Source organism: Ensifer sp. Root954 (assembly GCF_001429005.1).
GTDB classification, from domain to species: Bacteria; Pseudomonadota; Alphaproteobacteria; order Rhizobiales; family Rhizobiaceae; genus Ensifer; species Ensifer adhaerens.
Genome location: NZ_LMJM01000023.1, coordinates 75430 through 130660 on the forward strand (window position 1 = coordinate 75430; position 55231 = coordinate 130660).

Genomic DNA, 55231 nt, shown 5'->3' on the forward strand with positions numbered 1-55231 from the left:
TCGGGAGGCCCTTTTTTGTTGCATTCGGCGATACGGCACAACTAACTTGCGAACCGTGGGCAAGGGTCGTGAATTGATCGCTGCTCCAACGGCAGTCTGGCGGGCGGGGGGCGCACCAGACGATTTGTGTTTGATCATGTGCTGTCGGAGCGCATTGCGGCGCGCCCGATGCACAAAGGATGGACGGAGGGGGCCCATCATGGTCGTGGCTGAAGCGACGTCGTTTCAAGCAGCGCCGACACGCGACGTGTCGATCGATTTTCACCGTTTCTCGTTCATGGGGAGCGGCAAGGAATATTTCGGCATCTGGATCGTCAACGTGTTTTTGACGATCGTCACGCTTGGCATTTATTCCGCCTGGGCAAAGGTCCGGCGCAACCGATACTTCTACGGAAACACGGTTCTGCTCGGCCGTACCTTCGAGTACCATGCCAAGGGCAAGCAGATCCTGATCGGGCGAGTGATCGTTTTCGGCTATCTGATCCTCTACAATCTTCTGCTGACATTCGTTCCGATCGTCGGCATCGCGCTATTGTTGCTTTCGCTCTTCTTCGTTCCCTGGCTGGCCGCACGCGGGTTGCGCTTCAGCGCGCGGGTGACGAGCTATCGAAACGTCCGCTTCGACTTCGTCGGCACGATGGGCGGCGCCTTCAAGGCGTTCATTCTGGGCGGGTTCCTTTCCATTATCACCTTGGGCCTACTGACGCCGCTCGCGAGCCGATGGGTTGGGCGCTACGTCGGATCGAACCTGCGCTTTGGCGGCAGGGCCTTTGAGACCAATCCTCCGTTCGGCCCGCTCTATCGCGGCATGTTCCTGGGCCTGGGGCTTGCGCTGGTTCTTGGCGTTGTTGTCTTCGCGATCTTGATGGGAACGCTTCGCGCATCGCCAAGTTTGCTCCAATCGCTGAACGATCCGAGGTGGGGATGGGTAGGCTTGGGCGCCGGATATGTGGCGTCAATGTCTTTCTACGCAGTCATCGCGTTGTTCTACAGTGCAGCCGTGCGCAACGCCGTTTGGGGAGCGACGGTTTTTGACGGAAAACATCGGTTCCTCAGCGGTCTTTCTCGGGGCCGCTACACGTGGATCGCCATATCGAACTTCGTCGTCACCATCCTGACGCTGGGCCTGCTGCGACCTTGGGCGGCCGTCCGCATGGCCCGTTACAAATGGACCCTGACGGGCGTAACCGTCTTTGGCGCGGTCGGAACGCTGATGAGCGAAATCGAAGCGGAAGCGTCGGCGGTTGGAGCGGAATTCATGGATTTCGAAGGGTTCGATTTTGGCTTCTAGCAGCATCGAGATCGCGCGTGGCGAATGGCATCCGGCCGGTTCCAGCCGGTCGGTGCCCTCGCGGCTGTTGGAAGAGGGGGGCAGCCTTAGGGCCGTAGACGATGCGAGCACCGAACTTGCCCGTGGCACCTTGGCAAGTGTCGATATTTCCGACCGCGTCGGAGCGATACCGCGTCGCGTCGAATTTGCAGACGGTTCGTTGTTCGAAACGCCGGACAACGAGGCAGTCGATCGTTTTCTGAAGCTGAATGGCAGGGTCAACCACATCCACGAATGGGAGCGCTTTCGTCCACGTCTCATCGCCGTCGTCGCAGCCACCTTGCTGTGCGGCGTTGCCATCTATCGCTATGCGGTTCCTGCGCTCGTCGAGGTCGCCGTCCTCGTGACCCCGCCGATCGTGCCGGAGATGATGTCGAGGGGCACGATGGAAACGATGGATCGGACACTGTTCGACAAGACGCAGCTGGCGATTGAGCGGCAGGAAAGGATCCGCGACGGCTTCAAGGCAATCGCCGCCCGATCAGACCGCGGCGAGGCCGGTTACACGCTCAATTTCCGCAAGGGCGGTGTGGTCGGACCAAATGCGTTTGCGCTTCCGGATGGCACGCTGGTCGTCACCGACGAGCTCATCGAACTTGCTGGGGACGATACCGAAATGATCGTTGGCGTGCTGGCGCACGAGATCGGCCATGTCGAGCTCGAACATAGTCTGCGGCAGATCTACCGTGCTGCCGGCGTTGCCGGCCTCATCATGATGATCGGCGGCGATATCGGTTCGGGCGTGGACGACGTCCTGGTGCAGGGCGCTGGTCTCTTGTCGCTTTCCTATTCGCGCGGCGCGGAAACTGCTGCCGACCGACACTCGGTCGAGCTGATGCAGAAGGCAGGGCGAGATCCGACGGCGGCCGCGCGCTTCTTCGACCTGCTTGAAAAGAAGCTAGACGATCACGGCGACACCAGCATTCTCTCAACGCATCCAGGGACGCCTGAGCGGCGCAAGGCGATCCTCGACTACGCCGCGGAGTTGCGCGCCAAGGCGCAATGAGCCTCCTTGAATTTCGCTTGTTGAAACGAAAACAGCGGGCCGATGGCCCGCTGTTCGCATTCAAGCAATTGCCTTGTTGATCAGTCCTGCGGACCGTCGTTGTAGCCGACCTTGTCGACCAGTTCCGAAGCCTTCTTGCGGTTTGCGGCGATGTCGGCGAGCGGCAGTTCGTCCGGCTTGATCGTGCCGAAGGACTTCACGACGTCAGACGGCTCGGCGCCCGGCAGAACCGGATATTCGAACACCTGCTCGGCGTAGATCTTCTGGGCTTCGCCCTCCGACAGGAATTCCATCAGCTTCAGCGCATTGTCCTTGTTCGGGGAATTCTTGGCGAGTGCCATGCCCGAAATGTTGACGTGCGTGCCGCGGTCCTTGGCGTTCGGGAAGAGTACCTTGATCGCCGCTGCCCAATCCTTCTGTTCCGGCTCCTTCTCGTTGGTCATCATCAGACCGACATAGTAGGTGTTGCCGAGTGCCAGGTCGCATTCGCCGGCCAGGATCGCCTTGGCCTGGTCGCGGTCGCCGCCGTCAGGCTTCTTGGCGAGGTTGTTCTTGAGGCCGGTCAGCCATTTCTCGGTCTCGGCTTCGCCATGGTGGGCGATCATCGAGGCGAAGAGGCCGATGTTATAGGAGTGCTGGCCGTCGCGGGTGCAGATCTTGCCTTTCCACTTGGGGTCGGCAAGCTCTTCATAGGTGATGTCGTCCTGGGCGACGCGCTCCTTGGATGCGTAGACGACGCGGCCGCGGGTGGTGAGGCCGAACCAGTTGCCCTCAGGATCGCGGAAATGCGCCGGGATATCCTTGTTGATCGTCTCGTTGACGACAGGCTGGGTTACGCCTGCATCCTTGGCTTCGGTCAGGCGGCTGATGTCGACGGTCAGGATCACGTCGGCCGGCGAGTTGGCGCCTTCGGCCTGGATGCGCTCGACGAGGCCCTTGTCGAGGAAGAGCACATTGGTGGTGATGCCGGTTTCCTTGGTGAAGGCGTCGAGCAGCGGCTTGATCAGGTCGGGCTGCCGGTACGAGTAGATATTGACTTCACCATCGGCCCAGGCGGCGCTCGTTGCCAGCAGGGTTGCCGTCAGGGACAGAACGCCCATCGCTGCTCTTGAAACGGACATCGCTTCCTCCATTTTCTTGTTTGAGCTAAGTTAACAAAATTCCTCATCTTTCTGACCGGAGCGCTGAAAACAGTCAATCAGGAAACCGTAAACGCTCAACAAGAAGTGACTTTTCTGGCTTTTTGGAATTGTTCCAAACTACGATCCGTCCTATATGATGAGTTCGTGAACCTCTCGATGCCGGAGTGAATGATGCGTCTGACGAAGCAAACGAACTACGCGGTTCGCATGTTGATGTACTGCGCCGCCAACGGGGAAAAGCTCAGCCGCATTCCCGAAATCGCCAGGGCTTATGGTGTTTCCGAGTTGTTTCTCTTCAAGATCTTGCAGCCGTTGACCAAGGCTGGCCTCGTTGAAACGGTGCGTGGCCGTAACGGCGGCGTGCGCCTGCCGAAGCCCGCTTCGGCGATCACGCTGTTCGACGTCGTCAAGGTGACGGAAGACAGTTTCGCGATGGCCGAATGCTTCGAGGCGGGCGAGATCGAATGCCCGCTCGTCGACAGTTGCGGCCTGAACTCGGCGCTCCGCAAGGCGCTGAACGCCTTCTTCGAAGTGCTGCAGGGCTACACGATTGACGACCTGGTCAAGGCGCGCCCGCAGATCAACTTCCTGCTCGGCCTGGAAGAAACCAAGCGTCCGCAGACCTCGGCGGCCTGATATCTCCGAGCAACGCCCGCGCAAATGGTGCGGCATGACCTGGCGGCTGAAGTGCCGCCGGGTGTTACTCTTGCGGTAGATATTCCCGCAATATGAAGTCGATCGCAGTGGGGTCGATTTCAGCCTTGTCGATGCGGAAATCGGCGCCGTAATCCTCCAGATTCTGAAAATAGGCATCGGCGAGCGATGCTGAGATTACCCCGATCGGGCCGATATAGCCCTGATGCCGGAGGGCCGGGACCGTCTCGCGGAAATCGAGCTGCGGCCGCAGACGGTTGTCGAGCAGGATCATCGATACGGGTTTGCCCGAGCGCAGGAATGCAAGCGCATCATCGATCGTCTGGCAGTAGTGCAGCTCGATGTCGATGCTGCTCACCTTGCGGATGAGCGCGCGCAGGATCAGGTTTTCTGCCGGGTCGTCGTCAACGAGCAGGATGTGTGCTTTTCGCGTCATGACCGAATACCCTTGCTGATGGCGGGCGTCCCGTTCGTTGGGCGTGGCGGTGCGAAACGCGGCCACGCATCGGCTGCTACTGGATGATCTGCTCTCGGATTGCCTTCGCCACCATCTGGGTGCGATTGACGACGTCGAGTTTCTTCAGGATCGTTGCGGTGTGTGAGTTCACCGTGTGCTCCGACACCGAAACGATGAGCGCAATCTCGCTTGCCGTCTTGCCATGCGAGATCCACTTGAGGATTTCGGTTTCGCGCGGCGTCAGTCCCATCCCGGCCTTGTTGGCAAGCGCGATGCGATAGAAATAGTCGAAGGCGGCGATCGCGTCATAGGCGAGCGCCACATGCTCGGCCCGGCCGATATCCTCCCCGTCTCCGAGAAAGAGCACGGCGTAGCGCGCGCCGGTGGAGGCTGCGTGCACCGGCGCGCTGACGAGCAGTTCGAAACCGAGCTGCACCAGCAGGTTCTGGCTGGCGTCGCAGCCGGGGTCGTCCGCCCGCCATACCGACGAGATCGCCGAGCGGTGCAGCGTCTTGTAAAACACGGAGTCGCCAAAGCGATGGCGCTTGTCGTATTCCTCCGCGAGCCCGGAGGGCAGGTCGTGCAATACTAGGCGGGTGGACAGCATGCAGGCGTCGTTCTCGTTGCCGAGCTGCAGAATGCCGAAATGGCTGAAGCCGTAGCGCAATGCCATGGTATGAAAAATGCGGAAGAAATCGACGCGGTTGAGCGCCTTCTCTAGCTCGTCGCGAAGGTCGTATCGCCTGTGATTTTCCAGCAAAGCCGCCACGGACTGGCTATCCCCTTATCGTCGTGCGGCAGTTTATCCCGCGAGCCGCAGCGATCAATCGGCAAAGTGCGTTGCCGGTATTGCCGACAGGCAGGGTCATGCGCGTCCCTCGGCAAGCCCACCGAGCGACTGAAAGCTGTAAAAGGCGGCTGCCGGTCCCTCCCAAGGACGTCTGGGCACGTCGAGTATCTCCCCCGAGTTTTGTATACATTTTATTGCACAATCCCGTTCGGGATTTCTACCATAGTATCTTGGGATTGACGAAAACCTGTCGAGGCCGAATCGCGTGTTCGTGCGGCCAATGATCACGGCATTCTCGGTAGGGGTATTCACCCGGAACCAAGGTGGCTTCCCCGGTGTGGCATCGCGCCGCCCAAGGGGCTGGCGGGGGAGGCTGCAGACCCTGTGGAAGCGGCCGGAACGTCGTGGATTTTAGGTGCCGCGGTGTACTGTTTTGTCAGGCGATTCTAAAACAGTGGACGAATATCCCGGCTCTACCTGCGGACGAATTTTTCGCATAGACAAATTTCTGCGGCGACTTATTGCAATGCGACGCCAAATGTCGTTCCATCCGGCCTTGACCGGGGGCAACGGCATTCCGCGTCAGGAAAACACGAGAACAAAAACAAATCTGGGAAGCAAAGCTCATGAAAAAGCTCACTACTCTGTTTGCAGCGACGGCGCTTGCCACGCTGATGGCCGGCTCCGCCTGGTCGAAGACGTTCGTTTATTGCTCGGAAGGTTCGCCAGAGGGTTTTGACCCGGGCCTGTACACCGCCGGCACGACCTTCGACGCGGCTGCGCACACGGTTTACAACCGCCTGCTCGAGTTCAAGAAGGGCACGACCGAAGTTGAGCCGGGCCTCGCCGAAAGCTGGACGATCTCCGACGACGGCCTGGTCTACACCTTCAAGCTGCGTCCGGGCGTCAAGTTCCAGACCACCGAATTCTTTACGCCGTCGCGTGATTTCACTGCCGACGACGTGGTGTTCTCCTACGAGCGCCAGCTGAAGGCTGACAATCCGTGGAACAAGTACATTGCTGGCGCTTCGTGGGAATACGCAGCCGGCATGGGCTTCCCGGAAGTCATCAAGTCGGTTGAGAAGGTCGACGACCTGACCGTCAAGTTCACCCTGACGCGCAAGGAAGCGCCGTTCCTCGCCAACATCGCGATGCCGTTTGCTTCGATCCTGTCGAAGGAATATGCCGACAAGCTGCAGGCTGACGGCAAGATGGAGCAGATGAACCAGATGCCGCTCGGCACCGGTCCGTTCGCTTTTGTCGCCTACCAGCAGGATGCCGTCATCCGCTACAAGGCAAACCCGGACTATTGGGGTGGCAAGCAGAAGATCGACGACCTCGTCTTCGCGATCACGTCTGACGCTTCGGTTCGCTTCCAGAAGCTCCAGGCTGGCGAATGCCACCTGATGCCGTTCCCGAATGCTGCCGACGTTTCGAAGATGAAGGCAGACCCGAACCTGAAGGTCATGGAACAGGCCGGCCTCAACGTCTCCTACCTCGCCTACAACACGACCCAGGCTCCGTTTGACAAGCCGGAAGTCCGCAAGGCGCTGAACAAGGCGATCAACAAGCAGGCGATCGTCGATGCCGTCTTCCAGGGTGCTGCCCAGCCGGCCGTCAACCCGATCCCGCCGACGATGTGGTCGTACAACGACAAGATCGAAGACGACACCTACGAGCCCGAAGTCGCCAAGAAGATGCTTGAAGACGCAGGCGTCAAGGACCTGTCGATGAAGCTCTGGGCAATGCCGGTTTCGCGTCCGTACATGCTGAACGCCCGTCGCGCAGCTGAACTGATGCAGTCGGACTTCGCCAAGATCGGCGTCAAGGTCGAGATCGTCTCCTACGAATGGGCCGAATACCTCGACAAGTCCAAGGCCAAGGATCGTGACGGTGCCGTCATCCTCGGCTGGACCGGCGACAACGGCGACCCGGACAACTTCCTCGACACGCTTCTCGGCTGCAACGCTGTCGGCGGCAACAACCGTGCACAGTGGTGCAACCAGGAATTCGATGCTCTCGTGAAGAAGGCGAAGGAAACCTCTGACCCCGCAGAGCGCACCAAGCTCTACGAAGAGGCGCAGGTCGTCTTCAAGCGCGAAGCGCCGTGGGCGACGATCGACCACTCGCTCTCGGTCGTGCCGATGCGCAAGAACGTCGAGGGCTTCGTTCAGAGCCCGCTTGGTGATTTTGCCTTCGACGGCGTGGACATCACCGAGTAATTTAGTTAACTGATCCTTAAGGGGGCGTTTGCCAAGGGCAAGCGCCCCTCTTTGCATCCACTATAGCGACCCTGAGTTCCGGCTGGAGCGCAAAAGGTCGCTGTGGCATTTCGACTTGCTGTATGCTTGGCCGTTAAGTGGGAAAGCATGCGGTGGTGCCAGCGGCGGGATACAATGCCGCGGCAACATGGCGCGGGGTTTAACATGTTCCGATTTCTCTTGGGGCGATTGGCTGTCCTGATACCGACCTTCGTCGGCGTCTCCATCATCGCCTTCTCCTTCATCCGCCTGCTTCCGGGCGATCCGGTTGCGCTGCTTTCGGGCGAGCGCGTCATGTCGCCGGAGCGACATGCGGAAATTTCACACGCACTCGGCTTCGACCGGCCGATCGTGGTGCAATACCTCGATTATCTCTGGGGCGTGCTCCAGGGTGATTTCGGCACCTCGATCGTTACCAAGAAGCCGGTCATCGATCAGTTCTTCGAACTGTTTCCGGCAACCGTCGAGCTTTCGCTCTGTGCGATCCTGTTTGCGGTCATTCTCGGCATTCCGGCTGGCGTGATTGCTGCGATCAAGCGCGGCTCGGCCGTCGACCAAGCGATGATGGGGACGGCGCTCGTCGGCTTCTCCATGCCGATCTTCTGGTGGGGCCTGCTGCTCATCATGCTCGTTTCCGGCATGCTGCAGTGGACGCCGGTCTCCGGCCGCATCTCGCTGATGTACTTCTTCCCGCCGGTAACCGGATTCATGCTGATCGACTCGCTCCTGTCCGGTCAGGCCGGCGCGTTCAAGTCGGCCGTCAGCCACCTGATCCTGCCGACGATCGTGCTTGGAACCATTCCGCTTGCGGTCATCGCGCGCCAGACGCGCTCGGCGATGCTTGAAGTTCTCTCCGAAGACTACGTGCGCACGGCACGGGCCAAGGGCCTTTCGACCTTCCGGGTCGTCGGCGTCCATGCGCTGCGCAATGCGATGATCCCGGTGGTCACCACCATCGGCCTGCAGGTGGGCGTCATGCTCGCCGGTGCGATCCTGACGGAAACGATCTTCTCCTGGCCGGGCATCGGCAAGTGGATGGTGGATTCGGTGTCGCGTCGCGACTACGCCGTCATCCAGGGCGGCCTGCTCGTCATCGCCGCGGTGATCATGCTGGTCAACCTCATCGTCGACCTGCTCTACGGTCTCATCAATCCGCGCATCCGGCACTAAGGAGGGCGTCATGTCTCAAGCTGCTGCAACAAGCACCGTTTCGACCGATCCGTCCCGCCGGGCGCGATTGGCCGAGTTCTGGTATTACTTCTCCGAGAACCGCGGCGCCGTGATCGGTCTCGTGTTCTTCGTGTTCCTCGTTCTGCTCGCGGTCTTCGCACCGTGGGTCGCACCGCACGATCCGGTGGCACAGTACCGCGATGCGGTGTTGGTACCGCCGGTATGGCAGGAGGGCGGCCGCGCCGGCTTCCTGCTCGGCACCGACGCCGTCGGCCGCGACATGCTGTCCCGCCTGATCTACGGCACGCGCTTCTCGCTGTTCGTCGGTGTCATCGTCACGACCCTGTCGCTCGTCGGCGGTATCGCGCTTGGCGTCATCGCCGGCTACTTCCGTGGTTGGGTCGATACCGTCATCATGCGCGTGATGGACATCATCCTGGCCTTCCCGTCGCTGCTGCTCGCCCTCGTGCTGGTCGCCGTCCTCGGCCCGGGCCTCGTCAACGCCATGATCGCCATCGCGCTCGTCTTCCAGCCGCACTTCGTGCGCCTGACGCGTGCTGCCGTCATGAGCGAAAAGACCCGTGACTATGTCGTTGCCGCCAAGGTGGCCGGCGCCGGTCATGGCCGTCTGATGTTCAAGACGATCCTGCCGAACTGCATGGCGCCGCTGATCGTCCAGGCGACGCTCTCCTTCTCGAGCGCGATCCTTGACGCTGCCGCCCTCGGCTTCCTCGGCATGGGCGCACAGCCTCCGACACCGGAATGGGGCACGATGCTCGCCGAAGCCCGCGAGTTCATCAGCAGCCACTGGTGGGTGGTGACCCTTCCGGGTATCGCGATCCTGATCACGGTGCTGGCGATCAACCTTATGGGTGACGGCCTGCGCGATGCGCTCGATCCCAAGCTGAAGAGGTCCTGATCATGGCGCTTCTCGAAATCGAAAACCTGGTCGTCGAATTCCAGACGGCCTCCGGTCCCTTCCGCGCCGTTAACGGCGTGTCGATGAAGGTCCATGAAGGCGAAGTGCTTGCGATTGTTGGCGAGTCCGGCTCGGGTAAGTCCGTGTCGATGCTGGCCGCCATGGGGCTTCTGCCCTGGACGGCGAAAGTGACCGCCGACAAGCTCACCTTCAACGGCCGCGACCTGCTCGGAATGTCGGCAAACGAACGGCGCAAGATCGTCGGCAAGGATATTGCCATGATCTTCCAGGAGCCGATCGCCAGCCTCAACCCGTGCTTCACCGTCGGCTTCCAGATCGAGGAAGTGCTGCGCATCCACATGGGCCTCGACAAGGCCGGTCGCCGCAAGCGCGCGATCGAACTGTTCGAGGCGGTCGGCATTCCCGATCCGGCCGAGCGGCTCGGCCACTATCCGCACCAGATGTCGGGCGGCCAGTGCCAGCGTGTGATGATCGCGATCGCGATCGCCTGCAACCCGAAGCTCCTGATTGCCGACGAGCCGACCACCGCGCTCGACGTGACGATCCAGAAGCAGATCCTGGACCTCCTGATGAGGCTGCAGGCCGAGCACAAGATGGGCCTGATCATGATCACGCACAACATGGGCGTGGTCGCCGAGACTGCCGACCGGGTGGTCGTGCAGTACAAGGGCCGCAAGATGGAAGAGGCCGACGTGCTGACGCTCTTCGAAAACCCGAAGAGCAACTACACGCGCGCACTTCTGGCGGCGCTGCCTGACAACGCGACCGGCGATCGTCTGCCGACGATTTCCGAACTCTTCGTCGACGAAGGAGCGGCCCAATGAGCGTGATCCTCGAAGCGCGCAATCTGGTGCGCGACTACCATATCCCCGGCGGCCTCATCAAAAAGGCAAAGACGGTTCATGCGCTGAAAGGCGTGAGCTTTTCCGTCGAACAGGGCAAGACGCTGGCGATCGTTGGCGAAAGCGGCTGCGGCAAGTCCACGCTGGGCCGCATCCTCACCCTGATCGACCCGGCGACCTCCGGCGAACTGCTGATCGAGGGCAAGAAGATCGATATTTCCAAAGGCGACATGACGCCGGAGATGCGCCGCAAGGTGCAGATCGTCTTCCAGAACCCCTATGGCTCGCTCAACCCGCGCCAGAAGATCGGCGACATCCTGATGGAACCGCTGGTCATCAACACCGACACGCCGGCCGACGAACGTCGCGACCGGGCGATGACGATGCTGAAGAAGGTCGGCCTCACCGAGCTGCACTTCAACCGCTATCCGCACATGTTTTCGGGCGGCCAGCGCCAGCGTATCGCCATTGCGCGCGCGTTGATGCTGAACCCGAAGCTGCTGGTGCTCGACGAGCCGGTGTCGGCGCTCGACCTGTCGGTCCAGGCACAGGTGCTGAACCTGCTCGCCGACCTTCAGGACGAACTGAAGCTCACCTACGTCTTCATCAGCCACGACCTCTCTGTCGTGCGCTATATCGCTGATGATGTCATGGTGATGTATTTCGGCGAAGCGGTCGAATACGGCAGCCGCGACGAGGTCTTTGCCGACCCGAAGCACAGCTACACCAAGACGCTGTTTGCAGCGACGCCGCGTGCGGATGTCGAGAGCATCAAGGCGCGCCTTGCCAAGAAGAAGCAGGCGGCCTGATCCGCCGCTGCTGATTTTTGCTGAAGAAACAAGAGAAGCCGGGCAGCCAATGCCCGGCTTCTTTGACTTGGGGGCTTGATGGTGTAGAGGTGTCGCGCCGCCTTCACTTCTCGCCTCTTGGCGGCGGGCAGCCGCTTTTTGGCCGGACCGATCGTTCGGCCCAACCTCAGGAACACGTTCATGGAAATCAAGCGTTTCGAAACCGGCCCCCGTATGAGCCAGGCCGTGGTCTACAACAACACCGTCTACCTCGCCGGCCAGGTCGGCAACGCCGGTGACGATGTCGTGACGCAGACCAAGCAGGCGCTTGCCGAAGTCGACCGTCTTCTGGCGCTCGCCGGCACCGACAAGACCCGCATCCTCTCGGCCACCATCTGGCTCGCCGACATGGCAGACTTCCCGAAGATGAACTCGGTCTGGGACGCCTGGGCACCGCAGGGCCACACCCCGGCTCGCGCCACCGGCGAAGCCAAGCTCGCGACCCCGGAATACCTCGTCGAAGTCATCGTCGTCGCCGCTGCCGCCTAAGGCCTGCGCTACGGGATTTCCCGTCTTCTTATTCCTGCGCCGCCGGACTGCCGTCCGGCGGCGTTTTTCGTTCCCATTTCAGTTCCCTTGCGCGGAACCAAACGGCGCACCGGCACGTTAAGTGTCCAATCCGAAGAAGCAGGCCAAAACCGGCCGCCACGATTGGGAGGACTGTCTATGCTTTACTGGCTGCCCCGTGTCTGTGTCCTTCTCCTGGCGGGCGTCATGATCGGTTTCGGTCTTCTTCCCTACACCGCCGCAGGTGTCGCCCATACCTTGCTCGTCATCATCCTTGGGCTTGGCCTATTGTCGCTGACCCTGCATGTCTTCCCGCCGGAACACCATTGACCGTGCAAGATCATTCACGCGATGTGCCGCAAGCCGGGCCGGAGCAAAAGGCAGGGCGGCCTGATCTGTTGACCGGAAACGCGAACGAACCGCGCGCGGCCCTGACTGAAGGACGGCGAGGCATGATCGCGAATACGCTGCGTCGGGCGGGTGCCGCCCAGCAGCGCAAGCGTGCGCGGTGGATCGTCGAGGAAGAGGCTGCTGTGGCGACGGCGGCGCCATCGACAGCCCCGCGGCGCGACGGCATCGATCTGATGGTCGCCTGGAGTATTATCGGCCTCTTCGCCATTGCCGCATGCGCGGGCATCTACGCCATGGAAACGATCCTCCTGCCGATCACGCTCGCAATCGTCGTCGGCGTCGTGCTCGGCCGGACGGCCGACGGACTGGCGCGTTATGGCCTGCCGCCGATTTTCGGAGGGTTGCTGCTGGCGATCATTTTCGTCACCGGCCTCTCGTGGCTCGTCAATGCCCTCCTGGGTCCGTTGACGGCGCTCGCCTCGGAGGCGCCGAAGCTTGCCGAAAGCGTGGTGGCGCGGGTGATGCCGTTCATTGACCGGTTCGAGTGGCTGCGTCTGGCCGTCGCGCGCAGCGTCGGCAACGATGCGATTGCCGATACCGTCATGAAGAATGCCGGCCCGATGCTTGCCGCCACCGCCGCCGGGCTGACACCCGCTTTGGTGCAGACACTGATCTTCCTCGCAGCACTCGGCCTGTTTCTGCTCGGACGGTTGCAACTGCGCAAGGCGGTCATCCTTGCCTTTGCCAGCCGTGAGCGGCGGCTTAGCGCCATTCGCATCATGAACGGCATCGAGGATGCGTTGGCGCGATACTTCTCGATCGCCAGCGTCATCTATTTCTCGCTCGGCCTCGTGACGACGGTGATCGCTTTTGTCGGGGGTCTGGGCATGGCGCCGTTGTGGGGCCTGTTCGCTTTCGTCTCCAGCTTCATTCCCTATCTCGGCGTGACGGCGATGACGCTGAGCTTGCTGGTGGCGGGGCTGATGACGCACGAGGTGCTGTGGCTGGCATTGGCGCCGGCGGTGGCCTTCTTCGTCGTTCACCTTGCGATGGAAAACCTTGCCATTCCGGCCATCCTCGGCAACGAGCTCGAGGTGAACCCGTTCTTGATCTTCCTGGCGATCGTGTTCTGGACCTGGATGTGGGGGGCGGTCGGCGCCATGCTAGCGCTGCCGCTCTCTCTCATCGTCCTCGCCATCGTCGAGGAAATCAGCGACCAGCCGCCTGAACGTCAGCTGCCCGGATAAGGGGATGTGTTGCCCGGCCTAGCGCCGGGCAGAGCGTGCGTGCTCGTCGAAGAACAGCGCCTGGCTGATCAGTGCCTTCACCATGTCCGGATTGAACGGCTTGGTCACGAGAAAGGCTGGCTCCGGCCGCTTGCCGGTCAGCAGCCGCTCGGGGAATGCGGTGATGAAGATCACCGGCACAGCGGCCTGCGTGAGGATCTCGTTGACGGCGTCGATGCCCGAGCTGCCATCGGCAAGCTGGATGTCGGCCAGAACCATCTTCGGAGAGGTCTTGCGGTAGAGATCGAGCGCCTCGCCGTGGGTGCGGGCGATCCCGGTGACGCGGTGGCCGAGGCTGGTCACCATATCCTCGATATCAAGCGCGATCAGCGGCTCGTCCTCGATGATCAGGACGTCCGTTGCGACCTGGTGCGAAATGTCCTCCGAGGCGACTGTCAGGAGCTTCGAAAACTCGGCCTGGCTGAGGTTCATGACCTCGGCCGCATCGGCGATGGAGAAACCCTCGACCGATACGAGCAGAAACGCCTGGCGCGGCGCCGGCGCGATCAGCGAGAGATTGGCGGCCGCCTGTTTTTCCCATGCGAACGGTGAGGCATTTTCGCTGCGGTCGATCGAGATCTTTTCGAACTGCGAGCAGAACAGCTTGTAGAGGCTGATCCGGTCGTTCGAGGCTTCCGGAAAGAGGCTGATATCCTCGATCAGGGCTTCGAGAACGGCGGCCACATAGCCGTCGCCTGCGGCCTGCGAGCCTGTGACGGCCCGCGCGTAACGGCGCAGAAAGGGCAGGTGGGGCGCAATCCGGGTCGAAAGTGACATCAACGACTTCCTTACGTGCAATGCGATTCGTTTGATTTCTGAGGATAGGGGGTATGGGGCGGAATAGATGGATGTTTTGAACACGTTTTTCGGCTTAGAGCAAATGGGGGACGTGTTCGAAACGGTGTGCCGGCGATTTCGCAAGGGCAGCAAAAGCCGTGAAGGACTAAGCGGTGGTGGGACGCAGCATGGATGAAGAAACCGGAAAGCACGGCGGCGTAGGCCAACAGCGCGGAGGCACTGCCGAAACGCTCGACATCGGCGGCTCGATCGGCACCAGCTTGAGGGCGCTCTATCGGTCGCTGGAGCAGGAGCCCGTTCCGGAACTCTTTCTCAATCTTCTTGAAAAACTCGATGAAGCGGAGGCTGCGGCCAAAGTCCCGTCGAAGGGTGGGGTTCCGCTTTGAGGGGGGAAGAAACGGGCGGCTGCCCGTTTCTTCATGAGATGCGCCGATCAGCAGGCGGCTTCGTAGCGGCGGCCGTAGCGGTCGCGATAGATGCAGCGGCCCGGTTCGTTGGCGTTGCCGATGAGCGCACCGGCGACGCCGCCGATGGCCGCGCCCACGGCCGCACCCCTGACATTGCCCGTCGCCGCACCGCCGACGATGGCACCGCCGGTTGCGCCGATCGCCGCGCCCTTTTCTGTCTGCGTGCATGCCGCGAGGGGGAGGATCAGGCTTGCTACGATAAGTATCTTCTTCATGACGCGTTCCTATCCGAGGGTTGCTTTGTTGAACTGAGAATCAATTTTCGGTGAAATCGATTTGCCCGCGACTGGTGACGAACAGAATGACGACAATGAGGCATAGCCCGTACCCGATGCCGCGCCGTCCTGATCGACTTTTGATGTTACCTTTCGGCGCTCGCAATGAGCGAGCCGCTTGTGGTGTGTCCTTGCCTCGCCAGTATCTCCTCCGTCGCTCGGCCGCGGTCGCAGCGCTTGTTATCGTTGCGAAAACGAGACCGGGGCATTTTTGTTCCATTGTTGGGGTGGCCGACGGTCGATGGCCGTCCCGGTTGTGGGCCGTGGTCGCCCGCTGAACGCTGTGGGCGAATGACGCCTCCCGACCGTCTCTGGGCCGCTCAAACGCGCAGCTGACGCCAAGGTTCCAGGAAATATTTCGCGCCCATTCGCGGAACCGCAGATCGCACATTTCCGTTTGCTGTTGGAGTTTGACGCAAGGGAGCATGCGAATGGAACACATTGCCGCCATCATGGTCCTGGTCGGCTGCATGCAGACGACAGAGGCCTGCCGCGAAGTGCCGGCGCCCACCGTGGCTTTCGAGACCGTAGACGAATGCCGCGAACTGCTTTCGCCTGCGATCGAGGCGACATCGACGAGCTTCAAGCACGCTTATGGCGCCTGCGCGGAAGTCGATCCGGCGCTGTTCGTAGAAGACGCGACCATCGAGTGGCAGGTGAAGGCGCCTGGCCGTCTGCAGGTCGAGGTCAAGGTCGATGACGGCAGCTATGCCGTTGCCGCGCGAAGCGAAAGCGGCGCCAAGGCTCGTAACTGATTTCACCGGTAGCTCTTGGGCAATTGCGCTAGGGCGACTGCATCAACCGAAAGGATCGGAAATGAACTGGGACATTGTTGAAGGCAAATGGCACGAGTTGAAGGGTAAGGCTCAGTCGCAGTGGGGTAAGCTCACCAACGACGACCTCGATATCATCGATGGCCGCAGGGAAGAACTCGCCGGGCGGATCCAGGCGCGATACGGCGTTGCACGTGACGAGGCGGAGCGGCAGATCGACGAATGGATGTCGCGCCGCTAGGCGGTTCGCGGCAAGCAGTCAGTCTTGCTTCCCCGGAAGAACGACGCCAAGACAAAAGCCGCGCGACACCTGTCGCGCGGCTTTTTGTTTGTCATGCGCATCGCGCTTATTTCTTCTTTGCCTTGGCCTCTCGCCTGCGAAGTTCTTCAAGCAGAGACTGAAGCTTGGCGCTTTGTTTTTCGCCGTCCGTGTACAGGTCGCGCATCGTCTTTCCGATGTGAAGATTTCTATCGGAGAGATGCGTCCGCTCCCGTCCGGCTTCGGTCGCCGTTTTCCAGATATGTGCTGTCGGCATCTTCATTTCGACCCTGCGTTCCATGGATGAAGAACGTCAGAGTATTGCGAAGGTTCCGGGCATTTCCGGTGCAAACCGTGCCGATTTGGGACTCTTTCGTCTTTCATCGTAAACAGAATATTAATGTCGAGTGACGCCACGGAATTCCGCGCGCCGATTTTGATCGAGAACTGGAACAAATTGAAAGCTATCGCGTTTGCATTGCAGTGATTTAGGCAAGGAGAATTGCTATGTTATACTACGCGCTTGTCTTCCTCGTTGTGGCAATCATAGCGGGTGTACTTGGGTTTGGGGGTATTGCCGGCACGTCCGCGGGCATCGCGCAGATCCTCTTCTTCCTTTTCCTGGTCTTTCTGGTGATTTCGCTCGTTGCCGGCCTGGTGCGCCGCGGCTGAGCGGCCCTATTTGAGTTGTTAGGCATAAACAGGAAACGGGCGGCGTCACAGCCGCCCTCGATGTGTTTGGTGGCCGAATCGTCTTGCTTGCCCTTGCTGGTCCGCTTGGCTATTGATGCCCCAATTGTCGTTTTCGCCCCGGGGTATCGAACATCATGAAATCGCTGGAACTGCTCGTCGAGCGGATCATCCTGTCCAGCCGCTGGCTTCTCGTCATCTTCTACCTTGGCCTGGTCGCGGCACTTGCCCTCTACGGCATCTCGTTCGCCTTCAAGCTGCTGAAGATCGCCAGCATGGTCTTCGTCTATGACGATGCGCAGATGATTCTGGCGATGCTCGGCCTGATCGATGCAGCGCTCGTGGCCAGCCTGATCGTGATGGTGATGATTTCCGGTTACGAGAACTTCGTCAGCCGCTTCGACGAAGGCGATGCGGAGGTCTCCTTCCTCGGCAAGCTCGATTCCGGCAGCCTGAAGATCAAGGTTGCGTCGTCGATCGTGGCCATTTCCTCGATCCACCTGCTGCAGATCTTCTTAAACGCGCAGCAATATTCGAGCGAGCAGTTGATGTGGGCGACGATCATACATCTGGCCTTTGTCGTCTCGGCCGTACTGCTCGGCTATCTCGAGCAAATCATGAATGCGCTGAAGAAGAAGTGATATTGGTGCCGCGGCTTCAGCAAAGCCGCGGTTTGTCTTGATCGAGCAACGGGGCAGCCTGAGATGAAGACTGACGTAGTGGTTCTGGGCGCCGGCATCGTCGGCATTTCCACCGCCATCCATCTCGCCCGCCGCGGCAAGTCGGTGGTGCTGCTCGATCGTCGTGGCCCCGGCGAGGAAACCTCCTACGGCAACGCCGGCCTGATCCAGCGCGAAGGCGTCTTTCCATACGGCTTCCCGCATGATTTCGGCGCACTCTTCCGCTACGCGCTCAACAACACCATCGACGCCCATTACCATTTCCGCGCCCTTCCGGGCCTGGTGCCGTTCCTCGCCCGCTACTGGTGGCATTCCGGCTTTACCCAGCACCGGCGCATCGCCCAGCTCTATGCGCCGCTGATCGAGCATTCGATCACCGAACATCAGGATCTGATCGAGGCGTCCGGAGCCGGCGACCTCATCCGTAAGGACGGCTGGATGAAGGTGTTCCGCACCGAGAAGGAACGCGACGCCGCGTACAAGGAAGCGGAAAAGCTCTCGGCGGGCTTCGGCGTCAACCACCAGAAGCTTTCGACGAGCGAGCTGAAGACGCTGGAGCCGTCGATCAAGGCCGATCTCGTCGGCGGTCTGCGCTGGAGCGATCCCTGGTCGATCCGCGATCCGCACAGCCTCAACAAGGCCTATCTCGCCTACTTCCAGTCCCTGGGCGGACGGCTGATTTCCGGCGATGCGGCGACGACCGAACACGTACTCGAAGGTCCCGGTTGGCGCGTCGCCACCCCGGAAGGGCCGCTGGAAGCCCGCGAAGTCGTCGTGGCGCTCGGCCCCTGGGCCGATACGGTTACCCGCAAGCTCGGCTATCATTTCCCGCTGGCTGTGAAGCGTGGCTACCACATGCACTACGGCATGCAGGACGGCGCGCAGCTCAACAACTGGGTGCTCGATGCCGAAAAGGGCTACTTCCTGGCGCCGATGCTGCGCGGCATCCGTTTGACGACGGGTGCGGAATTTGCCTGGCGCGATGCGCCGAAGACGCCGGTGCAGCTGACGCGGGCCGAGCGGGTGGCGCGCGAATTCTTCCCGCTTGCCGAACGTCGCGACGAAGAACCCTGGATGGGCGCGCGTCCCTGCACGCCGGATATGATGCCGCTTATCGGCAAGGCGCCGCGTCACGAGGGCCTGTGGTTTGCCTTCGGCCATGCCCATCACGGCATGACGCTTGGGCCGGTCACCGGTCGGGCGCTGGCGGAAGCCATGACCGGCGAAAAGACGGTCATCGACATCGCGCCCTACCGGCCGGAGCGTTTCCTGGCCTGACACGGTCCGAAGCCATAGCATCACGAAGTAGGAAAAGGCCGGACGCTGCGTTTCCGGCCTTGTTCCTTGCCTGATCAGGCGTTGGTGCCGCCGTCGATGGTGAATTCGGCGCCCGTTACGCTGCGGCCGTCAGGCCCCGCCAGCCAGGCGACGACGCCTGCTACGTCGCTCGCCTCGTTGAAACGCGGGATCGCCATCAGTCCGCGCTGCGGGCCGGCATGTTCGCCGTTGGCCGGGTTCATGTCCGTGTCGGTCGAGCCAGGATGGACGATGTTGACGGTGATGCCCTTCGGCCCGAGATCGCGCGCCACCGCTTTGGTGAAGCCAATCAGCGCGCTCTTGCTCAGCACATAAAGGCTCATGCCCGGCCATGGGACGCGGGCGGCGAGGTTGCTGCCGATGTTGATGACGCGCCCGCCATCCGGCATGTGCGCCGAAGCGGCGCGCGTGGCGAGAAACACCGCCTTCACATTGACGTCGATCGTCCGGTCGAAATCCTCCTCAGTCACCTCGTCCACCGTTCCGGCGTCGAAGATGCCGGCATTGTTGACGAGGATATCGATGCGACCGTGTTTTTCCGCGACCGTCTTGACGGCGGCTTCAACCGCGCCCGGATCGCGGTTGTCCGCCTGGATCGCCAGTGCGCTGCCGCCATCCCCCGTGATCTCCGCCACGAGCGCCTCGGCCTTTTCTTTCGACTGGCTGTAGGTCACCGCCACGGTTGCGCCGTCGCTCGCCAGGCGCCTTGCGATCGCTGCACCGATGCCGCGGCTGCCGCCCGTCACCAGGGCCACCTTGTCTTTCAAACTCGTCACTGGTTTCTCCAAATCTGTAGTGATCGATACATATAAGGGGAAACGACTTGCCATCCGCTGTCAAGCGATTTATGTATTGATCGATACAAAAAAGGATCAGCCGAGATGAGCCGCGGGCGGCCACGCAATTTTTCGAGAGACGAGGCGCTTGCAAGCGCCATGCAGCTCTTCTGGGACAAGGGCTATGACAATACCTCGCTGTCGGATCTGACTCGGGCCATGGGATTGAACCCGCCGAGCCTCTACGCTGCCTTCGGCAGCAAGGCGCAGCTCTTCATCGAGGCCGTGGACCTTTACGGCCGCACCGACGGTGCCGGCATCTGGGATGAACTGGAGACGGTTCCGACCGCAAAGGCGGCGGTGCACGACCTGTTGAGACGCACGGCCGAGAATTTTACACAGCGTGGCGAGCCGAGAGGCTGCATGGTGGTTCTGTCGGCACCGCAGATGGCGGGTGGTGATGCGGAGGTCTGTGACGCACTGAAGCTGCGTCGGCTGGAGAAGCAGATGGCTCTGGAGCAGCGTTTCGAGCGCGCAGTCGAGGAAGGCGAACTGCCTGTGGGTGTCGACTGCGCCGCGATTGCCGCCTACGTCGCCTCGCTGCAGCACGGCATGTCGATCCAGGCGCGCGACGGCGCCACGCGGGAAACCCTGGTCGCGATCGCCGACTGCGCCGCAGCCGGCTGGGACGCGATGATATCCGCAAACATCCGGCCGGACTGACGAACGACGTCTAACGGACACAGCCGATCCGTCATTCGGCCTCATGATTTTTGTTCAGGTGAACGACGACGCGAGGGCCGGAGATCAAAAGCCTCCGGCCCACCGGTTTGCGCGTGCTCCGTCCTGCTTACGGCGCCGGCTGCGTCATTTCGGGTGTCGTGCCAGGGGTCGAGTTCGGGCTAGCGCCCTGTGTTCCCTGCTGCGGCGTTGCTTCCGGGGCCGGCTGGGTCGTCGTTCCACCGGCGGGAGCCGTGCCCGTATCGGCCGGCGGTGTGGCCTGGCCCGTCGTTCCGGTTGCCGGCTGGTCGGTGGTCGACGGCGGCGCTACCGTGTTGGCGGTGTCGCGGCTCAGTTCGGCCGGCAGCCAGGCGATCAACGCCAGCACCAAGCCGGCGAGCAGGATGATGATGATTGGCCAGCTGCTGCGTCTGGGGGGCTCGACAGGTACGTCGCTGAGGTGCGTTTGCGCAGTGGGTTGGGGCAGCGGCTGCCCAGTCACGGGGTCGATGACCGGCTTTTCCTTGAACTCTTCGTGCTGGTTCATTGCGTTGATCCTTTCTTGATCTCCTCGTGGCCTCGGCCGGCTGCTCCTGAACCTTCCCGGGGCAGCGGTGGGCGCCGGATTTCGTGCGCTCGCGAGACAGAGCGGCGGGGCGCGCTCGGATCGGCGCGCCGTAGGCGGGGCGCGCTCGGATCGGCGCGCCGTAACCGTAAACGCGTGAAAATTTGCAATGTTCCGACCGCTACAACCCAAGGGACGTTCGATCGTCGTCGCCCGCTTTACAGCGGAGGTTTCCGCTGCATGATGGTAGCGCTCACGGGAGGGTAGAACGGCATGGCGGATCCGGTATTTCAAAATGGCACCTTTGTCGGTCGCGCCTGGCGAGCCGATGTCGGCGGCCCGTCGGTAGTTGTGATCCGTGACGGCGCGCTCTTCGACATCACCTCGAAGGCAGCGCCCACCATGCGCGACCTCCTCGAACACCCGGATCCCGTTGCGCACGTCCGCTCCACCCAGGGCGAGCGGCTTGTCGCGCTCGAGGATTGCCTCGGACAGAAGGCGGATCCGTCCGCCCTGCATCTCCTTGCGCCCTGCGATCTGCAGGCGGTGAAGGCCTGTGGTGTCACCTTCGCGCGCTCGATGATCGAGCGCGTCATCGAGGAGCGGGCGGCGGGCGATGCGTCGCGCGCCGAAACGATCCGCGCCCGCGTCACAGCCGTCATCGGCGACAGTCTGCGAAACCTGAAGCCCGGTTCGCCGGAGGCGGCCCGCGTCAAGGCAGCCCTCATCGAAGAGGGCGTCTGGTCGCAGTATCTGGAGGTCGGCATCGGCCCGGACGCGGAGGTCTTCACCAAGGCGCAGGTTCTCTCGGCGGTCGGCCCGGGCGCCGATGTCGGCCTGCACCCGGCCTCACGCTGGAACAATCCGGAGCCGGAGATCGTGCTTGCGGTTTCCTCGAGCGGCCAGGTGAGGGGTGCCACCCTCGGCAACGACGTCAACCTGCGCGACATCGAGGGGCGCTCGGCGCTGCTTCTCGGCAAGGCCAAGGACAACAACGCCTCATGCGCCGTCGGTCCCTTTATCCGCCTCTTCGATGAAACCTACGGGATCGACGATGTCCGCAAGGCCGAACTGACGCTCCTGGTCGAAGGCGAGGACGGCTACCGCCTGACCGGCCGCAGTTCGATGGCCGAAATCAGCCGCGACCCGCTCGACCTCGTCGCTCAGACGATTGGCCCGCACCACCAGTATCCTGATGGCCTGATGCTGTTCATGGGCACCCTCTTTGCGCCCGTCGAAGACCGCGACGAGCCCGGCCAGGGCTTCACCCACAAGCTCGGCGACGTGGTGACGATCGCCAGTGCCGAACTCGGGTCGCTGACCAACACGGTCAGGCTTTCGACCGAATGTGCGCCCTGGAGCTTTGGCGCAGCGGCGCTGATGCGCAATCTGGCAGGACGGCGGCTGCTGTAAGGAGCAAGCTCACGGCCGAACGCGTCTGCACGGTCACTATGTCATGTCCCGCATAACCCAGAGCGACCGACCCGCATGCGCAATGTCAGGCACGGCCCGTAGGCGCGCATCATCCCGGAGCCGTATGGCCTCCACCGTATCCATGGAAAAAACCCGCCCATCCGTCTCGTTGGCGTTTGGGGTAATCCACCAGCGCCGACCCTCCTGGCAAAGTCCGGCTTCCGGATGTTCCTGGATGTACTCGATCGCATAGGCTGCATCCGCTTTTCTATCGGTATCGAGCATGAGTCTTCCTCCGCCTGATCGTTTCGGGAGAGGTGTGATCATGCGCTTGTTTGGCCGAGGCCGCCAATGTCGACCTTAGCCACCTGATGAATAGCGTGCTGCTTTCGACCGAGTGCGTACCGACACCTACTTGGGGAAAGTGATTCCCTTACTTAGGTCCTCCAGATCGTACCTGTCGTCATGCGGCGTTCCGTTGATGTCCCCAGTGATCCTCACGTCTGCGATGCCGTTGTTTGTATCAGCCGAGAATTTGAGGCTTGTGTCCTTTTTGACGCTGCGCCCGACGATAGGTTCCAACTTGTCGTCCACGCAGTAGCTGCCGGGCAATTCGTCTATCATCGTTAAATTGTTGCAGTCCTGCTTAAATTTCACGGTTGAGGTGATCGACATGACATTCTCCGTTAGAGAGTCCGGCTAGTCGCGGTTTAGTCGGCGGTCGCGATGCGCCATCGATTGGGTGATCGCATATGAGGTCGGCGACCGCTTTCCGGGCAGGTTCGCGTCTAGAATGAGCGTCTGCGCATCGCCAAAGCTAGTCGCGATTTCAATCAACTCTGTCGATGCCCGAATGCGCCACATTTGATAGGATGCACCTGCGATCGAATCGAAGCCGCAACCGACCGCTGCTTCGGCCTTCGGGCCTGTCACGATGAAGATTCGATGGGAATCCAGCCTGTAGCAATGCCCGTCGAATGCGTAGCCGTAGGCCAAGACGATAGAGTAGTCGCCCGCCTTGAGGCCGCCACCGTCCTTAAACAGTTGGACCCGAAGCTCGGTACTATGGCCTTCACCGATATCGAACCTGCCATAGTCATCGTTTGCGTTGAGCTTGACGCCGTAGAGAACAAGCTCGTCCGCTTTGTATCTGCCAGTTGCCGGTGCCGGTACATGTTCGTAGTCCATCTCGTTCTCCCTCTGTTTCACCAAAGAATTTCGCGCCATCGCATGCAATCTTCAAACTGTTCGACATAGGCTCGACCACGTCCCCGATCGGCGGCCGTCAAAAAGGCTTCCGCTGCCGCTTCGAAGGTGACGTCGTCGGGTTCCAGAAACCGCCAGGAGCGAACGACGCTCTCGCCGACGATGTCTCGCGCCTCTTCTAGGGCAGCCTTGCTGGCAAAGTGCTTCAGCTCGTAGTCCGCTCTTGATGGGCGCAACGTCGCTTCGATGAGCTCTGGCGCCAGTTGCTGGCGCAGGTTGCCGAACTGGCGAGGATCGAGGTCGGACAGTCCTCGCTCGAAGAGCAGTGTCTGATAGACCTCGACCAAGCAGTCGAAGAGCCCTCCGGCAAATGGCTTGGAATGATCGTGCACTTCATGGCTGACGTCGCCCGCGCGCAGCGAATTGTTGAAGGTGCGGATCTGCCTTTCGTCGCTGAGCTCGGCGAAGCGATCGAGTTCGTTGTTGATCAAAAGGTTGCCGCCGGTGCGGCGCAGGATGCGATCCGCGGCTGTATCGAAATGCAGCAAGCCGAGCAGCGATGCGAAGTCGGCGACCGCTTCGTGATAGGCAAAAAACTCGCTGCCGGCGCCGTCGCCCTCAAGCAGGCCCAGTTCGCTGAGAAGGATCAGGTGGCCCATCTCATGGGCGACGGAATCGAAATTGAGCGCGAATCGCGACGTCACTCTCGCAGGTTCGCTTTCCCCGAATTCCACAAAGCCGAAGCCCGATTGTGCGTTGTCCCAGTCGGCAATGTGCGGAATGATCTCCAGCCGGCTCAGGGTCGGTTCGAAGAACCATCTGATTTCGCGCCCGACATAGCCCTCGAAGATATCCAGCACGCGCCGTGCGCAGGCAAAGCTGTGTGTCGCCAGAAAGGCAGGCGAGTCCGGCGTGATGTAATCGAAATGTCCGTCAGCGTCCGGTTCCACCGGCGGGCAGAGTGCGCCGGCATAGGGCGGCAGGATAGGGTAGGCATAGGGCCTCTTGGTTTCGAGCGGATCGGCGACATACATGCGCCGGTCGGACGGGCCGGCCGTAATCCCGCCTGCCGAAGGGGCGAGCCAGACCACCTCGGGTTTCTCGTAACCTGGAATGTATGGGGGTTGCGGAAAGACAAGAAAGCGCGTTCCGAGACGCGGTGAAGCGGCTCTGCCCGGGTCGGCGTCGGACGTGTGAGCGGCGGCATCCATGTTGGCCTCTCTCGCGGTTTCAATATCACCTGTGATTGTAAAATTCGATTAACTTGTTCGTACTAATCCGCTCGGAATATTTCATCGAGCAGCTCAGCGTATTGAAGATCGTATGCAAAAGCCTCGGTCATCTCGAACGCGTTGCTCTTGTCCGGGCCTTTGCGCCGAAGTTTAAAGGTGGAGATCGCCTTTAGTAGTTCGATTGCGTCAAGTTTCTTCTGTCTCGGTAATCCGATTGCGAGATGACGTCTTAATCGCTCAATATCAGGGTCGTTGTTATTATTCCTGACACTGTCGAGGATGGTGCTGTAGCTGCGCTCGGAATAATGAAGCGATCGTGCCGCCTGTTCGAGTGCAACGCGCAGTTCGTGTGTGATGATGCCCCTTCGTTCAGACTGTTTCAGTGTCAGTCTGATGTCAATGAGGGCTTCGGTGAGAGCTCTTGAACCCAGTTCGGGCGGCGCCATCGCCACAGCGACGTCGGCGTCGTCGGCAAGCCTCGTGCGCCGATACCAACGGTAGACGAAGCCATAGCCGATCATTCCTTCGTCGCTGAGTTCCGCCGCGCGGACGGCGCCCATGCTGGATGCGCCGCAGACATACACGCCCTTTGCCAAGGCCCAGAGGATCTCCTTGTGCCGAACCGCCGGCCGCTGCGCAAACTCGCCATCGATGATCGCGATCACCGCTGGACGATGTTTCAGCACGGCGCGCACGACGTCCCCTTGCCCGGCTGGCGGAAGATAGGTCGCATCGAGCTGTGCTCGCGCCTCGGCGGCACTCAGCGTTGGTCCGAGGAAGACGATCGTTTCACTCCTCAATGCTCACCTCCAGGGGCGGGGCAACCACTCTGACCACATGCAGAGGGAGCGCTTCGTCCGAGAACAGGACCACGACGACGACCGCTTTGACACCAGCGGCGACCATCGCCTCGAGAATGGCCGGTAACGGGTTTTCGCCCCCGTGCGCAGGCTCGTTTTCGGGAAAGGGCAGACCGCCGCGCGACAGGGTTTCGAACCAGGCGATCAGTTCGCTTCGTTCCGGTGGGGCGTAGAAGCGGCCAATCACGTCTTCCCGGGTCGCGGCGATGGCGCCGAGGCGCGACTGGCACGCCTCGAGAAGAGCCTTGGCAAGGGCGCGGTCATGATCGATGTCGCAGCCGAAGCCAGACGCCGGCAAGGGGGCCAGCGGAACCCGCGCCGGGTCTTCCATGACATGACACCAATAGGCGGGCAGGCCACTCGGGCTTGGTAACGCCCATACGCCCGCAGCCAGCCCCGCCTGGCGCAGCCGGCCAAGGATTTCGCCGGATTTGCCCCCGCCAATGGTGTCGACACCGATCTGGTAGCGGTCGAAGAAATGCGGCCGCCTGGTGGCCAGATGATGCGCGTGGCGTTCGAGGATCTCAAGGCAGCTGTGAATCAGTGCCTGCTGCAGGCTCGTGCCTGCGGCAAGCCCGGTGGTGTTGCGTTGAAGCCATTGCGGATGCGGCGAGGGGATGACGTAATTTGTGTCGACCACCGCCAGCGGCACGGGCCGGAAAGAGCCGGAGATCAGATCCCAGCCTGAAATCCAGGCGAGATCGTGGCTGTCGGCCGGCGGCGTTGCAGCCGGATGGAGATGCGACCACATCCCGCCGGCATTCATGTCTGCAAGGCTGGCCCGCCACACGCGCTCGGCCGGTATGCGCTCCGATGCCCATCCTTCAAGCGATTCCATCAGGCCGGAAATGGCGGCTTGGGCATAGTTGAGGCCCTTGCCCTGATTGACCGAAACCGAGCGCGAGGCCGGGCGGACCACCTGCACGACCGGTATGCCGATCCGATCGAGCCCGGTTACCGATCCGAGCCGGGTGATCCCGAAATCCCGTCGCAGGGCGAGAATTTTCTCCACGGTTTGCCAGGTGTCGGGAGGGGCTGGGGAGGGGGCGTTCAGCACGCCCTCGAGCGATCGGTCCTGGATCGGAACGCTCGCCATCGCCGACTAGCCGAAGTGATGTCGCAAATCGTGCCCGGCGCGCTTGGCCAGCCATTCGGCGCCCTGCGTCTCGGCCGATTGCAAGGCATATCGCAGGTCGCGCCGTGCCCGCGCAGGAGCGTCGCCGAGCGCCAGCCGCAGATGCGCCCTTCGCCGGTAGAGCTCCGCAAGCCAGAACCATTGGCCGCTCTTGCGGCCAAGCGCGATGGCGTTCTCGATCGGGGCGACCGCCGCTCCGGGATTTCCCATGCGTTCCAGGATCTCGGAGTGCATGTCGCTGTGGATCGACAGATTGTCGTCGGTCCCCGTGAGCTTCTGGAGGCGCAGCCCTTCCTCGAAGCGCGCAGCGCCCCGCTCCGGTGACGAGGCCATGGCTTCCGCCCAGCCGCAATACATATTGGCGCGCGCCTGGCTCGCCACCAGGCCATTTTCGTCGGCGAGCGCCAGCATGCGTTCGCCGAGGCTGTGCACGTCTTCATATCGCTGCTGGCAGCGGCGCAAAACGATTCCGTAGTAGAGCGCATGCACCATGCTGCCGACATGCTCCGTCCTGTCGGCCCACTCCAGGCATTGCCGGATGGCCGCCTCGCTCGGTTCGTGTGCGTCCGTCAGAAGGTAGGACAAGGCGCTTTCGCCAAGGCCGCAGACCTTGGCGTCGTGGCCGCCGTAGAAGGCGCGATTGCGAAGCGCCCGTTCCGCGTCATATAGGGCGATGCCCTTGCCGACGCAGTCCAGGCAGTAGTCGTGATGGCCTGCATGGAAGCTCGTCGCCCAGCCGCAATGATAAGCCTGAAGCCGCGTTTCGGGATCCCGGGCGCCCTCCATGTCGCTCACCAGCACCCGCGCCCGCGATTGTTGCAGAGAAATGTTCGGAGCGGTGAACCACCAGCCCCAATAGAGCGGCAGGCGCTCTTCGCGGTTGGCAGAGCCGTCGCGCTTGAGCAGTGAAATGGCGCGCGCGTAGGTCCGGCGGGCCAGTTGCGACCCTTCGCCCTCGAGCGCCGTCGCCACGACGCCCTGAAGCTGCAGCAGGTCCAGCAGGAACTGACGGCGATCCACGTGCCGCCGCATCGCCGCGATCTCGCGGGCGCAAAGATCGAGCGACTGGCGGGCCTCGCGCATCGCCGATCGCAGGACGCACGCCTCCGCCGCCTTCATTGCAAATTGCGCCGCCTGGAGATGGAGGCCAGCTTCGGCGCATTGCCAGGCGGCCACGGCTGGCGGCACGCTCGGCACGTCCTCCTCGCTTAGCAATTGGGCGATGCGTTTGTGGAACCTGCGCCGGTCGGTGCGAAGCAGGCTGCCATAGGTCGCCTCGTGCTGCAGCACGTGGCGGAACTGGAAGGCGTCGTTGGATGTGGCGCCTTGTTCGATCACACCATGCGCGACGAGTGCGGCAAGGTCCGCTTCGAGCGAGGCTGCAGCTGCGCCATCGAGCAGCCGATTGAGCAGGCTGACGCTGAACTCCCTGCCGATGACGCTTGCCAGTTGGGCAACGCGGCGGGCGCTTCCAACCTTCGCAAGCTTGACGGCTAGGAGATCGTTCAGCGACGAAACGCCTTCTTCGACGAGCAGCTTCGTCCAGCTGGCGGCGGCAGGCGCGACGGAATGCCGGCTCCGAAGCAGAAGCGCGAGCTCCTTGGCATAAAGCGGCAGTCCGTCGCATTGCTGCAGAATGAAGGACACTAGGCCTGCGGGTGGCGCGCCGCCCCATACGGAGGCGACTAGGCTCTTCATCGCCGCGGTTCCGAGGCCTTGGAGGGGCAGGCTTTCGGCGGCTGCAACCGCCGTCGGTCCACGCGAGGTCTGGACCACGAGAACCGGACGATGGCGAGCGTGGCTCACCAGGTGCTCGAGCATCGTCAGGGTCATGCTGTCGGCCCAGTGCACGTCCTCGATCACGATGAGCTTGGCCGCGTCGCCAGCACACAGGATCTGCACGGCCGCCCGGATGACATCCTTTCGGAACGCCTCGCCGGAGAGATCGGCAACCTGGATATTGCCGGCCTTGCGTCGCGAATCGCCGCCGGTAAACGTGGCGATCGCGCGCGCCGCGCGCTCATCGACGGGAAGCCCGATGCCGTGCAGGGCCTCCCGCAGCTGCGGTGCGTTGCCGCGCTGCAGGACATCCTTTCCCACGCTTGCTTCCAGAAAGCCGATCAGCGGCTGCATGGGCTCGCCGGTCATCCGTGCATCGCATTGCAGAAGAATATCGGCATCGTTTTCGCGCCCGAGCGAGCGGCGCAGTTCGGCGACGAGCCGGGACTTGCCGATACCGGCTTCCCCGGTCACGGCGACCGATCTGCCAGTGCCGCTGCATGCGGCGTTCCACTCGATCGTGAGCCGCGCCAGCTCTTTCTCGCGCCCGCCCATCGGCGCGCCGCGCGCCGGGTTCGACCGGTCGCGGAGAGATCCAGGGCTTCTGGCAAGAGGCTGCCACAACGCCGACGGTTCAGAGAAGCCCTTGAGAGCGGCGTCGCGCAAGAAAGTATAGTCGAACCTGTTTCGGGTGAGCTGGTAGGTTGCCTCGGCAACAAGGACCGTATCAGGCTGCGCTTCCGCCTGAAGCCGCGCCGCCAGTATCGGTGCGGTGCCGACAATATCCTTGCCGTCGGAGGAGAGGACGACGACGCTGGTTGCGACACCGACGCGCAACTTGAAGGGTACCGTGCGCGGGCGGTGGCTTTGCCGGGTCGCCATCTCAATGAGCTCCAGAGCCGCCTGGACGGCCATTTCGGCTGCGTCCTCGACCTGCGCCGGATAGCCGAAGTAGCCGCATCCGCCGTCGCCAAGCCGCCGGCTAAGATTGCCCCCATGGCGACGAATGATGTCTTCCGAACTGTTGTGGAGACTGGCGATGGAGCGGAGGTATTTCTCCGGGTCGTTGCTGAGCAACAGCTCGGTCGAACCGACGATATCGTAGAAAACCGCCGTCACCTGGCGCCTTTCGCCGCCGAGCTGAATTCGCGAATCGGACCCCTTCATTCTCGCCATCGCCCAACGTCAGCCGAGTTGACCACATCCCACTCCATTTGCCACGCATAGGCAAGCGACCATGGGGCAGAATATCCTAATATTCCTACCTCAGAGGTGACGGAGCTTACGGTGGGCAGGGATTTCGGCGCCGTATCGGGCCGCCAATGGCGTCAAAGCGACATCCAGCGCGATCTGAAAATCAAGGATTTAAAGAGAGAAGATTGGCTGGGGAACCTGGATTCGAACCAGGACTAACGGAGTCAGAGTCCGTGGGTCTACCGTTAACCTATTCCCCAAAGCCGCCGTCGGAGCGAAGCCCGTCGGTGTGGTTGGCGGGCTTATAAACAAATCGGCGGCTGATGCAAATACCTTTTGCAAAAAAAATCGCGGCTGAAGTGAAGTCGCAGCCATCGAGGGTGGCCGGAACAGGGACCCAGGTGCTCAACCCGGTGTGTTTGCTGGGTTCGGGCGCCCGACGCCTTTGTTGTGCACAAGCCGGTTCTCAAAAAAAGTTTGGCGAATGGGGGTTGCGCTGGTACAGTCGCGCCAACGAAAAATCGAGAGAGCGCCTTGAGCGGCCCTAAGGCCTTGCGCGGCGCCATGGTTGAAACAAGTGAAAGACCCCGATCACGGCGATAAGCCGTCCGAATCCGGGGCGTCGGCAGCAGGCCGCAGTGATGGATCGAAGCTCGGTCCGCGCAACGGCAAGGGCAAGCGTAAACGACGCAAGTCGTCTGCTTCGCCGTCTGCAATTGCCAGCCAGTCCGGCGCAGCCGGTTTGGCAGGGCGTCCCGCAGGAGAGAACGAAACGGAGCCGGCGCGCAAGCGCAAGCGGCGGCGTCGTTCGAAATCAGCAAAACAGCAGGCTCAGGCCGGATCCGCGTCGCAAAGCAGCGGCGTTCAGGTCGTCGATGCGTCGCTTGGCGAACGCAAGGGCCACAAGCGCAGCAAGAAGGCCAAGCACCGCCGCGGGCTCCAGGGGCGCCCGCTGACGAGCGGCGAGCGCCAGCCGGCGCAGCAGCGTGGCGCCGATGGCGGCGGCAATGCGCGGCAGACTTCTGCCGCCGGCGGCGGTCAGGCGGGCGCACAGCCGCGTTCGGGCAATCGCGGCGAACAACCGCGTGCACCCTATATCGCTGCTAGCGAACCGCCTGCGCCGCTCTATGCCGCACTTGATCTCGGCACCAACAATTGCCGTCTGTTGATCGCTCAGCCGACCCGTCCCGGCCAGTTCCGGGTGGTCGACGCCTTCTCGCGCATCGTCCGTCTCGGCGAAGGGCTCGGTGCCAGCGGCCGGCTGTCGGACGAGGCGATGGAGCGTGCCGTCGAGGCGCTGAAGATCTGCGCGTCGAAGCTCGGCGCCCGTACCATTCGCCGCAGCCGCCTGATTGCGACGGAGGCTGCCCGCGCGGCTGAAAACGGTGAAAGCTTCCTTGAGCGGGTTGCGAGCGAAACCGGTCTCGATCTCGAAATCATCAACCGCGAAACCGAGGCACGGCTTGCCGTTTCCGGCTGCTCGTCGCTGGTGGATCGCGAGACGCGCTCGGTCGTGCTCTTCGATATCGGCGGCGGCTCGTCCGAGATCGCCGTCATCCGCATCGGTGATTCGCGCTCGAACCGGCTCGCCAACCACATCACCCACTGGACCTCGCTGCCGGTCGGCGTCGTGACGCTTTCGGAGCGCCATGGCGGCCAGCATGTGACGCCGGCAAGCTTCGAGGCGATGGTGCAGGAAGTGGAAGGCATGCTTTCCCGCTTCGACAGCCCGCCTGTCGAAGCTCTGGCGAACGGCACGTCGGGCAGCGGTTTCCACCTGATCGGCACGTCAGGCACGGTGACGACGCTTGCCGGCGTGCATCTCGACTTGCCGCGCTATGATCGCCGCCGCGTCGATGGCCTGTGGCTGACGGACGACGAAGTCTCGGCCATGCAGGCGCGGCTTCTCTCCTGGGATTTCGACGCGCGCGCCGCCAATCCCTGCATCGGCCCTGATCGCGCCGATCTGGTGCTTGCCGGCTGCGCCATCCTCGAAGCGATCCGCCGGCGCTGGCCGTCGACCCGCATGCGGGTTGCCGATCGTGGCCTGCGCGAAGGCCTGCTCACCGATATGATGGCGGACGACGGCGCCTGGCGCCGCTCGCGGCCGCGCCGCCACCAGCGCGGTTCCAATGCCTCCGGCAGCCACGAAGGAAACAAACCATGACGAAACCCCCCGTCGGCGCCAACCGTAGCGGCCGCAAGCTTGGCCAGAAGGTCAAGAAGGGCAAGCTCAAGGCATCCTCCCGCCGCTGGATCGAGCGCCACATCAACGACCCCTATGTGCAGCGGGCGCAGCTCGAGGGCTACCGCGCTCGCGCGGCGTTCAAGCTCCTGGAGATCGACGAGAAGCACAAGATCCTGAGCGGCGCGCGCCGCATCATCGACTTGGGCGCTGCCCCCGGCAGCTGGTCGCAGATTGCCGCCAAGGTCACCAACTCCACCGATACCGATCCGCGCGTTGCGGCGATCGACTTCCTTGAGGTCGATCCCCTTCCGGGCGTGCGCATTCTTCGGATGGACTTTCTCGATCCGGAAGCGCCGGGCAAGCTGATGGAAGCGATCGGCGGAACGCCTGATCTGGTGATCTCCGACATGGCGGCGCCGACGACCGGCCACCGCCAGACCGACCACCTGCGCACCATGCATCTGTGCGAGGTCGCGGCCTATTTCGCCGTCGACGTGCTGGCCAAGGGCGGGCACTTCCTGGCGAAGACCTTCCAGGGCGGCACCGAGCGCGAGCTGCTCAACATGCTCAAGCAGAATTTCCGTCAGGTCATCCATGTGAAGCCGGCCTCCTCGCGCGCCGAATCGGTCGAGATGTTCCTGCTTGCCAAGGATTTCAAGGGGCGCCAGCAGGCCGGCAGCGAAACGGAAACCGAAGACGAAGCGGCCAAATAACATGCTCCTTTACGTCACCGTCGGCAGCAACGATCTGACACGCGCCGGCGCGTTCTACGATGCGGTAATGCCGACCCTTGGCTACCGCCGGCAGCGCCAGGACGAGACCGAGATCGGCTATGGCGCTGAGGGCGATCGCATCCGCTTTTGGGTGGTGACGCCCTTCAACCGCGCGCCCGCCACCTATGGCAATGGCGTGAGCATCGCGCTTGCAGCTGAGACCCGCGCCGCCGTCGACGCTTTTCATGCCGCAGCCCTTGCCAATGGCGGCACGGACGAGGGTGCGCCGGGCCTACGCCCGTTTCACGCAAATTTTTATGGTGCCTGGGTTCGCGATCACGACGGCAACAAGATCGCCGCCGTCTGCGAGCGGCCGGAGTAACCTGCCGCTCGGGCGCCGAGTTTCCAACGATGTCCTGGTGGCGAAAGCACGCAGGCGCCACGGCGCCAGGCCGGCTTGTGCCGATCGGCCGCACTCCTGATCGCCCTCCAAAACCCGGTCCCCCCCAAAGACGGCGCATCGTGGTTAATCGGCCATTAACCAGTTGAGTGCAACTCTGGTGTTACTATCTGGTCCATTAGGACCTCCTAAGGTTTTAAATTTCACCGAGCGCTGGCTGCCGATCGACGATTGGCGACGGGTCGAGCACGTGCCCGGTTGGCTGCATGTGGAAGTACCTGGATGTCGATGATTTCGCTTGCCGTTCGGCTCAGAAGCCGCGCGCATTTTTCCGTCAAGAGGAATGGTGCCGGCAAGCCGGGGGTGATCATCGGTACCAGCGCCGGCCGCAGGAACCAGGCGCGGCAGCGCGTGGGGATCCTGATCGCCGGCTTTGCCGTCGTCTTTCTCGTGGTCGGCGGGCGGCTGGTTCAATATGGCCTGTCGGCGCCGGCCGAAACCGCGTCGATCGGCGGCAGCGGCCATGTCATCGCCTCTCGCCCGGATATCGTCGACCGCAACGGCCATCTCTTGGCGACCGATCTCAACACGATGTCGCTCTATGCGGAGCCGCGCAAGATCGTCGACGCCGACGAGGTCGTCGAGAAGCTCGCGACCGTGATTCCCAATCTCGATTGGCGCGATACGCATCGCAAGCTCCAGTCCGGATCGGCATTCCAGTGGCTGCGACGCCAGCTCACGCCGAAGCAGCAGTCGGACATTCTGGCGCTCGGCATTCCCGGCATCGGCTTCCGCCCGGAAAAGCGCCGTTTCTATCCTGGCGGCGTCACCGCTTCGCACATCCTCGGTCACGTCAATGTCGATAACCAGGGGCTGGCCGGCATCGAGCGCTATCTCGACCAGCAGGGCTTTGCCGATCTGCGGGCCGCTGGCCTTACCAGCAACGCCTCGCTCGAGCCTGTGCGGCTGTCGATCGATCTGCGCGTCCAGAACATCGTGCGCGAAGTGGTCGCCAACGCGATGACCGACTATGAGGCCGAGGCGGCCGGCGCTGTGGTTCTCGATGCAGAGACCGGTGAGGTGCTCGCCATGGCTTCGGTACCCGACTACGATCCGAACGAACCCTCGCGAACCTTGCCTGGCGGCGGCATCGACAAGGAGTACGAAAAGGGCTGGTTCAACCGGATGAGCAACGCCACGTTCGAGATGGGCTCGACCTTCAAGAGCTTCACGCTGGCGATGGGCCTCGACGCGGGCAAGGTCAACCTGAACTCGGTCGTCGACGCGTCGCGGCCGATCCGCATGGGCGGCTTCACCATCAAGGACTTCAAGGGCAAGAACCGCCCGCTATCGATCCCGGAGGTCTTCCAGTACTCCTCCAACATCGGCACCGCGGCGGTTGCCGACATGGTTGGAATCGAAGGTCACCAGCAGTTCCTGACGAAGATGGGCCTCCTGTCCCGCATGCAAACCGAAATGCCGGGGGTCGCCATCCCGACCCAGCCGCGCACGTGGAAGAAGATCAATTCGGTGACAATCTCCTTCGGTCACGGCGTGGCGACCACGCCGTTGCAGACGGCCGTTGCTGCCGCGGCGCTGATGAATGGCGGACACCTGATCCCGCCGACCTTCCTGCCGCGCTCGCCGGAGGAAACGAAGTTCGTCTCGCAAAGGGTGATCAAGGAAACGACCAGCGCCGACATGCGCTTCCTCTACAACTGGAACGGCGTGAAGGGCTCCGGCAGGCGGGCGCAGGTGGAAGGCTTCCATGTGGGCGGCAAGACCGGCACGGCCGACAAGGTCATCAACGGCCGCTATGCCAAGGACATCAACTTCAACGCCTTCCTTGCGGCCTTCCCGATGGATAAGCCCAAATACATCGTGCTGTCGATCATCGACGCGCCGAAAACCGGAGAAAACGGCGGGCGGACGGCCGCGGCCAACGCCGCTCCGATGGTCAAGTCGATCATCGGTCGGTCTGCGCCGCTCCTTGGGGTGAAGCCCCGGTTTGGAGACCTGGGCGCCGAACAGTGGCTGGCCAACTACTAAGGCCGGCACCGTTGCTGGGAAGGCACCGTCGATCAGTCGGTGCCCAAGGGATCATTTCCCCGCAGCCGTCTCGACTTCGCGCGCCGGCAGCCGGTGTCCCGACACGGAGGAGCCGGCGTTCTTCGCCATGGTGAGGAACGGGATCGCCGCGATCAGGTTGGCGGCGGCGATGATCATGAAAGCGGTGTGGAAATCGTCGAGCTGCAGCGGGCGGCCGCTGAGCTTCGTCTCGATTTCGAGGATCGCGCCGGCGACCGCAACGCCGAGCGCCAGGCTGATCTGTTGCAGCACCGCGCTCATCGAGGTCGCCTTGCTGGCATCCGCATCGTCGATATCGGCAAAAGACAGCGCGTTGACGCTGGTGAAGAAGAACGAGCGCGCAAAGCCGGCGATCAGGAGGATGGTGATCAGCACCAGATAGGGCGTCTCCGGCGTGAAGAAGCCGTTGGCGAAGGTGGTGATCGCCGCAATGATCGCAGCGATGATGAGCGTGGTACGGAAGCCGGCAAAGGCCAGAACGCGCCGCGCGTAGAACTTCGTGGTAATCGCGCCGACCGCGCCGATGAAGGTGATGAGGCCGGACTGGAACGGATTGAGGCCGAACCCCACCTGCAGCATCAGCGGCATCAGGAAGGGAACGGCGCCGACCGAGATGCGGAAGATCGTGCCGCCGATCGAAGCGGCGCGAAAGGCGTTGTCGCGGAAGAGCTTCAGGTCGAGGACCGGGGCCGGATGACGCCGCGCATGGCGGATGTAGAGCAGGGCCGAAACAAGGCCGATCGCTACCGAGGCGATGCCGACAACGGGGGGCAGGGCAGGCAGGCTGATCACCGACAGGCCGAAGACGATGCCGGAGGCAGCGATGCCGCCGAGCAGGAAGCCCAGCACGTCGACCGGCGGCGGATCGAGCGGCTCCATCTTCGGCAGGTAGATGCCCGACAGGATGTAGCCGGCGATGCCGACGGGCACGTTGATCAGGAAGATCCAGTGCCAGGAGAAGTAGGTGGTGATGAAGCCACCGAGCGGCGGTCCGGCAAGAGGACCCACGAGCGCGGGGATCGTCAACAGCGCCATGGCCGACACCAGTTCGCTGCGCGGCGTCCCGCGAACCAGCACGAGGCGAGCGACCGGCGTCATCATCGCGCCGCCCATTCCCTGCAGGAACCGGGAGAAGACGAAGGCGGGCAGGCTGTTCGAAATGGCGCAGAAGATCGATCCGGCAATGAAGACCAGGATCGCCGCGCGAAAGATCCTCTTGGCGCCGAAGCGGTCGGCCATCCAGCCGCTCAAGGGGATGAAGATCGCCAGCGCCACCATGTAAGCGGTCAGCGCCAACTTCAGCGTGATCGGCCCGACGCCGATGTCGCGGGCGATTGCCGGCAGCGACGTGGAAATCACGGTCGAGTCCATCTGCTCCATGAAAAGAGCGACGGCAAGGATCATCGGGACGATACGGTTCATGAAACGATGCTTCGGACGGTCAGCGATAAGCAGAAGCTAATAATGCCGGTCATGGCTTTTGTCGGGGCAAAACCGGTGATTGCGGATCAAAAGCCTGTGATCCCGACTGGCCTTTGCTGTCAAGACGCTAGTTCTGGCCGAGTTGCCGCCGATGGCAACGGATCCAACAGAAAGCGGAAACGAACCATGAGTGAAATGTCGATGAAGCGCAGGACCTTGATGGGAGCGGGAACGCTCGGCGTGCTCGCAGCGCCCTCGCTGATGACGGGCATTGCAGTCGCTCAGGAAAAATCGGAAAACACCGGCATGAAAGCCACCCCTCCGACAAGAATGCTCAAGCTTGGCGCGTTCAAGATCGTTGTCGTCAATGACGGCACCCGCGTCAGCGACAAGCCGCACGAGACCTACGGCACCAACCAGCCGCAACAGGCGGTGGCCGAACTGCTGCAGCAGAACTTCCTGCCGACCGATGCGCTGCTCAACAGCTATTCGCCGGTTCTTGTCGATACCGGATCGGACCTCGTGCTCTTCGATACCGGCATGGGCGAGGGCGGTCGGGAGACCGGCGCTGGCCGCCTGCTCGACGGGATCCGCGCTGCCGGCTATTCGCCGGAGCAGGTCTCGGTCGTCGTGATAACCCATATGCATGGCGATCACATCGGCGGCCTCATGGAGGCCGGAAAACCGGCCTTCGCCAATGCCCGCTATGTGATGGGTGAAGTCGAATACGCCTTCTGGAAAGATCCGGCGCGCGCCGGCACGACAGCAGAAAACGGTCACAAGGCCGTGCTGGAAAAGGTTGTGCCGCTTGCGGAAAAGACCACCTTCATCGGCGACGGTGCCGCGGTCGTTCCGGGCATTTCGGCCATTGCCGCCTTCGGCCATTCGCCGGGGCACATGGTGTTCCGTCTTGATTCCGACGGCAGGGCGCTGATGCTGACGGCCGATACCGCCAACCACTATGTGTTGTCGCTGCAGCGGCCGGACTGGGAAGTGCGCTTCGACATGGACAAGGCGAAGGCAGCAGAGACGCGCCGCCGGGTGTTCGACATGATCGCCAGCGAACGGCTGCCCTTTATCGGCTACCACATGCCGTTTCCTGCGGTCGGTTTCGTCGAGAAGCAGGGCGAGGGTTACCGTTTCGTGCCTGCAAGCTATCAGCTCGATATCTGATCGGTTGCCGCGCCTCTTCGCGCGAAATTGCTGCTCTGCAACAAATATCGGCCGACGGCGGGACATTTCCCGGCTTTGGCTATTTTCATCCTGACATATCCGTGTTACGAGCCCTCGCCAACTTCCAAGACACGCTTTGAAGTCGCCCGGTGGACAAATCGCAGCCCGTCCCCGGGGATTTTCGCTATTTGAAGGGAATTGGCCATGGCGCGCATCATCGAAACGGCAACTGGTCTGGAGGCTCTGACCTTCGACGACGTCCTGCTCCTGCCCGGGCATTCCGAAGTCATGCCGGGTCAGACCAACATCGCGACCACCATTGCCCAGGACATCGACCTGAACCTGCCGATCCTGTCGTCGGCCATGGACACGGTGACTGAAGGGCGTCTCGCAATCGCCATGGCGCAGGCCGGCGGCATCGGCGTCATCCACCGCAACCTGACGCCGGCCGAGCAGGCCGAAGAGGTTCGCCAGGTCAAAAAGTTCGAAAGCGGCATGGTCGTCAATCCGGTGACCATCGGTCCCGACGCCAAGCTCGCCGATGCGCTCGGCCTGATGAAGCAGCATGGCATTTCCGGCATCCCGGTCGTTGAAAACGGCGGTGCCGGTGGCCAGAAGCAGGGCCGCCTCGTCGGTATCCTCACCAACCGCGACGTTCGTTTCGCCTCAGATCCGAACCAGAAGATCCACGAACTCATGACCCATGAGAACCTGGTCACGGTCAAGGAAAGCGTCGACCAGCAGGAAGCCAAGCGCCTGCTGCACGCCCATCGCATCGAAAAGCTGCTCGTGGTCGACGGCGACGGCCGTTGCGTCGGTCTCATCACCGTCAAGGATATCGAGAAGGCACAGCTGAACCCGAACGCCTCCAAGGATGCGCAGGGCCGCCTTCGTGCCGCCGCCGCCATCTCGGTCGGCGATGACGGCTTTGAGCGCGCCGAGCGACTGATCGATGCCGGCGTCGACCTGATCGTCGTCGACACCGCCCATGGTCACTCGCAGCGCGTTCTCGACGCGGTCGCCCGCGTCAAGAAGCTCTCGAACTCGGTTCGCATCATGGCCGGCAACGTCGCGACCGCCTCCGGCACCAAGGCGCTGATCGATGCCGGTGCGGATGCGGTCAAGGTCGGTATCGGCCCGGGCTCGATCTGCACCACGCGCATCGTCGCCGGTGTCGGCGTGCCGCAGCTCGCTGCGATCATGGGCGCCGTCGAAGCCGCCCAGGCGGCCGGCATTCCTGTCATCGCCGATGGCGGCATCAAGTTCTCTGGCGACCTTGCCAAGGCGATCGCCGCCGGTGCTTCGGCCGTCATGATCGGCTCGCTGCTTGCCGGCACCGATGAAAGCCCGGGCGAAGTGTTCCTCTACCAGGGCCGCTCCTTCAAGGCCTATCGCGGCATGGGCTCCGTTGGCGCCATGGCGCGCGGCTCGGCGGACCGCTACTTCCAGGCGGAAGTGCGCGACACGCTGAAGCTAGTTCCCGAGGGCATCGAAGGCCAGGTCCCCTACAAGGGTCCGGTCGCAGGCGTCCTGCACCAGCTCGCGGGCGGCCTCAAGGCCTCCATGGGTTATGTCGGCGGCCCGACGATCAAGGAATACCAGGAGCGCGCCCAGTTCGTGCGCATCTCCGGCGCGGGCCTGCGCGAAAGCCACGCCCATGACGTGACGATCACTCGCGAAAGCCCGAACTACCCGGGCGCGCACTGATTGCGATTGCATTCGAAGGGCGCCGCGCCATCGCGCGGCGCCCTTCGCTATTTCAGAGTAAGCGTGTTTGAGGGAGTAGCGTAATGACGGGTTTCGAGATTTTCTGGCCGATCGTGGCGCATGTCTTCCTCGTCTTCTGCCTCTATGCTCTTCTCTCCTTCCGCCGGATGGGCCTGGTGCGCGCCGGTACGGCGAATGCCGGCCAGTTTCGCGAAAACCGTGACGAGCCGGGCGAAAGCCTGGTGGTGAAGAACAGCATCGCCAACCAGTTCGAGCTGCCGGTTCTCTTCTACGTCTGCTGCGTGCTGCTCTACATCACCGAGGCCGACAACATCGTCTCCCTCGCTCTTGCCTGGCTCTTCGTTGCCCTGCGCTATGTGCACGCCTTCGTGCATGTCACCAGCAATCGCCTGCGCTATCGCCGCCCGCTGTTCATGGGCGGTGTTGCAACGCTGTTTGCGATGTGGGTGTGGCTTGCCGTCTGGATGGCGATGAGCTGATCCGGATAGGCGCACCGCCATTCTGACGCAGATCTGAGACAGTCTGCGCCTTCATCTTCCCGTCTTGATGCGTATCAATTACCCGATGCCGCTTTTGCGCGTAGTCTCTCCGGCGTTGGGCAACAACGCATCGGAGGACGAGATGACCGCAACGATGAAAGCCGCCGTGGTGCGCGAATTCGGCAAGCCGCTGGCAATCGAGGATGTGCCGATACCGGAGCCGGGTCCCGGCCAGGTGCTGATCAAATACGAGGCGACGGGCGTCTGCCACACGGACCTGCACGCCGCCAACGGCGACTGGCCAGTCAAGCCGAAGCCGCCCTTCATCCCCGGTCATGAAGGCGTCGGCTATGTCGCCAAGCTCGGCAGCGGCGTTGCGCGGCTGAAGGAAGGCGACCGCGTCGGCGTTCCGTGGCTGCACACCGCCTGCGGCGGCTGCACGCCTTGCCGCACCGGATGGGAAACGCTCTGCGGCAGCCAGCAGAACACCGGTTATTCCGTCAACGGCACGTTTGCGCAATACGGCCTCGCCGATCCTGACTTCGTCGGCCGCCTGCCGGCAAAGCTCGAATTCGGGCCCGCGGCCCCCATCCTTTGCGCCGGCGTCACCGTCTACAAGGGCTTGAAGGAAACCGAAGTGCGTCCGGGCGAATGGGCGCTGATCTCGGGCATCGGCGGACTCGGGCACATGGCGGTGCAATATGCCAAGGCCATGGGCATGCATGTCGCCGCCGTCGATATCTTCCCGGACAAGCTGGAGCTTGCCCGAAAACTCGGTGCCGACCTCGTCGTCGATGCGCGCGACAAGGATGCGGTCGAGCAGGTGCGAGATGCGACCGGGGGCGTGCATGGTGCCCTGGTGACGGCCGTCGCGCCCAAGGCGATGGAGCAGGCCTTCAACATGCTCCGCTCCAAGGGAACCATGGCGCTGGTCGGCCTGCCGCCCGGCCAGATGTGCCTGCCAATCTTCGATACGGTTCTGAAGCGCATCACCATCCGCGGCTCGATCGTCGGGACGCGGCAGGATCTGGAGGAATCGCTCGAGTTCGCCGGTGAAGGCAAGGTCGCCTCGCACTTCACCTGGGACAAGATCGAGAACATCAACGCCATCTTCAAGCGCATGGAGGAAGGCAAGATCGACGGTCGCATCGTGCTCGACCTCAACGGCTGATCGGTGTGCGTGGGACCCTCGACCTGTGAGGGCGAAAGGAAACACGCGGCAGTAACGCAAGTTTGTATGTTCCAGACCGCCCGCCGACCTATTCTGTCGCGGGCGGTTCTGTCTGCCGCCGCGGGAGATAAGAACCGAAGGAGGCTGGCATGCAGGAACCGAAAATCACGCAGGCGATGATCGACGCCTACGACGAGTACACGCATCTGACCCTCGATCGCCGTCGCTTCATGGAAAAGCTCACCGGTCTCGCCGGTTCCGCGGCTGCGGCCGCGGCGATCGCGCCGCTGCTGGCGGCCAATGGTGCCAAGGCGGAGATCGTGGCTGCAAACGACACCCGGGTGACCGGCGAGGACATCACCTATCCCGGCGCTGCCGGCGATATGAAAGGCTATCTCGTTCGTCCGGCAGAGGTGAGCGGCAAGCTGCCGGCGGTCATCGTCATCCATGAGAACCGCGGGCTGAACCCGCATATCCGCGACGTCGCGCGGCGCATGGCGCTCGAAGGCTTCCTGGCGCTGGCGCCGGATTTCCTGTCGCCTGCGGGCGGCACGCCGACGGACGAGGACAAGGCGCGCGAGATGATCGGTGCGCTCGATGCGGCGGCAACGACCGCGGATGCGGCGGCGACCGTGGCATTTCTGGAAGGACACGCGCAATCGACCGGCAAGGTCGGCGCCATCGGCTTCTGCTGGGGCGGCGGTCTCGTCAACCGGCTCGCGGTCGGATCCCCGGATCTGAAGGCCGGCGTCGCCTATTATGGCGCGCAGCCCAAGGCCGAAGACGTGCCGAAGATCAAGGCGGCGCTGCTGCTGCACTATGCAGGCCTCGACGAACGCATCAATGCCGGCATCGACGCCTACCAGAAGGCGCTGAAAGACAATGGCAAGGACGCGACGATCTATGTCTATGACGGCGTCAACCACGCCTTCAACAACGACACCTCGGCCGCGCGGTATGACAAGGCCGCGGCCGATCTCGCCTGGAGCCGGACGGTCGAGTTCCTGAAGGCCAAGCTCGCCTGAGCGCTGCTACGCTCAGGCCGCTGCCGCCTGGACAATATCGTCGGCGCAGCCGCTGATCGCCGCTGCGAGCGCTTCCATGTCGCGCTCGCGCGGGCTGCTGCGCCGCCAGATAAGCCCGATCTCGCGCGCCGGTTCAGGCGCGGCGAAGGGTACGATGCGGATGGAGTTGCGCGCCGCCTCGGTCGCGATCGCGATCTCGGGGATGAGCGTCATACCCATGCCGTTGGCGACCATCTGCAGGAGCGTCGTCATCGAGGTGGCGCCAAACGAGACGAGACGGCGCTTGCCGGCCGTGCTGCAGACGGCGAGCGCCTGATCGCGCAGGCAATGGCCCTCTTCGAGCAGGAGCAACTGTTCGACATCCACCTGGTCTTCAGTCAGCGGCGACATCAGGATGTTTCGCTCGTCGTCCGCCATTGCCATGTAGAAGCGGTCGGAAAAGAGCGGCTTCGTCGAAAGTCCGTCGGCCTCGATCGGCAAGGCGGCGACGACGGCGTCGAGCAGGCCCTCGCCGAGATCGGCGACCAGTCTTGATGTCACCGATTCCTTCAGTTCGATCTCGATTGCCGGGTAGACCTGGCGCAGGTGCGGCACCAGCCGCGGCACGAGGTAGGGGGCAAGCGTCGGGATGACGCCGATGCGGATCCGCCCTTCGAGCGTGCCGGAACTGGCGCGCGCGCTCAACTCCAGCTGATCCACCTCAGAGAGGATGGCGCGGGTACGGGCCAAAACCTCTTCGCCCTTGCGGGTCAAGAAGACGCCGTTGCGGCTGCGCTCCACCAGCTTCACGCCCAAGTGGTTCTCCATTTCCATGATCTGGGCGGAGAGCGCCGGCTGGCTGACATGGACGAGTTCGGCCGCCTTGCCGAAGTGGCGAGCGGAGGCGAGCGCATCGAAATAGCGCATCTGTCTGAGTGTAAGCATGATAGGAAAATCTTATCGATTTTTTATTTTTATGCAATTGGAGATTATCGAAGCGCCGTGGGAAAACCCTCTTGCCAGAGCGTTCGGGCTTTGATCGCCGCGCAGTTTGCGGCCGGCTGCCGTCGGTCCTGTGCGACCACCCGGACGCGAAACCCTTTGACAGGAGGACGCGATGTCTGATCGACCCATATTGACGACGAGTGCCGGAGCCCCGGTGCCGGACAACCAGAATTCGCTGACGGCCGGCCCGCGCGGCGGCGTCATGATGCAGGACTATCAGCTTATCGAGAAGCTGTCGCATCAAAACCGCGAGCGCATTCCCGAGCGCGCCGTTCACGCCAAGGGTTGGGGCGCCTATGGCACGCTGAAGATCACCGGCGACATCTCGAAATACACCAAGGCGAAGGTTTTGCAGCCCGGCGCCGAGACGCCGATGCTGGCGCGTTTCTCGACTGTTGCCGGTGAACTGGGTGCTGCCGACGCCGAGCGCGACGTGCGCGGCTTCGCGCTGAAATTCTACACGCCCGAGGGCAATTGGGACCTCGTCGGCAACAACACGCCGATCTTCTTCGTTCGCGACGCCTACAAGTTCCCGGACTTCATCCACACCCAGAAGCGCCACCCGAAGACCAACCTGCGTTCGGCGACCGCGATGTGGGATTTCTGGTCGCTGTCGCCGGAAAGCCTGCATCAGGTCACGATCCTGATGTCCGATCGCGGATGTCCGGTGTCGCCGCTGCACATGAACGGCTACGGCTCGCACACCTTCTCGTTCTGGAACGACGCCGGCGAGCGCTATTGGGTCAAGTTCCACTTCAAGACCCAGCACGGCCACAAGCACTACACCAACGCCGAGGCGGCAGACGTGATCGGCCGGACGCGCGAAAGCTACCAGGAAGCGCTCTATGGCGCGATCGAAGAGGGCAACTATCCGCGTTGGACGCTGCAGGTGCAGATCATGCCCGAGCTCGAAGCCGAGAAGACGGCCTATGATCCCTTCGACGTCACCAAGGTCTGGCCGCATGCAGATTATCCGCCGATCGAGGTCGGCGTGCTGGAGCTCAATCGCAACCCGGAGAACTATTTCGCCGAGGTCGAGAATGCCGCCTTCTCGCCGTCCAACATCGTGCCCGGCATCGGCTTTTCGCCGGACAAGATGCTGCAGGCCCGGCTGTTCTCCTATGCCGACGCCCACCGCTACCGGCTCGGAACGCATTACGAGCACATTCCGGTCAACCGGCCGAAATGCCCGGTGCATCACTATCACCGCGATGGCCAGATGAACACGTTCGGCGGCATTCAGACCGGCAATCCGAGTGCCTATTACGAGCCGAATTCGTTCAACGGCCCGGTCGAGCAGCCCTCCGCGATGGAACCGCCGCTACGCATCAGCGGCGACATGGCCCGCTACGACCACCGCGAAGGCAACGACGACTACGTCCAGCCGCGTGCGCTCTTCAACCTCTTCGATGCCGGCCAGAAGGCGCGCCTGTTCTCCAACATCGCCGCGGCGATGGGCGGCGTGCCGGGGCCGATCGTCGAGCGCCAGCTCGCGCACTTCAAGCGCGTCCACCCGGACTATGAGGCCGGTGTGCGCGCCGCCCTTCACGCGGCCCACGGCTACGAAGCCGACGCCGTCGGCGCGGCAGCCGAATAGACTGGTATCGAGTTCGGCCGCGTGCTGATCTCTGGACAAAAAAAGGCCACGCACCGGCTTGGTGCGTGGCCTTTTCCGCTTTCTGCAGCTCTTACCAGCCCGGCAGCATATGGCTCTGCCGGAGGCGCGGATAACGCGGGAAGCCCTTGATGTCGGCCTCGAGGTCGTCGTTGGCGCTGATCGGCGTGATGTTGTCGAGGCAGGCGGTGATGTGGTTGCTGATCGCGTTCGAAAGCGAGGGCGAAAGGCCCGGACGCTTCATGATGCCGATCTGCACCGGCGCCAAGGCCGGGAAGCCGTCCGCAAGCGTCAGCACCTTCATGCCGGGACGAAGCGCCGATTCCGGCAGGACAGAGACGGCCATGCCGGCCAGCACAGCGGCGGCGACGACCGTCGACGACCAGCTGGTGAACAGGATCTGGTACTCCCGACCCGTCGCATCGAGTGCGGCACAGGCCGCCTGGCGCCACAGACAGTCGCGCCGGCCGACAGCAAGCGGGATCGGTGCGTTCTCGGGCAGCGGGTGGTTGATCGAGCTCACCCAGCAGAGCGGTTCGGTCCGCACCACGTCCGACGCGCGGGCACGCGGATTGTGCGTGACGAGCGCGATGTCGAGGTCGCCCTTGGCCATCTTCTCGGCGAGGTCCACGGAGGGCTCGCAGATGATGTAAAGCTCGACATTCGGATGCGTCTTGGCAAAACGCATGATGATCTCGGGCATGTAGCGGTCGGCGTAATCGTCTGGCGTGCCGATCCGGAGCGTGCCTTCGAGGCGATTGTCGTCGAAGGAAGCGATCGCCTCGTTGTTGAGGCGGATCATCCGGCGCGCGAAATTGAGCAGCCGGTCGCCTTCGACCGTGAGCCGGTTGCCGCGGCCGTCCTTCATGAACAGCGCCTTGCCGATGCGCTCTTCCAGGCGGCGCATCTGCATGGAAACGGCGGATTGGGTCTTGAAGACCCGGTCGGCCGCCTTGGTGAAGCTGCCCGTGTCGGCGATCGCGACAAAGGTCTGGAGCTGATCGATATCAAGGGGTGCGGACATGGCCGTAATGCATCCATAAGATTGTTTGATGAATATCATTAAAAACATTCGTTGGACTGATCAATAAGGATTTGCGATCTATCGGAAGCAAATTCATCGATCCCCGGCCGGCAATTTCGCCGGCGAATCCCAAACTCTTTGGCCCGCCCCTGCGTTTGATCTCCCCGCAGGGGATGGGCCTCTTCGTGCCTGAAAGGAGAAATTGTCATGCGCACGACACAGCACGCCCTCGATCTCGACCTCGTTGCCGGAACGCAGTCCTATGCCTCCCGCGCCGTCGGCGTGACAGGCATGCTAACGTCCGTATGGCAGCTCCTCCGAAATCGCTATGCGATCGGCCGTCTGAACGACCTGGATGACCGCCAGCTCCTCGACATGGGGCTGAAACGCGAAGATGTGCGTGAGGCGATTACCTCGCCCTTCTTCGACAATCCGGCGAGTTACCTGACACGCGCGTCGCGAAACCGGGCGAGCCTCTTCTACAAAGGGGCCCGCCACGACTGATCGTCCCCAATGGCGCATCCCGCCGCTTGAGATGTGCCAGTCGAGCATGATCCGCGAAAGCCTGCCGCCGCCGCGGGTCATGCTGCGAAATTCGGTGCCGCTGACCTCAACGGTCGCGCGCCCAAACGTTCCCCGCAGGGTAGAGCCAATAGACCCTGCCGCTTGGCCCGGTGCATGACCAAGACATGCACCGGGCCTTTTTCTTTCCGAAGCTGTTCGAAACAACGCGCTGACGCCCGCACTTGCAGGCGATTGCCGTCCGATGGAGGCGCGGGATGTGCTGACGGGGAGGCTTGGCCTCAGCTCTTCGTGCCGGGGCCGGTCTTGTAAAGGTCGAACAGCGCCTCGACGTTCTTCTGGTATTCTTTCTGCATCTCCAGCCCGGTGTCGAACATGCTGTTCATGACCTGGGAGAATTGGGCCAGCGCCGGATTGTCGGCTGCCGGCTTCTGCGCGCCGGCGGCACCCGCCTGCATCATGTCCTGAAACGCCTTGACGAAGGGGTTGTCGGCAAAGACGTCGGCTGTCTTCGGCTTCTCTTCCTTCTTCGGGGCCATGCCGAAGAAGCCCTGCATCGCCTGGGTGAAGGGGTTGTCGAACGGGTTCGGCTGCGGTTCCGGCTTCTTGGCGAAACCGGCCGCTTCCATCCATTGCCGCATCGCGGTCGCCATCGGGTTGTTGGCAAAGGCATCGCTTGCGGCGGCAAATTGCCCGGTTGTCTGCTTGAACAGCCCGCCCATCAGCGTATCGGCCATCACGGGCAGCATCTGCTTGTAGATCTCCTGGCTGACGCCGGTGACCTGGGCCGCCTGCGCGGCGATCGCGCGCGACATTTCCTTCGAGCCGAACAGTTGCCCGAGAACGCCGTTGCCGTCGGCCATGCCCTGCGGCGTGAAGGCCTGGCTCATGTCTTCGAAGTATTTGGCGTAGTTGCCGCTGCCGAGCGCCGTCAGCAAGGCGCCGAAGTCGTAGGGGTTGGCGGTGTTGCGCTTGAAAGCCGCCGAGAAGGCCGGCAGCAGCGCCGCTGTCGCCTTCGTCATCTGCTCCTGGGCGATGCCGAACTGTTGCGCCATCAGCTCGATGGCCTTGCCGTTCTGCGCCTGCGCGAACATGTCGAAAAGCGGTGCCATCCCAGTTCCCCTTTATGGACGCGCGGCGCTCTAAGCGACGCATATCCTTGCACTATAACGGGAAATCAGGGACTGGGAACCGCTTTTTGAGAGGGCCGCGACGTGCACCGCGCCCCTGTCCGGGCCTTAATACTGGTACTCGGCAAAGACCGGGTCTACGGAGCCGTTCCAGCGGCCATTGTAGAGCGCCAAAAGGTCTTCCGCGAGCGTTGCCTTCTTGGCCAGCGCCTCGTCGAGCGGCGCCAGGAACTGGCTTTCGTCGATACCATCGCCGTTCAGCCTGTTGCGGCGCTTCAGACCGCCGCGCGAAATGGAGATGACCTCGCGGGCAACGTCGTAAAGCGTGCCGGTGCGGAACTTGGCGGCAAGCGCCTGAGCCGGCACGGCGTTGCGCATGGCACTCACCTCTTCGAAGGTCCAGTCGCGCGTCAGTGCCTCGGCGGCGTCGAGCGCCTCGCGGTCGTAGAGCAGGCCGACCCAGAAGGCCGGCAGCGCGCAGATCCGCCGCCACGGGCCGCCATCGGCGCCGCGCATTTCGAGGAAGCGCTTCAGGCGCACGTCGGGGAACAGCGTCGAGAGATGGTTGGTCCAGTCGCCCATATTCGGCTGCCAGTCGGCGACCTCGCCCTTGAGTGCGCCGCCCATGAACTGGCGGAAGGTGATGTGGGTGCAATCGTGGTAGTGGCCGTCGCGCACGACGAAGTACATCGGCACGTCGAGCGCCCACTCCACGTAGTCGGCAAAACCGAAATCGGGACGGAAGGCGGACGGCAGCAGGCCGGCGCGCTGGTTGTCGGTGTCGCGCCAGATGTCGCCGCGCCAGGAGAGAAGCCCGTTCGGCTTGCCGTCGGTAAAGGGCGAGCTTGCAAACAACGCGGTCGAGAGCGGCTGCAGCTTCAAGGACACCTGCATCTTGCGGCGCATGTCCTCTTCCGAGGAGAAGTCCAGGTTCACCTGGATCGTGCAGGTGCGATACATCATGTCGAGGCCCTGGGTGCCGACCTTCGGCATGTAGCGGCTCATGATGCCGTAGCGCGATTTCGGCATGCGCGGGGTCTCATCAAAGGTCCACTTGGGGCTGCCGCCGATGCCGAGGAAGCGGATGCCGAGCGGCTCGGCGACTTCGCGCAGCACCGCCAGATGCTGGTTCGATTCCTTGCAGGTCTGGTGCAGGTTTTCGAGCGGCGCGCCGGAAAGTTCGAACTGTCCACCCGGTTCCAGCGAGATCGCGCCATTGCCCGACTGTTCGGCAAGGCCGATGATGTTGCCTTCGTCGATGATCGGTTCCCAGCCGCTTTTCGCCGCCATGCCGTTCAGAAGCGCCTGGATGCTGGCCTCGCCGAAATAGGGGACGGGGCTGTTGTCCGCCTTAAAGAAGGCGAACTTTTCGTGCTCCGTGCCGATCCGGAACCGCTCCTCCGGTTTCGAACCTTCTGCCAGGTAGGCGGTCAGGTCAGCGACAGAGGTTACCGGCGTCTGGTCGGTGGTATCTCGGGCCATGAGCGTCTTCTTTTGTTTGGGCGGCTCCCGCAGGTTAGCGGGAGTTGATGGAGGCTGCTTGAACCGTAATCAGGTGCGGTGCAAGTCAATTTCTTTCAAGATCTCATCAAAAAAAGTAGGACATTTGCTTGCTCTGGAGCAAGCGCCGCGGAAATGGGTACTGGTGACCCAATCCTGCCTTGCCGGAGAGATCGTTCCCTTCTAGGGGAGCGAGCGGTGTCCGATTTGCCCGGGAACGACCGGCTATCGCCAGTCGCCGACAGTTGCCTGGATGACCGCCATGGCGGCGACGGCTGCCGTGTCGGCCCTGAGGATGCGGGGCCCGAGCGGAATGGCGGTGACGAAATCGAGGCTGTGCAGCAGCGTGCGCTCGGCTTCCGAGAAGCCGCCTTCCGGGCCGATCAACAGCGCAAGCTTCTTTTCCTTGATGCCGGCGAGGATCGGCAACGGATTCTGGCTGTCGCTGCCTTCGTCGCAGAAAATAATGCGCCGGTCGCTCTGCCAGGTGGCAAGCAGGTCTTCGAGCCGGCGCGGTTCCTCGACATCGGGAATGCCGAGTACGCCGCATTGTTCGGCCGCCTCGATGACGTTGGCGCGAACCCGCTCGATGTTGCCAAGCTTGCCCTGCACATGTTGCGTCATGACCGGCTGCAAAGTGCCGGCGCCCATTTCGACGGCCTTCTGCACGAGATAGTCGAGCCGCCCGACCTTGAGCGGGGCAAAGAGATAGACGAGATCGCAAGGCGCCGGCTGGGGGCGCGTCTGCTCGACGGGCGTCAGCACCAAGCGCTTCTTGCTGGCGAAGGAAAGCTCGGCCCGCCACTCGCCGTCGCGCCCGTTGAAGACGAGGATCGAGGCGCCTTCTTCGTAGCGCAGCACGTTCACCAGGTAGTTGAACTGTTCCTTGGACGCCTCGTGCGCCGAGCCGGCACTCAAGGGGTGTTCGACGAACAGTCGCTGCATGCGAAAATTGGCGCGCATTGAGGAGGCCTTCAGGTGAAAATGCCGGAGAGGATGAAATAAAGTACGGCCGACAGGGCGGCAGAGGCCGGGACGGTGATAACCCAGGCGCCGATAATGGTGAGGAAATGCGAGCGACGGACCAGATGCCGGCGCCGCACCTCGGCAAAGTTGGTTTCCGCCGATTCCATGAAATCCGCCTGTCCCGTTTTTTGCCGGACATATTCGAGCCGCCGCTTGGAATTGCGGATGTACCATTCGCGGAAGAAGCCGACGCCGAAGACGGCGCCGACGGCCGTGTGCGTCGAGCTGATGGGCAGGCCGAGCGCCGATGCCAGCAGCACGGTGACCGCGGTGGCCAGTGCCACACAGAAAGCGCGCATCGGATTGAGCTTGGTGATCTCCTGGCCGACGACTCGGATGAGCTTCGGGCCGTAGAGCAGCAGACCGATCGAGATGCCGAGCGCGCCGATCGCAAGTTCCCACAGGGGCGCCGGTGATTTGTCCGTCGTGATGACGCCGTCGAGCGCCGAGACGATCGCGGCCAAAGGACCGATGGCGTTGGAGACGTCGTTGGCGCCGTGAGCGAAGGAAAGCAGTGCCGCCGCTACGATCAACGGCAGGCGGAAGAGTCGGCGCAGCGACTGGTTGCGGTTTTCGAGCCCTTCCGATTGGCTGGCGATCCAGGGCTTTGCCTGCAGATAGACCGCAAAACCAGCGACGCCGCCGGCAGCAAGACCCACGGGCATGGTGATCGCGGCCACCTGAACCAGTGCGATCACCGCGAGATAGGCCATGAAGCAGCCGGCGGTGACGCCAAGGATGACCGGCATCCATCGCTTGGCCGCGGCGATCTTGTCCTCGCGGTAGATGATGAATTCCTTGAGGAAAGCGAGGAGGGCTGCGGCGATGGCGCCGCCGAGTAGCGGCGAGACCGACCAACTGAGCGTGATGCCGGCGAGCGACCACCATTGCACGCTCGAGAAGCCGGCCGCCGCGATGCCGGCGCCGACGATGCCGCCGATGATCGAGTGCGTGGTCGAGACCGGTGCCCCGGAATAGGTGGCGATGTTGATCCAGGCCGCCGCGGAAGCGAGTGCCGACATCATGATCCAGACGATTGCCTGTGGTCCGAGCACGTCTTCGCCATAGACGATGCCCGCCTCGATCGTCAGCGCGACCTGCCGGCCGGCAAGCAGCGCCCCGGCGATCTCGAATATCGCGGCGATGGTGAGCGCCGTCGCCATCGACATCGCCTTGGCGCCGACTGCGGCGCCAACGTTGTTGGTCACGTCGTTCGCGCCGATGTTCATGGCCATGTAGCCGGCAATGGCAGCCGCCGCGATGATGATCGGCGCGCTGGCGGAGCTCGTCACGAAGCTCGCGGCGAAGGCCATGCTCAAGAGCAGGAACAGCCCGGCGAGCGCAGGTGCCGCAAGGCTGCGCTTGACATGTTGCGACGCCTCTTCGGCAAGGCTGAGCTTGTCGAGGTCTTTGTCGATCGTTTGTTTTGCGAGGCGTATGCGCGGCTGTGCCACTACCTGGAACTCCATTGTCACGACGGCCACTAAGGCCACAGCGACACGCATTCAAGTGGATTTGATGGACATCCGTATGGCGCAGGCCGGGAACCCGCGTCTGGCGGCGTCGAATGCTCTTGGAATGCTTGAAAAGGCTAGCCGTTCACAGCCTTCGGCATCGGGCTCGACGCGCTCCCCATGCGTTCACCGAAGGCAAGGATGAGATCTTTCAGAGACGGTTCGGCAACCCGCGAGGCCGCTTCCTTGTAGTCGACCCATTCGAGCTGTCGGCGCCCTTCCTCGGGGAAGTGCTTGCAGAGATCGTCGACTTCCAACGCGTGCACCTGCACCTTGACCGAAATCTTCAGCCCGTGATCCATGCGCTTCTGGTAGAGATAGTAGCCGGCGGTCGCCTTCTGCACATGCCCCTTGACGCCGGCTTCCTCGTAGGCTTCGCGCTCGGCCACTTCATGGGCGCGCTTGCCCTGCATCGGCCATCCCTTGGGAATGACCCAGCGGCCAGTATCGCGGCTGGTGATCAGGAGGATTTCGAGGGCCTTGGTCTTCTTGCGGATCCGATAGCAGAGCGCGGCATACTGCATGCGCGCCGGTCGACGCAGCATCAATTGGACATCGGATGCGAGCCTGTTCAAGAAGTTCAAGGTCGTCTGTGCTCCTCTCGGCGAATCAGTGGCTTTAATTGCTTTGCCGGCCAGTATGGCAGCGTGCTGCAGCGTGTAAATGTCGCGGGCATTCGGCAGCCGGATATGCGGTTTGCTTTCCGCAGAACTGTGGTCCGGATACGACAGGATATGGTGTTTTCGCGGCATATTTGCAAACCGACCGACAGCCATACGTTGTCGTCGGATCACGATTGGTTTCGGGGTGGAACGGTTCGAGATCGCAAGGGCGATTGATTCCGACCGGAGAGGCGGCTGCAGGGTAGAGCCGGGGGACGGGCGCGGGCCCGATCTGTCAGTTCGCGCGGTCGCGCTGCTGCATGCGCAGGCGGGCGATGCGGTTCCATTCTCCGGTGCGTTCCGCCTCGCGGGTGGCGGCGGCGACGAAGTCGATATGGCTCTGCGAGGCGGCTTTCGCCTTCGCCGGATCCCTTGCCATGATCGCCTCGTAGATCGCTTCGTGCTGCACAAGAAGCCGGTCGCGCGCCCCCGGCGCATCGAAGACCGAATTGCGATGGAAGAATATGCCCTGCTGCAGCAGCCGGTAGCAGGCGCGCAGCGTATGCAAGAGAATGATGTTGTGGGCGCTTTCGCCGATCGCCTGATGCAGTTCGATATCAGCTTCGAGTTCGGCGTCAAAATCGCCGGCGCCGTGCGCTCTGCGCATGCGCTCGATGATCCGTGTCAGGATGTCCCGGTCGTAATCCGTCGCGCGGGTGGCGGCGAGTTCCGCTGTCAGCCCCTCAAGCTCGCGCCGGTATTCGAGGTAATCCTGGGTTGCCTTGTGATGGCGCGCAATGAGGTCGATCAGCGGCCTGGAGAAGATCTGCCCGACGACGTCGGCGACGAAGGTGCCACCGCCGTGGCGGCTTTCGACCAGGCCACGCCCTTCGAGTTCCTTCAGCGCCTCGCGCAGGATCGGCCGTGACACGTCGAAGCGCTTGGAGAGTTCCCGCTCGCCAGGCAGACGGTCGCCGTCCCGCAATACGCCTTCGAGGATCAAAAGCTCGATCTGCTGCACGACCTCGTCCGCCGTGCGGCTATGGCTGATACGGGCGAAAAGGTCGATCTGGTCTTCGGTCACGTCTGGTCTCCAGATCACGCGGATTTCGGCCCGGGTTCGTCCGAAATCGCGAATGTGGTCGGTTTGCATGCGGCAAGGGCGAAAGGAGCGTCGATGCTCAGCGCCGCCTCCTGTCAGCGCCGCAATCTAGGCAGGTCGCGCAAAGTGGTCAATTTGATTGTCCACTTGGGTGCGTCGGATTGGATGCGACTGACAAAAGTCAAACTGCGGCAATGCGTCCTTTGTTCTTTTGCTCTTTCCGTTGATAAGAAAGTTGTGATGAACGCGTGAGGGGGACAAGGCGCTTCATGGCAAAGGGTAGTTTTGCATTTCCGGTGGCGCCGATGCGCGCTTTGGCCTTGGGCGAGGTTCATTCGCGCCCCTATGCGCTGGTGACCACGCCGCGGGTGATCTTTCAGCTGGCCTTCCTGACAGATGGCGGCTCGATCGTCGATCACGCCGTGCTGTCGGAGCTTTCGCGGGCCCGCGGCATCGCGCCGCCCGGCCGTGACGCCAACCATCACGCGATGCCTTGGGGGCAGGGCACGCTGCGCTGGGAGCGTCATACCGAATTCTCCACCTATTTCTGGGACGCGCCGCCGCCGGAGAAATTCGGCGGCGATGTGCCGATCCATCCGTTCGGCGACGGCTTTTCGCCGCCCGGGTCTCTGATCTCGGGCATCCGCCTCGAGATCCGGCCGGATACGCCCGAGACCCGCGAGGCCATCGGCCTCTTCGATCCGACGAGCCTCTGTTACAGCGAGACCAAGAACGGCCAGGCGGTGATCGTCACCGACTTCCGCCAGAACGGTGACGGCCTGACGCAGATCCTGGTGATCGATCGCGGCATGACGGAAGCCGGTACCGGCGCTCTCGTCCAGCGCTTGCTCGATATCGAAACCTACCGGACGCTGGCGATGATGGGCCTGCCGCTTGCGCAGTCGCTGTCGCCGGAAATCCGCCGGACGGAGGACGGGTTGACGGCGGTGACCCAGCGCATGAAGGAAAACGTGCGCGAGGAGGCCGACGACATGTTGGCCGAGATCACTCGGCTCGCGGCCGATCTCGAGGCCGGTGCCGCGCTCAGCCTCTATCGCTTCGGCGCCAGCCGCGCCTATTACGGCATCGTCCAGGAGCGCATCCGCACGCTCGCCGAAACGCCGGTGCCAGGCTACGAGACCATCGGCACCTTCCTCGAACGACGTTTGGCGCCGGCCATGCGCACCTGCCAGTCGGTCGAGGAGCGCCAGGCGAACCTGTCGCGCAAGCTCGCCCGCGCCACGGCGCTGCTTCGAAGCTGGGTCGACGTCGAGCTTGAACGACAGAACAGCGCGCTTTTGAACTCGATGGACCGGCGCGCCAGGTTGCAGTTGCGCCTGCAGCAGACCGTCGAAGGCCTGTCGGTCGCCGCCATCTCCTATTACGTGGTCGGGCTGTTCGGCTATCTCGCCAAGGCGGTCAGCCACGAGCTGCCGATCGATCCCGGTCTCCTGACCGGGCTTGCCGTGCCCTTCGCCGTTGCCGGGGTCTGGCTGATCGTGCGCCGCATTCGCCGCCACCACGAGGACAGCGAGCATAAGTAAGCAATTCCAGCAAAAGTGTGCAGCGGTTTTGCGTCCGGAATTGCGGAAAACAAAGATGCCAGGCCGGTTCGCCTACTGCTCCCAATAGGGAATCGGTCCGTAGAGTTCTGCGAGATAGTCGATGAAGAGGCGCACCTTGGCCGGGAGGAACTGGCGGCTTGGGTAGACGGCCGAAAGCGTCAGCTGCTTCGAACCTTCCCATTGCGGTAGCACCTGCACCAGCTGGCCGCTGCGCAATTCCGGGCCGATATCCCAGGTGGAGCGTAGTGCAACGCCGGCGCCGGCGATGACGGCGGCGCGCACAATCTCCGAGGAATTGGTGACGAGCGGCCCTTCCGGGTGCCAGACCAGCGCGCCCTCCGGCCCTTCGAGCTTCCAATTGTCGTTGTTATGCGCCGGCAGGCAGAGGTGGTTGGCGAGGTCGCCGATCTCTTTCGGTGCGCCGTTGCGGGCGATGTAGTCCGGCGAGGCGCAGAGCAGCCGGCGGACGGGGGCAAGCTTGCGGGCGACGAGCGACGAATCCACCAGTTCGCCGATCCGGACCGCCATGTCGAAGCC

Annotated in this window: 56 protein-coding genes and 1 tRNA gene (1 of these 57 cut by a window edge); 31 read left to right on the plus strand and 26 right to left on the minus strand. The window is 62.7% G+C overall.

Annotation, left to right across the window (positions count from 1 at the left end; all coding sequences use genetic code 11):
• The first annotated feature begins 199 nt into the window (after positions 1–199).
• Together ASE71_RS14435 and ASE71_RS14440 are read left to right on the plus strand one after the other, a co-directional pair.
• Positions 200–1291 (plus strand): YjgN family protein, encoded by a 1092-nt coding sequence (locus ASE71_RS14435; protein ID WP_060516481.1) that lies wholly within the window; start codon positions 200–202, stop codon positions 1289–1291.
• Entirely contained in the window at positions 1281–2336 is a 1056-nt protein-coding gene (locus ASE71_RS14440; RefSeq protein WP_060516479.1) for a M48 family metallopeptidase, read from the plus strand. Before ASE71_RS14435 ends, ASE71_RS14440 begins: the two co-directional genes overlap by 11 nt.
• Positions 2337–2416: 80 nt before the next feature.
• Here ASE71_RS14440 and ASE71_RS14445 read toward each other — a convergent pair whose 3' ends face one another.
• Complete coding sequence (locus ASE71_RS14445; RefSeq protein ID WP_370689548.1) at positions 2417–3436, minus strand: Fe(3+) ABC transporter substrate-binding protein; 1020 nt, start codon at positions 3434–3436, stop codon at positions 2417–2419.
• Positions 3437–3649: 213 nt separating this feature from the next.
• Here ASE71_RS14445 and rirA point away from each other — a divergent pair, with 213 nt between their 5' ends.
• Entirely contained in the window at positions 3650–4114 is a 465-nt protein-coding gene (rirA, locus tag ASE71_RS14450; protein WP_034801384.1) for an iron-responsive transcriptional regulator RirA, read from the plus strand.
• 64 nt (positions 4115–4178) lie between these two features.
• On the opposite strand, the gene ASE71_RS14455 is transcribed toward rirA, so the two are convergent.
• Entirely contained in the window at positions 4179–4634 is a 456-nt protein-coding gene (locus tag ASE71_RS14455; protein ID WP_089044704.1) for a response regulator, read from the minus strand.
• A 10-nt stretch (positions 4635–4644) separates the two neighbouring features.
• A complete protein-coding gene (locus tag ASE71_RS14460) occupies positions 4645–5358 on the minus strand; it encodes a helix-turn-helix transcriptional regulator (protein ID WP_060516477.1) in 714 nt (237 codons plus the stop codon).
• A 647-nt stretch (positions 5359–6005) separates the two neighbouring features.
• Between ASE71_RS14460 and ASE71_RS14465 the strand changes: the two genes are divergently transcribed.
• The 8 genes from ASE71_RS14465 (at position 6006) to ASE71_RS14495 (ending at position 13545) form a co-directional block, all read left to right on the plus strand.
• On the plus strand, positions 6006–7601 hold the full coding sequence (locus ASE71_RS14465; RefSeq protein WP_034800843.1) for an ABC transporter substrate-binding protein: 1596 nt from the start codon (positions 6006–6008) through the stop codon (positions 7599–7601).
• 204 nt (positions 7602–7805) lie between these two features.
• On the plus strand, positions 7806–8810 hold the full coding sequence (locus ASE71_RS14470; protein WP_034800844.1) for an ABC transporter permease subunit: 1005 nt from the start codon (positions 7806–7808) through the stop codon (positions 8808–8810).
• 10 nt (positions 8811–8820) lie between these two features.
• Positions 8821–9729: an ABC transporter permease subunit gene (locus ASE71_RS14475; RefSeq protein ID WP_034800846.1), complete on the plus strand. Its 909-nt coding sequence runs from the start codon at positions 8821–8823 to the stop codon at positions 9727–9729.
• 2 nt (positions 9730–9731) lie between these two features.
• On the plus strand, positions 9732–10574 hold the full coding sequence (locus tag ASE71_RS14480) for an ABC transporter ATP-binding protein (protein WP_082566271.1): 843 nt from the start codon (positions 9732–9734) through the stop codon (positions 10572–10574).
• A complete protein-coding gene (locus ASE71_RS14485) occupies positions 10571–11401 on the plus strand; it encodes an ABC transporter ATP-binding protein (protein WP_034800847.1) in 831 nt (276 codons plus the stop codon). Before ASE71_RS14480 ends, ASE71_RS14485 begins: the two co-directional genes overlap by 4 nt.
• Before the next feature lie 180 nt (positions 11402–11581).
• Complete coding sequence (locus ASE71_RS14490; protein ID WP_060516475.1) at positions 11582–11929, plus strand: RidA family protein; 348 nt, start codon at positions 11582–11584, stop codon at positions 11927–11929.
• A 177-nt stretch (positions 11930–12106) separates the two neighbouring features.
• Positions 12107–12277, plus strand: a complete 171-nt coding sequence (locus ASE71_RS36430; RefSeq protein WP_089044705.1) for a hypothetical protein — start codon at positions 12107–12109, stop codon at positions 12275–12277.
• A 137-nt stretch (positions 12278–12414) separates the two neighbouring features.
• A complete protein-coding gene (locus ASE71_RS14495; protein WP_370689547.1) occupies positions 12415–13545 on the plus strand; it encodes an AI-2E family transporter in 1131 nt (376 codons plus the stop codon).
• Positions 13546–13563: 18 nt separating this feature from the next.
• Here the strand turns inward: ASE71_RS14495 and ASE71_RS14500 are convergent, their stop codons facing one another.
• Positions 13564–14361, minus strand: coding sequence for a response regulator (locus tag ASE71_RS14500; RefSeq protein ID WP_034800852.1), 798 nt, complete (start codon positions 14359–14361; stop codon positions 13564–13566).
• Positions 14362–14549: 188 nt separating this feature from the next.
• Between ASE71_RS14500 and ASE71_RS14505 the strand changes: the two genes are divergently transcribed.
• Complete coding sequence (locus ASE71_RS14505) at positions 14550–14768, plus strand: NepR family anti-sigma factor (RefSeq protein ID WP_034800854.1); 219 nt, start codon at positions 14550–14552, stop codon at positions 14766–14768.
• 47 nt (positions 14769–14815) lie between these two features.
• Here the strand turns inward: ASE71_RS14505 and ASE71_RS14510 are convergent, their stop codons facing one another.
• Positions 14816–15064, minus strand: coding sequence for a glycine zipper domain-containing protein (locus tag ASE71_RS14510; protein WP_034800856.1), 249 nt, complete (start codon positions 15062–15064; stop codon positions 14816–14818).
• Between the two features lie 491 nt (positions 15065–15555).
• On the opposite strand from ASE71_RS14510, the gene ASE71_RS14515 reads away from it, so the two are divergent.
• Positions 15556–15879: a hypothetical protein gene (locus ASE71_RS14515; RefSeq protein ID WP_034800858.1), complete on the plus strand. Its 324-nt coding sequence runs from the start codon at positions 15556–15558 to the stop codon at positions 15877–15879.
• Positions 15880–15940: 61 nt separating this feature from the next.
• Positions 15941–16138, plus strand: coding sequence for a CsbD family protein (locus ASE71_RS14520; RefSeq protein ID WP_034800861.1), 198 nt, complete (start codon positions 15941–15943; stop codon positions 16136–16138).
• 106 nt (positions 16139–16244) lie between these two features.
• On the opposite strand, the gene ASE71_RS14525 is transcribed toward ASE71_RS14520, so the two are convergent.
• The gene (locus ASE71_RS14525; protein WP_034801404.1) at positions 16245–16439 is read right to left on the minus strand and encodes a hypothetical protein; all 195 of its coding nucleotides are present in this window, start codon (positions 16437–16439) and stop codon (positions 16245–16247) included.
• A gap of 224 nt (positions 16440–16663) precedes the next feature.
• Here ASE71_RS14525 and ASE71_RS35080 point away from each other — a divergent pair, with 224 nt between their 5' ends.
• The 3 genes from ASE71_RS35080 (at position 16664) to ASE71_RS14535 (ending at position 18804) form a co-directional block, all read left to right on the plus strand.
• Positions 16664–16828 carry a DUF1328 domain-containing protein gene (locus ASE71_RS35080; protein WP_034800864.1) on the plus strand — a complete coding sequence of 55 codons (165 nt, stop codon included), beginning with the start codon at positions 16664–16666 and terminating at the stop codon, positions 16826–16828.
• Between the two features lie 155 nt (positions 16829–16983).
• Positions 16984–17487 carry a TIGR00645 family protein gene (locus tag ASE71_RS14530; protein WP_082566270.1) on the plus strand — a complete coding sequence of 168 codons (504 nt, stop codon included), beginning with the start codon at positions 16984–16986 and terminating at the stop codon, positions 17485–17487.
• A 63-nt stretch (positions 17488–17550) separates the two neighbouring features.
• Complete coding sequence (locus ASE71_RS14535) at positions 17551–18804, plus strand: NAD(P)/FAD-dependent oxidoreductase (RefSeq protein ID WP_034800866.1); 1254 nt, start codon at positions 17551–17553, stop codon at positions 18802–18804.
• A gap of 74 nt (positions 18805–18878) precedes the next feature.
• Here ASE71_RS14535 and ASE71_RS14540 read toward each other — a convergent pair whose 3' ends face one another.
• Positions 18879–19673 (minus strand): 3-oxoacyl-ACP reductase family protein, encoded by a 795-nt coding sequence (locus ASE71_RS14540; protein ID WP_082566269.1) that lies wholly within the window; start codon positions 19671–19673, stop codon positions 18879–18881.
• Between the two features lie 51 nt (positions 19674–19724).
• Between ASE71_RS14540 and ASE71_RS14545 the strand changes: the two genes are divergently transcribed.
• The gene (locus ASE71_RS14545; RefSeq protein WP_034800870.1) at positions 19725–20342 is read left to right on the plus strand and encodes a TetR/AcrR family transcriptional regulator; all 618 of its coding nucleotides are present in this window, start codon (positions 19725–19727) and stop codon (positions 20340–20342) included.
• 127 nt (positions 20343–20469) lie between these two features.
• On the opposite strand, the gene ASE71_RS14550 is transcribed toward ASE71_RS14545, so the two are convergent.
• A complete protein-coding gene (locus ASE71_RS14550; RefSeq protein WP_051659567.1) occupies positions 20470–20886 on the minus strand; it encodes a hypothetical protein in 417 nt (138 codons plus the stop codon).
• Positions 20887–21177: 291 nt separating this feature from the next.
• On the opposite strand from ASE71_RS14550, the gene ASE71_RS14555 reads away from it, so the two are divergent.
• Positions 21178–22317 (plus strand): fumarylacetoacetate hydrolase family protein, encoded by a 1140-nt coding sequence (locus ASE71_RS14555; protein WP_034800872.1) that lies wholly within the window; start codon positions 21178–21180, stop codon positions 22315–22317.
• 36 nt (positions 22318–22353) lie between these two features.
• On the opposite strand, the gene ASE71_RS14560 is transcribed toward ASE71_RS14555, so the two are convergent.
• The 8 genes from ASE71_RS14560 to ASE71_RS14595 form a co-directional block, all read right to left on the minus strand.
• Positions 22354–22602: a hypothetical protein gene (locus ASE71_RS14560; protein WP_034800874.1), complete on the minus strand. Its 249-nt coding sequence runs from the start codon at positions 22600–22602 to the stop codon at positions 22354–22356.
• A gap of 126 nt (positions 22603–22728) precedes the next feature.
• Positions 22729–22992 carry a hypothetical protein gene (locus tag ASE71_RS14565; RefSeq protein ID WP_034800877.1) on the minus strand — a complete coding sequence of 88 codons (264 nt, stop codon included), beginning with the start codon at positions 22990–22992 and terminating at the stop codon, positions 22729–22731.
• Positions 22993–23016: 24 nt separating this feature from the next.
• On the minus strand, positions 23017–23505 hold the full coding sequence (locus tag ASE71_RS14570; protein ID WP_034800879.1) for a hypothetical protein: 489 nt from the start codon (positions 23503–23505) through the stop codon (positions 23017–23019).
• 17 nt (positions 23506–23522) lie between these two features.
• On the minus strand, positions 23523–24734 hold the full coding sequence (locus ASE71_RS14575) for a hypothetical protein (RefSeq protein ID WP_034800881.1): 1212 nt from the start codon (positions 24732–24734) through the stop codon (positions 23523–23525).
• Positions 24735–24796: 62 nt separating this feature from the next.
• The gene (locus tag ASE71_RS14580) at positions 24797–25555 is read right to left on the minus strand and encodes a TfuA-like protein (protein WP_034800884.1); all 759 of its coding nucleotides are present in this window, start codon (positions 25553–25555) and stop codon (positions 24797–24799) included.
• The gene (locus ASE71_RS14585; protein WP_060516473.1) at positions 25545–26711 is read right to left on the minus strand and encodes a YcaO-like family protein; all 1167 of its coding nucleotides are present in this window, start codon (positions 26709–26711) and stop codon (positions 25545–25547) included. Before ASE71_RS14585 ends, ASE71_RS14580 begins: the two co-directional genes overlap by 11 nt.
• A 6-nt stretch (positions 26712–26717) precedes the next feature.
• On the minus strand, positions 26718–29696 hold the full coding sequence (locus ASE71_RS14590) for an ATP-binding protein (protein WP_060516582.1): 2979 nt from the start codon (positions 29694–29696) through the stop codon (positions 26718–26720).
• A 213-nt stretch (positions 29697–29909) separates the two neighbouring features.
• Positions 29910–29983: transfer RNA gene (locus ASE71_RS14595), tRNA-Gln, on the minus strand.
• Positions 29984–30300: 317 nt separating this feature from the next.
• Here ASE71_RS14595 and ASE71_RS14600 point away from each other — a divergent pair.
• The 4 genes from ASE71_RS14600 (at position 30301) to ASE71_RS14615 (ending at position 35073) form a co-directional block, all read left to right on the plus strand.
• On the plus strand, positions 30301–31890 hold the full coding sequence (locus ASE71_RS14600) for a Ppx/GppA phosphatase family protein (protein WP_060516471.1): 1590 nt from the start codon (positions 30301–30303) through the stop codon (positions 31888–31890).
• Positions 31887–32624 (plus strand): RlmE family RNA methyltransferase, encoded by a 738-nt coding sequence (locus ASE71_RS14605; RefSeq protein WP_060516469.1) that lies wholly within the window; start codon positions 31887–31889, stop codon positions 32622–32624. The genes ASE71_RS14600 and ASE71_RS14605 overlap by 4 nt, the downstream gene beginning before the upstream one ends.
• A gap of 1 nt (position 32625) precedes the next feature.
• Positions 32626–33006, plus strand: coding sequence for a VOC family protein (locus tag ASE71_RS14610; RefSeq protein ID WP_060516467.1), 381 nt, complete (start codon positions 32626–32628; stop codon positions 33004–33006).
• A gap of 300 nt (positions 33007–33306) precedes the next feature.
• The gene (locus ASE71_RS14615; protein WP_060516465.1) at positions 33307–35073 is read left to right on the plus strand and encodes a peptidoglycan D,D-transpeptidase FtsI family protein; all 1767 of its coding nucleotides are present in this window, start codon (positions 33307–33309) and stop codon (positions 35071–35073) included.
• A 51-nt stretch (positions 35074–35124) separates the two neighbouring features.
• Here the strand turns inward: ASE71_RS14615 and ASE71_RS14620 are convergent, their stop codons facing one another.
• A complete protein-coding gene (locus ASE71_RS14620) occupies positions 35125–36534 on the minus strand; it encodes a DHA2 family efflux MFS transporter permease subunit (protein ID WP_060516463.1) in 1410 nt (469 codons plus the stop codon).
• Between the two features lie 186 nt (positions 36535–36720).
• On the opposite strand from ASE71_RS14620, the gene ASE71_RS14625 reads away from it, so the two are divergent.
• From ASE71_RS14625 to ASE71_RS14645, 5 genes are all read left to right on the plus strand, one after another.
• On the plus strand, positions 36721–37707 hold the full coding sequence (locus tag ASE71_RS14625) for an MBL fold metallo-hydrolase (RefSeq protein WP_244496828.1): 987 nt from the start codon (positions 36721–36723) through the stop codon (positions 37705–37707).
• 204 nt (positions 37708–37911) lie between these two features.
• On the plus strand, positions 37912–39414 hold the full coding sequence (gene guaB, locus ASE71_RS14630) for an IMP dehydrogenase (RefSeq protein ID WP_034800902.1): 1503 nt from the start codon (positions 37912–37914) through the stop codon (positions 39412–39414).
• A gap of 83 nt (positions 39415–39497) precedes the next feature.
• Positions 39498–39914 (plus strand): MAPEG family protein, encoded by a 417-nt coding sequence (locus ASE71_RS14635; RefSeq protein ID WP_060516461.1) that lies wholly within the window; start codon positions 39498–39500, stop codon positions 39912–39914.
• Positions 39915–40056: 142 nt separating this feature from the next.
• Complete coding sequence (gene adhP / locus ASE71_RS14640) at positions 40057–41085, plus strand: alcohol dehydrogenase AdhP (RefSeq protein WP_060516459.1); 1029 nt, start codon at positions 40057–40059, stop codon at positions 41083–41085.
• Positions 41086–41234: 149 nt separating this feature from the next.
• The gene (locus ASE71_RS14645; protein WP_060516457.1) at positions 41235–42110 is read left to right on the plus strand and encodes a dienelactone hydrolase family protein; all 876 of its coding nucleotides are present in this window, start codon (positions 41235–41237) and stop codon (positions 42108–42110) included.
• Positions 42111–42122: 12 nt separating this feature from the next.
• On the opposite strand, the gene ASE71_RS14650 is transcribed toward ASE71_RS14645, so the two are convergent.
• Positions 42123–43034, minus strand: a complete 912-nt coding sequence (locus ASE71_RS14650) for a hydrogen peroxide-inducible genes activator (RefSeq protein WP_060516455.1) — start codon at positions 43032–43034, stop codon at positions 42123–42125.
• 172 nt (positions 43035–43206) lie between these two features.
• Here ASE71_RS14650 and katA point away from each other — a divergent pair, with 172 nt between their 5' ends.
• Positions 43207–44691: a catalase KatA gene (gene katA / locus ASE71_RS14655; protein ID WP_034800915.1), complete on the plus strand. Its 1485-nt coding sequence runs from the start codon at positions 43207–43209 to the stop codon at positions 44689–44691.
• Between the two features lie 91 nt (positions 44692–44782).
• Here katA and ASE71_RS14660 read toward each other — a convergent pair whose 3' ends face one another.
• Complete coding sequence (locus ASE71_RS14660) at positions 44783–45733, minus strand: LysR substrate-binding domain-containing protein (RefSeq protein ID WP_034800917.1); 951 nt, start codon at positions 45731–45733, stop codon at positions 44783–44785.
• Positions 45734–45940: 207 nt separating this feature from the next.
• Here ASE71_RS14660 and ASE71_RS14665 point away from each other — a divergent pair, with 207 nt between their 5' ends.
• The gene (locus tag ASE71_RS14665) at positions 45941–46237 is read left to right on the plus strand and encodes a DUF1127 domain-containing protein (protein ID WP_034800920.1); all 297 of its coding nucleotides are present in this window, start codon (positions 45941–45943) and stop codon (positions 46235–46237) included.
• A gap of 299 nt (positions 46238–46536) precedes the next feature.
• Here ASE71_RS14665 and ASE71_RS14670 read toward each other — a convergent pair whose 3' ends face one another.
• The 6 genes from ASE71_RS14670 to ASE71_RS14695 form a co-directional block, all read right to left on the minus strand.
• Positions 46537–47367 carry a DUF937 domain-containing protein gene (locus ASE71_RS14670; RefSeq protein ID WP_060516453.1) on the minus strand — a complete coding sequence of 277 codons (831 nt, stop codon included), beginning with the start codon at positions 47365–47367 and terminating at the stop codon, positions 46537–46539.
• A gap of 126 nt (positions 47368–47493) precedes the next feature.
• Positions 47494–48867: a glutamate--cysteine ligase gene (locus ASE71_RS14675; protein WP_060516451.1), complete on the minus strand. Its 1374-nt coding sequence runs from the start codon at positions 48865–48867 to the stop codon at positions 47494–47496.
• A 243-nt stretch (positions 48868–49110) separates the two neighbouring features.
• On the minus strand, positions 49111–49848 hold the full coding sequence (locus ASE71_RS14680; protein WP_060516449.1) for a 16S rRNA (uracil(1498)-N(3))-methyltransferase: 738 nt from the start codon (positions 49846–49848) through the stop codon (positions 49111–49113).
• 11 nt (positions 49849–49859) lie between these two features.
• Positions 49860–51365 (minus strand): inorganic phosphate transporter, encoded by a 1506-nt coding sequence (locus ASE71_RS14685; protein WP_060516447.1) that lies wholly within the window; start codon positions 51363–51365, stop codon positions 49860–49862.
• A 137-nt stretch (positions 51366–51502) separates the two neighbouring features.
• Complete coding sequence (locus ASE71_RS14690; RefSeq protein ID WP_060516578.1) at positions 51503–52009, minus strand: NUDIX hydrolase; 507 nt, start codon at positions 52007–52009, stop codon at positions 51503–51505.
• A 313-nt stretch (positions 52010–52322) separates the two neighbouring features.
• The gene (locus tag ASE71_RS14695) at positions 52323–53111 is read right to left on the minus strand and encodes a FadR/GntR family transcriptional regulator (RefSeq protein ID WP_089044715.1); all 789 of its coding nucleotides are present in this window, start codon (positions 53109–53111) and stop codon (positions 52323–52325) included.
• 287 nt (positions 53112–53398) lie between these two features.
• On the opposite strand from ASE71_RS14695, the gene ASE71_RS14700 reads away from it, so the two are divergent.
• Positions 53399–54673: a DUF3422 family protein gene (locus ASE71_RS14700; RefSeq protein WP_034800929.1), complete on the plus strand. Its 1275-nt coding sequence runs from the start codon at positions 53399–53401 to the stop codon at positions 54671–54673.
• 72 nt (positions 54674–54745) lie between these two features.
• On the opposite strand, the gene ASE71_RS14705 is transcribed toward ASE71_RS14700, so the two are convergent.
• On the minus strand, positions 54746–55231 hold the 3' portion of the coding sequence (locus tag ASE71_RS14705; RefSeq protein WP_034800931.1) for a LysR family transcriptional regulator. It continues 411 nt past the right edge of the window; 486 of the gene's 897 nt are visible here — the last part of the coding sequence; the start codon falls outside the window, past its right edge; the stop codon is at positions 54746–54748.

Bases quoted from the DNA above. Each gene is read 5' to 3' on its own strand.
- ASE71_RS14615 (WP_060516465.1), top strand. From the start codon at position 33,307: ATGTCGATGATTTCGCTTGCCGTTCGGCTCAGAAGCCGCGCGCATTTT.
- ASE71_RS36430 (WP_089044705.1), top strand. From the start codon at position 12,107: ATGCTTTACTGGCTGCCCCGTGTCTGTGTCCTTCTCCTGGCGGGCGTC.
- adhP (WP_060516459.1), top strand. From the start codon at position 40,057: ATGACCGCAACGATGAAAGCCGCCGTGGTGCGCGAATTCGGCAAGCCG.
- ASE71_RS14490 (WP_060516475.1), top strand. From the start codon at position 11,582: ATGGAAATCAAGCGTTTCGAAACCGGCCCCCGTATGAGCCAGGCCGTG.
- ASE71_RS14550 (WP_051659567.1), bottom strand. From the start codon at position 20,886: ATGAACCAGCACGAAGAGTTCAAGGAAAAGCCGGTCATCGACCCCGTG.
- ASE71_RS14605 (WP_060516469.1), top strand. From the start codon at position 31,887: ATGACGAAACCCCCCGTCGGCGCCAACCGTAGCGGCCGCAAGCTTGGC.
- ASE71_RS14525 (WP_034801404.1), bottom strand. From the start codon at position 16,439: ATGAAGATGCCGACAGCACATATCTGGAAAACGGCGACCGAAGCCGGA.
- ASE71_RS14500 (WP_034800852.1), bottom strand. From the start codon at position 14,361: ATGTCACTTTCGACCCGGATTGCGCCCCACCTGCCCTTTCTGCGCCGT.
- ASE71_RS14610 (WP_060516467.1), top strand. From the start codon at position 32,626: ATGCTCCTTTACGTCACCGTCGGCAGCAACGATCTGACACGCGCCGGC.
- ASE71_RS14445 (WP_370689548.1), bottom strand. From the start codon at position 3,436: ATGGGCGTTCTGTCCCTGACGGCAACCCTGCTGGCAACGAGCGCCGCC.
- ASE71_RS14560 (WP_034800874.1), bottom strand. From the start codon at position 22,602: ATGCTCGATACCGATAGAAAAGCGGATGCAGCCTATGCGATCGAGTAC.
- ASE71_RS14625 (WP_244496828.1), top strand. From the start codon at position 36,721: ATGAGTGAAATGTCGATGAAGCGCAGGACCTTGATGGGAGCGGGAACG.
- katA (WP_034800915.1), top strand. From the start codon at position 43,207: ATGTCTGATCGACCCATATTGACGACGAGTGCCGGAGCCCCGGTGCCG.
- ASE71_RS14660 (WP_034800917.1), bottom strand. From the start codon at position 45,733: ATGTCCGCACCCCTTGATATCGATCAGCTCCAGACCTTTGTCGCGATC.
- ASE71_RS35080 (WP_034800864.1), top strand. From the start codon at position 16,664: ATGTTATACTACGCGCTTGTCTTCCTCGTTGTGGCAATCATAGCGGGT.
- rirA (WP_034801384.1), top strand. From the start codon at position 3,650: ATGCGTCTGACGAAGCAAACGAACTACGCGGTTCGCATGTTGATGTAC.
- ASE71_RS14700 (WP_034800929.1), top strand. From the start codon at position 53,399: ATGGCAAAGGGTAGTTTTGCATTTCCGGTGGCGCCGATGCGCGCTTTG.
- ASE71_RS14540 (WP_082566269.1), bottom strand. From the start codon at position 19,673: ATGGCAAGTCGTTTCCCCTTATATGTATCGATCACTACAGATTTGGAG.
- ASE71_RS14475 (WP_034800846.1), top strand. From the start codon at position 8,821: ATGTCTCAAGCTGCTGCAACAAGCACCGTTTCGACCGATCCGTCCCGC.
- ASE71_RS14470 (WP_034800844.1), top strand. From the start codon at position 7,806: ATGTTCCGATTTCTCTTGGGGCGATTGGCTGTCCTGATACCGACCTTC.
- guaB (WP_034800902.1), top strand. From the start codon at position 37,912: ATGGCGCGCATCATCGAAACGGCAACTGGTCTGGAGGCTCTGACCTTC.
- ASE71_RS14570 (WP_034800879.1), bottom strand. From the start codon at position 23,505: ATGGACTACGAACATGTACCGGCACCGGCAACTGGCAGATACAAAGCG.
- ASE71_RS14635 (WP_060516461.1), top strand. From the start codon at position 39,498: ATGACGGGTTTCGAGATTTTCTGGCCGATCGTGGCGCATGTCTTCCTC.
- ASE71_RS14590 (WP_060516582.1), bottom strand. From the start codon at position 29,696: ATGAAGGGGTCCGATTCGCGAATTCAGCTCGGCGGCGAAAGGCGCCAG.
- ASE71_RS14510 (WP_034800856.1), bottom strand. From the start codon at position 15,064: ATGAAGAAGATACTTATCGTAGCAAGCCTGATCCTCCCCCTCGCGGCA.
- ASE71_RS14555 (WP_034800872.1), top strand. From the start codon at position 21,178: ATGGCGGATCCGGTATTTCAAAATGGCACCTTTGTCGGTCGCGCCTGG.
- ASE71_RS14675 (WP_060516451.1), bottom strand. From the start codon at position 48,867: ATGGCCCGAGATACCACCGACCAGACGCCGGTAACCTCTGTCGCTGAC.
- ASE71_RS14565 (WP_034800877.1), bottom strand. From the start codon at position 22,992: ATGTCGATCACCTCAACCGTGAAATTTAAGCAGGACTGCAACAATTTA.
- ASE71_RS14585 (WP_060516473.1), bottom strand. From the start codon at position 26,711: ATGGCGAGCGTTCCGATCCAGGACCGATCGCTCGAGGGCGTGCTGAAC.
- ASE71_RS14435 (WP_060516481.1), top strand. From the start codon at position 200: ATGGTCGTGGCTGAAGCGACGTCGTTTCAAGCAGCGCCGACACGCGAC.
- ASE71_RS14505 (WP_034800854.1), top strand. From the start codon at position 14,550: ATGGATGAAGAAACCGGAAAGCACGGCGGCGTAGGCCAACAGCGCGGA.
- ASE71_RS14535 (WP_034800866.1), top strand. From the start codon at position 17,551: ATGAAGACTGACGTAGTGGTTCTGGGCGCCGGCATCGTCGGCATTTCC.
- ASE71_RS14645 (WP_060516457.1), top strand. From the start codon at position 41,235: ATGCAGGAACCGAAAATCACGCAGGCGATGATCGACGCCTACGACGAG.
- ASE71_RS14515 (WP_034800858.1), top strand. From the start codon at position 15,556: ATGGAACACATTGCCGCCATCATGGTCCTGGTCGGCTGCATGCAGACG.
- ASE71_RS14680 (WP_060516449.1), bottom strand. From the start codon at position 49,848: ATGCGCGCCAATTTTCGCATGCAGCGACTGTTCGTCGAACACCCCTTG.
- ASE71_RS14620 (WP_060516463.1), bottom strand. From the start codon at position 36,534: ATGAACCGTATCGTCCCGATGATCCTTGCCGTCGCTCTTTTCATGGAG.
- ASE71_RS14520 (WP_034800861.1), top strand. From the start codon at position 15,941: ATGAACTGGGACATTGTTGAAGGCAAATGGCACGAGTTGAAGGGTAAG.
- ASE71_RS14465 (WP_034800843.1), top strand. From the start codon at position 6,006: ATGAAAAAGCTCACTACTCTGTTTGCAGCGACGGCGCTTGCCACGCTG.
- ASE71_RS14575 (WP_034800881.1), bottom strand. From the start codon at position 24,734: ATGGATGCCGCCGCTCACACGTCCGACGCCGACCCGGGCAGAGCCGCT.
- ASE71_RS14650 (WP_060516455.1), bottom strand. From the start codon at position 43,034: ATGCTTACACTCAGACAGATGCGCTATTTCGATGCGCTCGCCTCCGCT.
- ASE71_RS14665 (WP_034800920.1), top strand. From the start codon at position 45,941: ATGCGCACGACACAGCACGCCCTCGATCTCGACCTCGTTGCCGGAACG.
- ASE71_RS14485 (WP_034800847.1), top strand. From the start codon at position 10,571: ATGAGCGTGATCCTCGAAGCGCGCAATCTGGTGCGCGACTACCATATC.
- ASE71_RS14480 (WP_082566271.1), top strand. From the start codon at position 9,732: ATGGCGCTTCTCGAAATCGAAAACCTGGTCGTCGAATTCCAGACGGCC.
- ASE71_RS14670 (WP_060516453.1), bottom strand. From the start codon at position 47,367: ATGGCACCGCTTTTCGACATGTTCGCGCAGGCGCAGAACGGCAAGGCC.
- ASE71_RS14545 (WP_034800870.1), top strand. From the start codon at position 19,725: ATGAGCCGCGGGCGGCCACGCAATTTTTCGAGAGACGAGGCGCTTGCA.
- ASE71_RS14530 (WP_082566270.1), top strand. From the start codon at position 16,984: ATGAAATCGCTGGAACTGCTCGTCGAGCGGATCATCCTGTCCAGCCGC.